The sequence below is a fragment of the Streptomyces jumonjinensis genome, assembly GCF_009600885.1.
Classification (GTDB): Bacteria; Actinomycetota; Actinomycetes; order Streptomycetales; family Streptomycetaceae; genus Streptomyces; species Streptomyces jumonjinensis.
In genome coordinates this window covers 1-42515 of sequence record NZ_VCLA01000120.1, presented here as the reverse complement: position 1 = coordinate 42515, position 42515 = coordinate 1, and the positions used below count along the sequence as shown (strand labels likewise).

General features: G+C 70.6%; 35 protein-coding genes and 1 pseudogene. 15 read left to right on the top strand and 21 right to left on the bottom strand.

Translation table 11 applies throughout. The annotated features are described in order from the left end of the window. The first annotated feature begins 102 nt into the window (after positions 1–102). The 3 genes from FF041_RS13955 (at position 103) to FF041_RS13945 (ending at position 5510) form a co-directional block, all read left to right on the top strand. Complete coding sequence (locus FF041_RS13955; RefSeq protein WP_153523142.1) at positions 103–1842, top strand: N-acyl-D-amino-acid deacylase family protein; 1740 nt, start codon at positions 103–105, stop codon at positions 1840–1842. Further along, positions 1839–3293 carry an aldehyde dehydrogenase family protein gene (locus tag FF041_RS13950; RefSeq protein WP_153523141.1) on the top strand — a complete coding sequence of 485 codons (1455 nt, stop codon included), beginning with the start codon at positions 1839–1841 and terminating at the stop codon, positions 3291–3293. Before FF041_RS13955 ends, FF041_RS13950 begins: the two co-directional genes overlap by 4 nt. Before the next feature lie 657 nt (positions 3294–3950). Then, complete coding sequence (locus FF041_RS13945) at positions 3951–5510, top strand: APC family permease (protein WP_153523140.1); 1560 nt, start codon at positions 3951–3953, stop codon at positions 5508–5510. Positions 5511–5569: 59 nt separating this feature from the next. Here the strand turns inward: FF041_RS13945 and FF041_RS13940 are convergent, their stop codons facing one another. Continuing rightward, positions 5570–7072 carry a CehA/McbA family metallohydrolase gene (locus FF041_RS13940; RefSeq protein WP_153523181.1) on the bottom strand — a complete coding sequence of 501 codons (1503 nt, stop codon included), beginning with the start codon at positions 7070–7072 and terminating at the stop codon, positions 5570–5572. A 277-nt stretch (positions 7073–7349) separates the two neighbouring features. Here FF041_RS13940 and FF041_RS13935 point away from each other — a divergent pair, with 277 nt between their 5' ends. Beyond that, complete coding sequence (locus FF041_RS13935) at positions 7350–8177, top strand: TIGR03619 family F420-dependent LLM class oxidoreductase (protein ID WP_153523139.1); 828 nt, start codon at positions 7350–7352, stop codon at positions 8175–8177. A gap of 47 nt (positions 8178–8224) precedes the next feature. On the opposite strand, the gene FF041_RS13930 is transcribed toward FF041_RS13935, so the two are convergent. After that, entirely contained in the window at positions 8225–9235 is a 1011-nt protein-coding gene (locus FF041_RS13930; RefSeq protein WP_153481671.1) for an ArsR/SmtB family transcription factor, read from the bottom strand. A gap of 55 nt (positions 9236–9290) precedes the next feature. Between FF041_RS13930 and FF041_RS13925 the strand changes: the two genes are divergently transcribed. Further along, entirely contained in the window at positions 9291–10583 is a 1293-nt protein-coding gene (locus tag FF041_RS13925; RefSeq protein WP_153523138.1) for an MFS transporter, read from the top strand. Between the two features lie 343 nt (positions 10584–10926). Here the strand turns inward: FF041_RS13925 and FF041_RS13920 are convergent. Next, positions 10927–11499: pseudogene (locus FF041_RS13920) on the bottom strand (XRE family transcriptional regulator); the annotation flags it as partial. A gap of 60 nt (positions 11500–11559) precedes the next feature. On the opposite strand from FF041_RS13920, the gene FF041_RS13915 reads away from it, so the two are divergent. The 3 genes from FF041_RS13915 (at position 11560) to FF041_RS13905 (ending at position 13230) form a co-directional block, all read left to right on the top strand. Continuing rightward, positions 11560–12027 (top strand): hypothetical protein, encoded by a 468-nt coding sequence (locus tag FF041_RS13915; protein WP_323391846.1) that lies wholly within the window; start codon positions 11560–11562, stop codon positions 12025–12027. A 76-nt stretch (positions 12028–12103) separates the two neighbouring features. After that, positions 12104–12781 (top strand): class I SAM-dependent methyltransferase, encoded by a 678-nt coding sequence (locus FF041_RS13910; RefSeq protein WP_323391845.1) that lies wholly within the window; start codon positions 12104–12106, stop codon positions 12779–12781. 242 nt (positions 12782–13023) lie between these two features. After that, positions 13024–13230: a hypothetical protein gene (locus FF041_RS13905; RefSeq protein ID WP_228388195.1), complete on the top strand. Its 207-nt coding sequence runs from the start codon at positions 13024–13026 to the stop codon at positions 13228–13230. A 10-nt stretch (positions 13231–13240) separates the two neighbouring features. Here FF041_RS13905 and FF041_RS13900 read toward each other — a convergent pair whose 3' ends face one another. From FF041_RS13900 to FF041_RS13850, 11 genes are all read right to left on the bottom strand, one after another. Then, a complete protein-coding gene (locus tag FF041_RS13900; RefSeq protein ID WP_153523136.1) occupies positions 13241–13855 on the bottom strand; it encodes a BLIP family protein in 615 nt (204 codons plus the stop codon). A 78-nt stretch (positions 13856–13933) separates the two neighbouring features. After that, positions 13934–14536: a BLIP family protein gene (locus FF041_RS13895; RefSeq protein ID WP_228388194.1), complete on the bottom strand. Its 603-nt coding sequence runs from the start codon at positions 14534–14536 to the stop codon at positions 13934–13936. Between the two features lie 190 nt (positions 14537–14726). Continuing rightward, positions 14727–16121, bottom strand: coding sequence for an FG-GAP repeat domain-containing protein (locus FF041_RS13890; RefSeq protein WP_153523134.1), 1395 nt, complete (start codon positions 16119–16121; stop codon positions 14727–14729). A gap of 100 nt (positions 16122–16221) precedes the next feature. Beyond that, positions 16222–17637 carry an FG-GAP and VCBS repeat-containing protein gene (locus tag FF041_RS13885; RefSeq protein ID WP_153523133.1) on the bottom strand — a complete coding sequence of 472 codons (1416 nt, stop codon included), beginning with the start codon at positions 17635–17637 and terminating at the stop codon, positions 16222–16224. A 337-nt stretch (positions 17638–17974) separates the two neighbouring features. Next, positions 17975–19519 (bottom strand): FG-GAP and VCBS repeat-containing protein, encoded by a 1545-nt coding sequence (locus FF041_RS13880; RefSeq protein WP_153523132.1) that lies wholly within the window; start codon positions 19517–19519, stop codon positions 17975–17977. Positions 19520–19676: 157 nt separating this feature from the next. Further along, positions 19677–21068 (bottom strand): FG-GAP repeat domain-containing protein, encoded by a 1392-nt coding sequence (locus FF041_RS13875; RefSeq protein WP_153523131.1) that lies wholly within the window; start codon positions 21066–21068, stop codon positions 19677–19679. A 37-nt stretch (positions 21069–21105) separates the two neighbouring features. Then, the gene (locus FF041_RS13870) at positions 21106–22494 is read right to left on the bottom strand and encodes an FG-GAP and VCBS repeat-containing protein (RefSeq protein ID WP_153523130.1); all 1389 of its coding nucleotides are present in this window, start codon (positions 22492–22494) and stop codon (positions 21106–21108) included. Positions 22495–22559: 65 nt separating this feature from the next. Continuing rightward, a complete protein-coding gene (locus FF041_RS13865; RefSeq protein ID WP_153523129.1) occupies positions 22560–23939 on the bottom strand; it encodes an FG-GAP repeat domain-containing protein in 1380 nt (459 codons plus the stop codon). 120 nt (positions 23940–24059) lie between these two features. Further along, the gene (locus FF041_RS13860; protein WP_153523128.1) at positions 24060–25442 is read right to left on the bottom strand and encodes an FG-GAP and VCBS repeat-containing protein; all 1383 of its coding nucleotides are present in this window, start codon (positions 25440–25442) and stop codon (positions 24060–24062) included. Between the two features lie 135 nt (positions 25443–25577). Then, positions 25578–25826, bottom strand: coding sequence for a DUF397 domain-containing protein (locus FF041_RS13855; RefSeq protein WP_153523127.1), 249 nt, complete (start codon positions 25824–25826; stop codon positions 25578–25580). Beyond that, on the bottom strand, positions 25823–26689 hold the full coding sequence (locus tag FF041_RS13850) for a helix-turn-helix domain-containing protein (RefSeq protein ID WP_153523126.1): 867 nt from the start codon (positions 26687–26689) through the stop codon (positions 25823–25825). The genes FF041_RS13855 and FF041_RS13850 overlap by 4 nt, the downstream gene beginning before the upstream one ends. Before the next feature lie 141 nt (positions 26690–26830). Here FF041_RS13850 and FF041_RS13845 point away from each other — a divergent pair, with 141 nt between their 5' ends. From FF041_RS13845 to FF041_RS13835, 3 genes are read left to right on the top strand one after another with little or no spacing between them, the layout of a single operon-like run. Further along, complete coding sequence (locus tag FF041_RS13845) at positions 26831–27259, top strand: ATP-binding protein (protein ID WP_153523125.1); 429 nt, start codon at positions 26831–26833, stop codon at positions 27257–27259. Between the two features lie 41 nt (positions 27260–27300). Beyond that, entirely contained in the window at positions 27301–27582 is a 282-nt protein-coding gene (locus tag FF041_RS13840; protein WP_153523124.1) for a hypothetical protein, read from the top strand. A gap of 40 nt (positions 27583–27622) precedes the next feature. After that, positions 27623–28630: an NAD(P)H-dependent glycerol-3-phosphate dehydrogenase gene (locus FF041_RS13835; RefSeq protein ID WP_153523123.1), complete on the top strand. Its 1008-nt coding sequence runs from the start codon at positions 27623–27625 to the stop codon at positions 28628–28630. A 290-nt stretch (positions 28631–28920) separates the two neighbouring features. On the opposite strand, the gene FF041_RS13830 is transcribed toward FF041_RS13835, so the two are convergent. From FF041_RS13830 to FF041_RS13800, 7 genes are all read right to left on the bottom strand, one after another. Then, positions 28921–29334 carry a DUF7919 family protein gene (locus FF041_RS13830; protein ID WP_153523122.1) on the bottom strand — a complete coding sequence of 138 codons (414 nt, stop codon included), beginning with the start codon at positions 29332–29334 and terminating at the stop codon, positions 28921–28923. 87 nt (positions 29335–29421) lie between these two features. After that, positions 29422–29793, bottom strand: a complete 372-nt coding sequence (locus FF041_RS13825; RefSeq protein ID WP_194292024.1) for a DUF4279 domain-containing protein — start codon at positions 29791–29793, stop codon at positions 29422–29424. A 169-nt stretch (positions 29794–29962) separates the two neighbouring features. Continuing rightward, the gene (locus tag FF041_RS13820; protein ID WP_153523120.1) at positions 29963–30442 is read right to left on the bottom strand and encodes a hypothetical protein; all 480 of its coding nucleotides are present in this window, start codon (positions 30440–30442) and stop codon (positions 29963–29965) included. 112 nt (positions 30443–30554) lie between these two features. Continuing rightward, positions 30555–30692, bottom strand: a complete 138-nt coding sequence (locus FF041_RS37855; protein ID WP_194292023.1) for a hypothetical protein — start codon at positions 30690–30692, stop codon at positions 30555–30557. 241 nt (positions 30693–30933) lie between these two features. Beyond that, positions 30934–31365: a hypothetical protein gene (locus tag FF041_RS13810; protein ID WP_153523118.1), complete on the bottom strand. Its 432-nt coding sequence runs from the start codon at positions 31363–31365 to the stop codon at positions 30934–30936. Between the two features lie 22 nt (positions 31366–31387). Further along, positions 31388–32005, bottom strand: a complete 618-nt coding sequence (locus tag FF041_RS13805) for a DUF4279 domain-containing protein (RefSeq protein WP_194292022.1) — start codon at positions 32003–32005, stop codon at positions 31388–31390. Between the two features lie 196 nt (positions 32006–32201). After that, positions 32202–33809, bottom strand: coding sequence for an MFS transporter (locus tag FF041_RS13800; RefSeq protein WP_153523116.1), 1608 nt, complete (start codon positions 33807–33809; stop codon positions 32202–32204). 171 nt (positions 33810–33980) lie between these two features. On the opposite strand from FF041_RS13800, the gene FF041_RS13795 reads away from it, so the two are divergent. The 4 genes from FF041_RS13795 to FF041_RS13780 all read left to right on the top strand — a co-directional run bounded on the left by FF041_RS13795 (position 33981) and on the right by FF041_RS13780 (position 42173). Continuing rightward, a complete protein-coding gene (locus FF041_RS13795; protein ID WP_153523115.1) occupies positions 33981–37313 on the top strand; it encodes a BTAD domain-containing putative transcriptional regulator in 3333 nt (1110 codons plus the stop codon). Positions 37314–37549: 236 nt separating this feature from the next. Next, positions 37550–40132 carry a bifunctional FO biosynthesis protein CofGH gene (locus FF041_RS13790; protein WP_194292021.1) on the top strand — a complete coding sequence of 861 codons (2583 nt, stop codon included), beginning with the start codon at positions 37550–37552 and terminating at the stop codon, positions 40130–40132. 149 nt (positions 40133–40281) lie between these two features. Next, positions 40282–40845 (top strand): hypothetical protein, encoded by a 564-nt coding sequence (locus tag FF041_RS13785; RefSeq protein ID WP_153486922.1) that lies wholly within the window; start codon positions 40282–40284, stop codon positions 40843–40845. A gap of 200 nt (positions 40846–41045) precedes the next feature. Beyond that, positions 41046–42173, top strand: coding sequence for an ADP-ribosylglycohydrolase family protein (locus FF041_RS13780; RefSeq protein WP_323391844.1), 1128 nt, complete (start codon positions 41046–41048; stop codon positions 42171–42173). Positions 42174–42515 lie beyond the last annotated feature (342 nt).

Genomic DNA, 42515 nt, shown 5'->3' with positions numbered 1-42515 from the left:
CCGCCCAGCCCCGAAGCACCCGCACCCCCGCCCCGCACCACCCCCGACCAGAAACAGCCCCAGAGCGGGCCCTCCCCCAGAGCGCCCCCGGAAGGGACCTTCATGCTCGACCACCTCATTCGCTCAGCGACCGTCGTGGACGGCACGGGCGCCCCCTCCTACCCCGCCGACGTCGGCGTCCGCGACGGCCGGATCGCCGCCATAACCGCCCCCGGCGCCCTCACCGAACAAGCCGCCACCAGCGAGGACGCCACCGGACTCGTCCTCGCCCCCGGCTTCGTCGACCCCCACACCCACTACGACGCCCAGCTCTTCTGGGACCCCTACGCCACCCCCTCCCTGAACCACGGCGTCACCACCGTCGCCGCCGGGAACTGCGGCTTCAGCCTCGCCCCGCTCAACCCCGACCGCCCCGCGGACGCCGACTACACCCGCCGGATGATGTCGAAGGTCGAGGGCATGTCCCTGGTCGCCCTGGAGGAGGGGGCGCCCTGGAACTGGCACGGCTTCGGCGAGTATCTCGACGCCCTCGAAGGCCGTATCGCCGTCAACGCGGGCTTCATGGTCGGCCACTGCGCCCTGCGGCGCCATGTCATGGGCCCGGACGCGATCGGCGGACAGCCTTCCCCCGAGCAGCTCCGGCGGATGCTGGATCTCTGCCACGAGGCGATGGAGGCGGGCGCCTGGGGCCTGTCCACCACCCAGTCGTCGACCCACACGGACGGCGACGGCGTGCCCGTCGCCTCCCGCCATGCCCCCCCCGAGGAGCCCATCGCGCTCTCGAAGGCGGTCGCCGACCACGAGGGTACCCAGCTCGAAGCGATCGTCGCGGGCTGTCTCGACCAGTTCAGCGACGACGAGATCGACCTCTTCACAGCGATGACCGCCGCCGCCGGACGCCCCCTCAACTGGAACGTTCTCACCATCGACGCCGCCGTCCCCGAACGCGTCCCCCGCCAGCTGGCCGCCGGCGAGCGCGCCCGCGCGGCGGGCGGCCGGATCGTCGCCCTGACGATGCCGATCCTCACCCCGATGAACATGTCGCTCGGCACGTTCTGCGCGCTCAACCTCATCCCCGGCTGGGGCGAGACCCTCGCCCTCCCCGTCCCCGAGCGGATCGCGCGACTCCGCGACCCCGCCGTCCGCGCCGAGCTGCTCCGCCGCGCGAACTCCCCGGAGGCGGGGGTCTTCCGCCGTCTCGCCGACTTCGGCCGTTATGTCATCGGCGACACCTACTCCGTACGGAACCGGGGCCTGACCGGTCGGGTGGTACGGGACATCGCCGCCGAGCGCGGCCAGGACCCGTTCCGCTGTCTGGTCGATATCTGCGCCGAGGACGAGTTGCGTACGGTGCTGTGGCCCATGCCCACCGACAACGACCCGGCCTCCTGGGAGCTGCGGCAGAGCACGTGGCGCCACCCGGACGTGCTGCTGGGCGGCTCCGACGCGGGCGCGCATCTGGACCGGATGTGCGGGGCCCCGTACACGACCCGCTTCCTCGGCGACTGTCTGCGGGGCCGTGGGCTGGTCCCCTTGGAGGAGGCGGTGAAGATGCTCACCGACGATCCGGCGCGGCTCTTCGGACTGCGCGACCGGGGCCGTGTCCAGCCGGGTTTCCACGCCGATCTCGTGCTCTTCGACCCGGCGCGGATCGACGCCGCCCCCGCCGCCCTGGTCCACGATCTGCCCGGCGGCAGCCCCAGGCTCGACGCCAAGGCGATCGGGATCGTCTCCGTCCGGGTCAACGGCGTGGAGACGATCCGCGAGGACCGGGTGACGGGCGCGGTCCCCGGCAGGGTGCTGCGCTCGGGCCGCGACACCAGGACGGTGCCGACCGGATGACGGCGCAGCGGCTTTTCATCGGCGGCGAGTGGGTCGAACCCGACCGCGGCCACTACGAGATCGTCGACCCCGCCGCCGAACGGCTCGTCGGCCTCGCGCCGGAGGCGAGCAGGGAGCAGGTGTACGCCGCCGCCGAGGCCGCCCGGGACGCCTTCCCGGCCTGGTCGCGTACGCCCCCCGAGGAGCGCGCCCGGATTCTGGACGCGGCGGCCGGCATCGTCCAGCGCAACGCGCGGGAGTACGCCGATCTCGCCCGGTCCGAGAGCGGCGCGACTGCCGCCGTCGCGCGCGGGATGCAGGTCGCGGTGGCCGCGGCCCGGTTCCGCCGGTACGCCAGGGGGGCGCTGGAGCCCGTCGAGCAGCCGCTGCCCCCGCAGATCAACGCGGCCGGCCCGTTCGGCCGGGCGGGCGTCATCGGCGCGCTCGCGGTGCGCCGCCCGGTGGGGGTCGTCACCTGTATCACCTCGTACAACAACCCCTGGGCCAATCCGGCGGGCAAGGTCGCGCCCGCGCTCGCCATGGGCAATACGGTCGTGGTGAAGCCCGCGCCGCAGGACCCGCTCTCCGCCTACCGGATGGCCGAGGCTCTCGCGGAGGCGGGCGTTCCACCGGGGGTCGTCAATGTGGTGACCGGTTCCGGGTCCGATGTGGGGGAGGCGGCCGTCGACTCCCCGCACGTCGACATGGTCAGTTTCACCGGCTCCACGGCGGTCGGGCAGCGGATCGGCGAGGTCTGCGGGCGCGCGCTGAAGCGCCAGCTGATGGAGCTGGGCGGCAAGGGCGCGGCGCTGGTCTTCGACGATGCGGACCTGGACGCGGCGACGGCGGCCATCGGCACGACGTTCTCCTTCTACAGCGGGCAGATCTGCACCGCGCCGACGCGGGTGATCGTCCAGCGCGCCGTCCATGACCGGCTGGTGGGGAAGCTGGCCGCGTATCTGGCCCGGCTGCGGATCGGCGATCCGGCGGAGCCGGACACGGTGGTCGGCCCGGTGATCTCGGCCGCGCACCGCGACCGGGTGGAGTCCTATGTGGAGCTCGGCCGCGCGGAGGGAGCGCGGCTGGTGGCGGGCGGCGAACGGCCCGCGTTCGAGCGCGGTTTCTATTGTGCGCCGACGCTGTTCGCCGACTGCGCGAGCGGGATGCGGATCGTCCGGGAGGAGATCTTCGGCCCGGTGGTCGTGGTCGTCCCCTTCGATACGGAGGAGGAGGGCGTCGCGCTCGCCAACGACAGCGATTACGGACTGCTCGACTATGTCTGGTCGGGCGATGTGGCCCGGGCCTTCCGGGTCGCGGGGCAGCTGCGCTCCGGCGGGGTGGGGGTGAACACGGTCGGCCGGAACATGGAAGCGCCGTTCGGCGGGTTCCGGAAGAGCGGAGTCGGCCGGGATGTCGGCTCGTACGCCCTGCACGCGTACAGCGAGACGCAGGCGCTGGTCTGGGGCGCTTGAAGCCAAGCGTCAGGGAGACCTAGCGCGGCCGGCTCGGGGGCGCCGGCCGGGCCCTGGGTGGTCGGGGCCTCGGGGGTGGCCGGTCTGTTACCCGGGATCCCAGGAGTGGTCGTCTTCCTCCGCCGAGGGCGATGGCGTCGCTGGAAGCCCGTGGCGTGCGCTCATGAGGCTGTCTCCCTTCGGGTCGTGGGCGCCCGAGGCGGCGCCCTGAACCCGAGCGTAGGTTCACCGCACCGCGAAGAGTTGGCTCAGAATGTCCGGTCCCTTGACGATCCGTGCACCGGTCGGCCACCGGTCGGCCAGCGGTCGCCTCCTCCGACCACAGCGCGCCCCGCCCCCGCCCGTCAGCCCCATGTCATCGCCACCCTGGTCACTCCCGCCACATGGGCGGATACTGTGAGCATCGGCCGCGGTCCCACAGTCCCACGGCGCGGCGCACGGACAAGGCCGAGGGAAAATTTCAAATGGTGCAAAACGGTCAGTGCTGCGGTTATCGCATCTGTAGAAACCCTGCATAATCCTTGCAACGCGGCACTGAAGCCCGTGAATACTCTTCTATGTGCAGGCAACTGGCGCTAATGCCCCGTTAAATCCAAGGAAGAGCATCCGGAGGATATTGCTCCGTATGTGGAAACCGCAGCATTTAACCTCCTGTTCATGACTCAGTTGGATGCGCGGCCCCTGGCCGGAGACAGTGCAGGGGGCAGCCCGGACGGGACCAGGGGCGTACGCACCAAGGGGCTCGGCGGAAACTCCGTCGGCCTCATGGGCAGCGCGGTCATCGGCATCTCCACCGTCGCCCCCGTCTACTGTCTGACCTCCACGCTCGGCTCCACGGCGGGCGAGGTCGGACTCCAGATGCCCGCGGTCTTCCTGGCGGGCTTTCTGCCGATGCTGCTGGTGGCGTTCGCGTACCGCGAGCTCAACCGGGTCATGCCGGACTGCGGCACCTCCTTCACCTGGACGGTGAAGGCGTTCGGCCCCCGGGTCGGCTGGATGTGCGGCTGGGGCCTGGTGATCGCGACGATCATCGTGCTCTCCAATCTCGCGGGCGTCGCCACCTCCTTCTTCTGGCTGCTCGCGGGCGAGATCACCGGCAGCGAGTCCATCGCCGCGCTCGACGGAAACAAAGCCGTGCACATCGTCACCGTGCTGATCCTGATCGCGGCGGCCACGGCGATCAGCTACCGGGGCATGACCGCGACGAAGGGCGTGCAGTACGCCCTGGTCGGCCTACAGCTTCTGGTGCTCGGCGTCTTCATCGCCATGGCGCTGAGCAAGGCGGGCGAGTTCGAGACCTCGCTCTCCTTCTCCATGGAGTGGCTGAACCCGTTCGCGGTGCAGTCCTTCGCCGCCTTCACCGCGGGCCTCTCGCTGTCGATCTTCATGTACTGGGGCTGGGACGCCTGTCTCACCGCCAATGAGGAGACCACGGGCCGCGACCGGACCCCGGGCCGCGCCGCCCTCATCGCGATGGTCGTCCTGGTGGGCTCCTATCTGGCGACCGGCGTCGCCGCCCAGATGGCCGTGGGCTCCGGCGACAAGGGCCTCGGCCTCGCCAACCCGGACACCTCCGACAATGTCTTCGCCGCGCTGGCGGGCCCGGTGATGGGCCCCGGCCTCGGCATCCTGCTCTTCGTGGCGGTGCTGGCCTCGGCCGCCGCCAGCCTCCAGACGACGTTCATCCCCGTCGCCCGCACGGTGCTCGCGATGTCCGCCTACGAGGCCCTGCCGCCGTCGTACGCCCGGGTGAACCCGCGCTTCAAGACCCCGGGCCGGGCCACCGTGGTGGCGGGCATCGCGACCGGCGTCTTCTACACCGTGATGACGCTGGTCAGCGAGCACGTACTGATCGACACGATCTACGCGCTCGGCCTGATGATCTGCTTCTACTACTCGATCACGGCCTTCGCCTGCGCCTGGTACTTCCGCCGCGAGCTGACCCGCTCGGCCCGTGACCTGGTCTTCAAGGGCCTCTTCCCGGTCGTGGGCGGACTGCTGCTGGCGGCGGTCTTCGCCAAGACCCTCTACGACATGTGGGACCCGGCCTACGGCAGCGGCTCGGCCGTCTTCGGCGTCGGCTCGGTCTTCGTGATCGGCGTGGGCCTGCTGCTCCTCGGCGTGATCATCATGCTGGTGATGCAGCGCAGGAGCCCGGCCTTCTTCCGGGGCGAGATCCTCACCCGGGACACCCCGTCCCTGGTGGTCAAGGACTGACCTTCCGTCCCGGCGCCAGGCTCCCGGGAGCGCCTCGGAGGCACCCCGGGAACCTCGGATCAGCCCCCCAGGAACACCGGATTCGTGAACGCCGCGAGCCGCCCCGGCACCCCCGCCACGGTCGCCGGATGCCGCACCTCCGCCCGTACATAGGACGCGTACCGGGGCGTCGTCCCCCACTCCACCGTCCCCGCCCCGCCGTCCCCCAGCGGCGCGGAGGTGTGCAGCACCCCCTGATCGGTCACCAGCCGCACCGAGCATCCCGCCGCGCCCGTCACCTCCAGCCGGACCGTCACCGCCGCGCCGTCGTCCACCCGCAGCCGTTCCCCGATCCCCGCGCTCCCGCCCCGCCCGCCGGCTGCCGGGACGGACGCCGGGACGGACGCCGAGAACGACAGCGACACCGCCGACGACTCGGCGACATAGCTGTGCCCCTCCCGCAGCCCCGCCAGGATCGCCGTACGCGACAGCTCATCGGCCAGGACCACCGTCTGGGGCGTGCCGACCGGGTCCGGGTGCCGGTGCGCGTCGCTGCTGCCCATCGCCGGAATCCACCGTCCCCGCGCCAGCGCCCCGTCCCACGCCTGGAGCGAGACCTCGTCATCGGCGGTGAAGGAGCCGTTCCACACCTCCACCGCGTCCGCCTCGCCGAAGCCGAACTTCCAGTTGCAGCCGACGCAGCCGGCGTGCGGATGCGCCGGTACGACCAGACCGCCCGCCCGCCGGATCTCCCGGGCGAAGCGCCCGAAGCGGTTCTCCCGGGCCCGGTACCGCCAGTCGACGAAGGTCCCGGGGTCGGTCCCCAGCGCCAGTACATGCCCGTTGCGGGTGGTGACCTCCTCCCCGGTCAGGATCAGCAGATCGTCCCCCGCGTGCTCCGCCCAGTGGCCGTGCCCGGCGTGGGTGTTGTGCTCGGAGGTGTGGATGAAGTCGAGCCCCGCCGCCCGCGCCAGCGCCGCGATCTCCGCCGGGGTGCGCCGCCCGTCCGAGAACCACGAGTGCAGATGGCAGTCGCCCCGGTACCAGGCCCGCCCCCGCCCGGCGGCCCGCTCCGGCGGATACACGGCGGCGGGCGTCCGGCCGGGCGGCCCGAAGCGGAGAGTCACCTTCACTGCGTACGGCAGCCCCTGCGGCGCGACCGTGTAGGGACCGAGCACCACATGCCAGGTCCCCGCCCGCACCGGCCCGCGCACATACCCGGGAGTGGCGTCGTCGGCCCGGATGAAGAACTCCGTCCGCGCCCCGCCCGACCACCCCCGGAACCCCGCCCCGCCGAGCCCGGTGCCCCGCTCGTCGAAGATCCCGATGTCCAGCGCGTTGCCCGGGGTCCCGGCCGGGACGGCGGGCCGCTCATAGCTGTACGAGACGGACAGCTCGCGCACCCCCCGGGGCACCTCCACCGGGAGATAGACGTAGTCGGGCGAGCCGGGCGGCAGCACCCCGCGTACGGTCTCGGTCCGCTCCCCGGAGCCGTCCCCGTCCGGCGTCGCCCGCGCGAAGCTCACACTCCCCAACGTAAAGGCCGCGGCGGCCCCTGTCGTGAGCAGCCCGCGTCTGCCCATGCCGTGGCCCCCCTTGCCGTCTGTGCCGTCCTTGCCGTCATCTGCGGTCTGCTCACCGATGTGGCGCATTGAGCGGGCTCCTCGGAATCCGAAGGGGCGTGCGCGGGTACGGCGACGGTACGACGGCTACAGCGCCCGTCAAGAGCGCCCGGCTATGAAGACACGACCTTCAGGCCCAGCACGGCACTGCACCGCACGGCCCGGCACCGCACCGCACCGCACGGCCCAGCCCAGCACGGCACCGCACCGCAGCTCACCTCACTCCGAGAGGCCCCTCATGCGCATCGCCGCCACAGCCTTCCTCACCGACGAGACCATCGCCCCGACCGATCTCGCCCGCGAGCTGGAGGACCGGGGCTTCGCCGGCCTCTACCTCCCCGAGCACACCCACATCCCCGTGGAGCGGACCACCCCGGCCCCCATGGGCGGCGAACTCCCCCGCGAGTACGGCCGCATCCTCGACCCCTTCGTCGCCCTCGCCCAGGCCGCCGCCGTGACCACCCGGCTCGGCCTCGGCACCGGCATCACCCTCCTCGCCCAGCACGACCCGATCGTCCTCGCCAAGCAGATCGCCACCCTGGACCATCTCTCCGGCGGCCGGTTCACCCTCGGCCTCGGCTACGGCTGGAACAGGGAGGAGGCCGCCGACCACGGCGTGGAGTGGACGGCCCGCCGTGACATCGTCCGGGACCATCTGGCGGTGATGCGCGCCCTCTGGGCCGCCGAACCGACGCTCTACCGGGGCGCGTACGCCTCCGTCCGCGCCTCCCATGCCCACCCCAAGCCTGCCGGGGGAGCCCCCCGCATCCTCCTCGGCGGCGCGGCGGGCCACGGCGTCTTCGAGCGGGTCGCCCAGGACGCGGACGGCTGGATCCCGATCGGCGGCAGGGGCCTGACGGAGTGGCTCCCCGTGCTCCGCGCCGCCTGGGAGAAGGCCGGCAGGGACCCCGGGACGCTCCAGGCCGTCCCGTACGCCGTCCTCCCCACCCCCGGCAAGCTCGCCCACTACGCCGACCTCGGCGTCGAGGAGGTCGTACTCCAGCTCCCGCCCGCCACTGCGCCCGAGGTGCTGCGCACCCTGGACGAGTACGCGCAGTACCTCTGACCGGCTCCTGTACGGCTGTATGCCTACACCCCTACACCCCTACACCCCTACACCCCGTACCTCCGACCGTCCCCGACCAGCGACTCGCCCACCCCCGTCCGGGCGTAGAGCACCACCCGCCCGGTGCGGTGCGCGCTCACCAGTCCGGCCGCCCGCAGCGCCGTCAGATGCTGGGACACCCCGCCCGCCGACAGTCCGATCCGGCGGGCGAGGTCGGTGGTGGACGCGGGCGCGGTCAGCTCGGCCAGCAGCCGCGCCCGGGTCCGCCCCAGCACCCCCGCCAGCGCGTCGGAGCAGGGCTGCGGGCCCTGCTCCCACAGCGTGCCGATCCCGCGCGGCGGATAGCGCAGCGTCGGCTGCCAGTCCCCGCTGCCCAGATTGGAGAAGATCCTCGGCCAGACGAACGCGGAGGGCACCAGCAGCAGCCCCCGCCCGCCCAGCTCCCGCCGCCCCCGGCTGGACCGGCGCACCAGCTGAAGGGTGCCCGAATCCCAGGTGACCTGCGGCCCGAAGTCGTCGAAGAGCCGCCGCGCCCCGCCCTCGGCGAAGTGGATCGCCCGGTTCAGGATGTCGCCCTCGAACAGGGCCAGCATCCGGGGCCAGTACGGCGCGAGCGCCACCTCCCAGTAGGCGGCGATCACCTCCGCGAGCCGCCCCAGCTCCCGCCCCGGATTCTCCCGCAGCTCGGCCGCGCACTCCTGCACCCCGGGCGTGGTCGTCCGCAGCAGTTCGAGCGGGGTCGCCCGCAGCGCCGCCAGCTCCACCTCCAGCGAGGGCTGCGGAGTCGTCGGCGGCGGCACCAGAAAGGACGGAACGCACTCCGCGCCTAAGGCGATCAGCCGCGAGAGCGGAGTGAGATCCACCTTCGCGGCGGCGAGCAACGGCCGCACCTGCTCGGCCCAGCGGCGGTGTACGCCCTGGTCGTCCGCGCCCTTGAGCACCCGTACGCTGGCCACCACCTCCCACAGCGGGGAGACGGCGAACCGTGTACGCGCCACGTCTTCGGCCGTGAACTCGATTTCGACCGTGCCGCCTTGGGCAGGTCCCACTTGCACCATTCAGCCGACACTAAATCATTGGTGCGGATTTTGGACCCCCCACAAGGTAAGGTCCATGACTCAAAAGAGCCCCTGGCGGTTACCCGACTTCCGGACGCTGTTCTCGGCCGTCGTGCTCAACAACCTCGCCGTGAACATCGGTTACCTCGCCTTACCCCTCATCGCCGTGACCGCGCTCGACGCCCGTCCGGCGGAACTCGGCGTCCTCGTCACCCTGATGACGGCGGCTTTTCTCCTCATCGGACTCCCCGCCGGAGCCTGGGTGGACCGGATGCGCCACCGGCGCGTCATGATCACGGCAGAGCTGACCCGCGCCGCCCTCCTCGCCTCCATACCCCTGGCCTGGTGGCTCGACGCCCTCACCATCTGGCAGCTGTACGCGGTCGTCCTGCTCAACGGCTGCGCCACCGTGTTCTTCGACGTGGCCCACCAGAGCATCCTGCCGCCGATGGTCGGCCGGGAGAGGCTGATACCCGCCAACGCCGCGCTCGTCGGCCTCCAGGCCGTGGGCCAGATGGCGGGCAGGGGAGCGGGCGGCGGAATCGTCCAGCTGCTCACCGCCCCCATCGCCACCGTCGCCATGGTGCTGCTCCATCTCGCCTCCGCCCTCCGGCTGACCGCGATCCGCCCGGTCCCGCTCCCCGAGCCCACAGCGCGCCCGCCCCGGCTGACGACCCAGATCGCGGAGGGCCTCCGCCATGTCCTGGGCCACCGCGAACTGCGTGCCCTCGCCGTCGCCGGCTCCCTACTCAACCTCGGCGTCCAGCTCATCAACACCGTGCTGCCGGTGGTCTTCACCCGCGAACTGGGCCTGTCGGCAGGCGTCCTCGGCCTGTACTGGGCGGCGGGCGGCGCGGGCGCCCTGCTGGGCTCCCGCTGCGCCCGCCCCCTCGCCCGGCGCATGGGCGGCGACTACACCCGCACCCTCGCCGTCGTCGGCCTCTGCCTGGTCCCCGCGCCCTTCGCCATCCCCCTGATCGACCGGGGCGGCTGGCTCTGGCTCTCGGCGTGCGGCTGGGCTCTGCTGACGTTCAAGTTCGGCGTCGACAACGTCCTGGCGGTGACCGTACGCCAGCGACTGACCCCCGACGCCCTCCTCGGCCGCACCAGCGCCACCTTCCGCTTCATGCTCTTCGGCGCGCTCGCCCTCGGCTCGGCCCTGGCCGGGCTGATCGGCGAACTCGCCGGGGTGCGCGCCGCGATGTGGGTGGGCGTGGGCTTCATCGTCCTCGCCGTGGTCCCGCTGCTCCCCTCGCTCCGACGACGCCGTCCCGCGCCGTCGGAGGAGGATGACGGAACCACCCGAACGAGGAGCATGAATCAGCGAGTTGACGTACCGGGGCAGTGACGGCTGTGCGCTCCACGCGTATACGACGAGCACCGGCCCTGCTACGACGGGCAGCGGCCCGGCCGTGATCCTGCTGCACGGCACCGGCCCCGACCACCGGAGCCTGATCCCGCTGGCCGACCGCCTCGCGGACCGTCACACCGTGATCCTCCCGGACATCCGGGGCTGGGGCCGCTCCCACTGCCCGGACCCGGCCCGCCACACCTGGTCCCATCAGGTACCCCGTCGGGATATGCCTACCGGGGCACCGTACACCGGTGGTTGGCGCGCGTGCCGAGAGTCGCCCGGACAGCACGAAGCCCCGACCGGCGGTTGCCAGACGGGGCAGGGGACGGGCGGCGCCTCACTCCGGCGGGCTGCTGTACCGCTCCAACGTCGCCTTGCTGGTGGACCGGTCGACTAGACGCAGCTCCCACGGTCCTGTGTTCACATCGAAGTCCTTCCCGAACCCGACCCACTTCCCGGCCATGCGTCGGCCGGTCGGCTCTACGAGGAGCTGAACGGCCCCGTGGTACCGGGCGCCGTTGTAGTAGCCGTCCGGAGCGGTCTGCTCGACCCACGACCCGGTGACCACGTTGCGGTCAACGGTCAGATCCAGCGTGAGCGGGCTGTCCGGGTTGCTGCTGGCCCCGGGCAGGCTCTGAGCGGTCAGCCGGTTCCCGTGCTGGACGATCACGACGTAGTGCTTGCCCTCGTACGTCTCCGCCCGGCTGGATGAGTAGAACTCATAGCGGCTGAGCCACACACCCGAGAACGTCTCGTCAGTCGTCTGTACAGCCTTCTGCGCACCTACAGCGGCGGAGGTGACCCCGCCTGCTCCTGCGTCCATGTCGTGCCCTCCTTTGCGGTCCGTGCGGACTCTTGCCATCGGTACCGGCAGCGTGAAGCCCAGAGCCTCCACCGGGCGACCGGTGACCGCTCACGCACCATCCGCAGGGACCGGCTACCGCCGTCCCTTGGCGAGGAAGGCACAGACGTGACGATCACGCAGTACAGCCCCACCGAGGTTCAGAGCCTCATCAGCCCGGAACTTCGGGCGCTGCTCATCAAGGACGTACGCAAGACCTGGCCCGACCTCACCGACGACCTCGGCGAGCGCGGCGTGGACCAGACGGCGGCCTTCCTGGCCACCAGCACCCGGAGCAACGAGCCGCTCACCCCGTCCCTTCGGGTGGACCTGTTCTGGCACGCCTTCGTGCAGCGCACCGTGCCCTACGTCGCCTTCTCCAGGTCCCTCGGCGTGGACTACATCCACCACGTCCCCGACGAGGACGAGGGCGGATCGAACCCCGAGGCCGGCCGCTCCGCCATGGCCCTGACCACGTCTGCCATCCGTGCGGCCGGGTTCACCATCGACGCCGAGTTCTGGCCCAACGAGGGCGCGGCGGAATGCTCGCAGTGCCACGCTGGCTGCACCGACAGCCCCGTCGGCGGGAAGAAGTAGCACCGCCCACCCAGTCGGCCAGCCGCCCGGTTCCCCACGCCGGGCGGCTGTGCCCGCGAACGAGAACGGAAGCGAAGTGTCTGACACCCGTAGTGCTGCCTGGGATGAGTACGCGCAGACCAAGCCCCAGAGGCGCCCCACGAACGCCCGTGGCGAGTCCACATGGTTCAACTGGACGCAGTATGCCGACCACGGCCCCGGGGCCGAGGTACTTGCTCTGGAGCCGGGCGAGGCCGCGCTTGACCTTGGCTGTGGCGCAGGTGGGAACGCGGCGCACCTCGCCAGCCTCGGCATGCGGGCGGTGGGAATCGACCTCTCTCCCAAGCAGCTCGCGAAGGCGCGGGACCGATGGTCGGATGTGGACGGGATGGAGCTGCACCAGGGCGACGCGCTCGCCTATCTGGGAGAGACCTATACGGTCTTCGATGCGATCTACAGCGTCTTCGGCGCGGGCTGGTTCTCGGACCCCGGCCTACTGCTGCCGATCATCCATGCGAACCTCAAGCCCGGTGGCGTGTTCGCCATGTCCCAGCGCCCCCCGATCGAGGGGTGCTACGGCTGCCAGGCGTCGTACATCCCTCGCGGGTCCGACGAAGACCCCGCTGTCGTCAAACGGTGGGACTACGAACCAGATCTCTGGGTGCTGATCCTCAAGGAGTACGGATACGTGGACGTGTCCGCCTCCGTCATCGCTCCGCCCCCGGGAACCCGGCGCACTGGCACGTTGCTCGTGCGGGGTGTCCAAGGAGGCTAGGAGCCGGTTAAGAAGCCCCCGACGGCCACCCGGTCAGGGAAGCCGCCGGGGGCGGTGGTCAGAAGTGTTCCGGGCAACCGCAGACGACTCCCAGGGCGGCAGGGTCCGGATCACAGTGCGCCTCAGCGCGGAACAGCTCCACCAAGAGCGGCCACAACGGGTGCGCACCGATCACCCGACCCTCCTCACCGGCCGGCGTCGCGGCCTTCTGTGCGATCGGCCGCGACCGGGCCTTCCGCGAGGTGGCGGAGCTCCGTGCGATCAGCGCCCCGGTGCTGATCGTCCCGGGCGCGGACGTCCGCCACCCCACGGCCCTCGCGGAACAGGTCGCGACGGCCATCCCGCACGGCGTACTCGGCTCAGTGACGCTCTCTCACGAGCTGCTCACGGCCGAGGATCTCGGGGAGGCGATGGCCCCGGCGCTGAGGGAGTTCCTGGCGGGCCTGTGAATGGGCCCCTCTACTGGAGGCTCCACTGCCGCTTTCCGTCCAGGACGCCGTCCGTGAACCAGAAGTGGGCCGAGCCCCTCGACAGCCCGCCCGGATTGAAGCCGTCCACATCGAAGCACATCAGGCTGATCGTCACCCCGGCGGTCGACGGGTAGGCCGGGTATCGCTCACTCCACGTCGTACAGGAGCCCTGGCCCGCGGTCGCCAGCACCTGGGCCTTGGTCATGCCCACGGTGACCTGGTTGAACTTGCTGAGGGTGAGCGTCGGAGCGACCGGCGGGACGATCCCCTCCTGGCTCTTCGAGTTCAGCTTCCCGTCGGCGGCGGCGGAGGTGAAACCGAAGTTGGCGTAGGAGAAGTAGTCCCCGCTCGGGCCGCTCCGGCAGTGGAAGGAGGTTCCGGACGACCCGCTGGTCTCGCAGGTTCCCGTTCCGGCGATGTCCACCACCTGCTGGCGGGTCATCCCGAACTGGATCTGGTCGTACTTCGCCCGCGTCATGTCCCCGGGCGCGGCGCTCGACATGCCCGCCGAGCCGAGAACCAGCCCGGCTGTCGCCGCGCCCATGGCGGCGGCCCTGCCCAGCTTCCGTGCGGCGGTCTTCGCGCGTCCCTCTGTCTTCAGCATCTGTGCGTACCCTCTCCGGATCATCTGGTCGGTTCAGCAGTCCGTGGGAAATCCCTTGCGCTCAGGGCCAGGGCCTGGTCAGTCGAGGTACCACTCCCTGGAGTACTCAAGGACGTCGTCCGTGAACCAGAAGTAGGCCGACCCGGTGCCCAGCTTGCCCGGGTCGAAGCCGCCCACTTCGTAGCACGCCAGAGCGATGGTCCCCCCGGCTGTCGACGGGTAGGCGGGGTACATCTCACTCCACGGCACACAGGAGCCCTGGCCGACGATCGCCAGGACCTCGGCCTTGCTCATGCCCAGGGCGGTCTGGTTGTACTTGCTGAGCGTGAGCGTCGGCGTGGCCGGAGGGATGAGCCCGTCCTGCATCTTCGTCTTCACCAGCCCGTCGAGGCCGGCGCCGGTGAATTCGAAGAGGGCGTAGGGGCTGCCCGACGGCTGGCTCGGGCAGTGGAGATTGTGTCCGAGCTTTCCGCCGGTCTCGCACGTCTGCGCGCCGACGATGTCCAGTACCTGCTGGCGGGTCATCCCGAACTGGACCTGGTCCAGCTTCGCCCGCGTCATCCACTCCTGCGCGGTGCCGGAATCCCGTGCGGTGCTTGAGGACTGCGCCGTGCTCGATTCCGGCGCGGCGCTCGACACGCCCGCCGACCCGAGAAGCATCCCGGCCACCGCAGTGGCCATGGCGGCGGCCCTGCCCAGCTTCCGTAAACCTCTCGCGCGTCCCGCTGCCTTCGTCATCCGAGCCCTTTCGCCAAGCCTGCGACATCCACCCTCCGCGAGGGATGATCAAGCGTGGCACCGGGCGCTCTTCCGGCACTCCCCATCACGCGACGGTGCCCGCGCCCCGGCCGGGACGCGGGCACCGGCGGTCCTACTGCGGGAACTGCGCGGTGATCCCCACCTCGCGGATCTGCCCCGTGGTGACCCCGAGCGGGCTGCCGCCCAGCAGGGTGCCGTCGTACTCCCCGGCGAAGCTGTCGCCGGAGATCAGCAGATCGGCGTCGCCGTCGCGGTCGAAGTCGCGCAGCCGCACGCCCTCGCCGAAGAGCCCGCCCTCACGGGCCTCGCCGGGAACCCCGATGGTGGCGCGGGTGAACCAGCGGGAGTCCTTGCCGGTCAGTCCCTTCTTCCCGCCGTGCAGGACATGCGCCCCGCCCGCGCTCCTCAGTTTCCCGAGCGTCTCGAAGGTGCCGACCCCGAGGTCCGGGTAGCCGTCGCGGTTGGTGTCGCCCGCCGAGAGCGCATAGCCGAACCAGTCACCGCTGGCGGCGGCGGTGGCCACCCCGGCGGTGTCCTGGGTGAGCCGGTACGAAGTGCCCGGCCCGTCCTTCCCGCCGCGCAGGACGACGACCGCCCCGCTGTCCTTCTTGTACGGGAGGTCGCTGACGGCGAGATCGCCGTAGCCGTCCTTGTCGAAGTCCGCGACGACCCCGGTGGCCCGGTAGTTCGGCGCGGAGGAGTTGTACGTCGCGGCCTTGCCCGGCTTGATCGTCGAGCCGCCCTTGAGGAACCAGGTGCCGGAGGTGTGGCGGTCGTTCCGGTAGCCCACGCCGATGACGTACAGATCGGTGGCCTTGTCCTTGTCGACCTTCCCGGCGGCGAGCGCGGTGGCCTCCAGCATATGGTCGTGCTGCCGGTCGAACGTGCTGACCTTGCCGGTGGCGCCGGTCTTCGAGGAGAAGCCGCCCCGGTAGATATGGACGGACCAGGTGTCGGTGAGGGCGAGATCCGGCTTCCCGTCCCCGCTGAAGTCCCCGGTGGCGAGGTGGCGGCCGAACCTCTGGTGCTCCCAGGGGGACTTCACCGCGAGGCTGCTCGCCTTCGATCCCAGTCCGGACTTCGAGCCCCAGACGATGACGACCATGCCCCGGCTCTTGTGCTTGCCGACCTTCTCCCCGGGGTCGGAGACGGCGAGATCGGCGTATCCATCGCTGTTGAAGTCGGCGTTGGCGATCGCCCACCCGAAGCCGTCGTTCCCGGTACGGGAGCCGGGGATGCCGGGGCTGTCCTGGTCGAACGTGAACGTCTTCGTGCCGGGTCCGCTCGCGGTCCCATAGGTCACGACCACCCCGTTGGAGCGGTTGTCGAAGGCGTAGTCGCGGTAGCCGTCGCCGTTGAAGTCGTCGGCATATTTCGCGGGCTTGGCGGCGGCCTTCGCCGGTACGGCAGCGGTCGCCGTCCCCGTCGTCAGTCCGAGCAGCCCTCCGGTGAGGGACGCGGTGACGGCCGTCGCGACGGCGAGCCGGAGATCGGTGCGTATGGGCATGCGGTTCCTCTGCTGATGCTGAAGTACGGTGTGCCGCCCGCCGGAGCGGGCGGCGAGCCGGGAGAGCGGCCCGGGGGTACGGAAGCCGCTCTCCCGGTCTCTACTGCGGGAAGTACGGGGTGGCAGGAACCTTACTGACCTTCGCCGCCGTGATCCCGTCCTTCCCGCCGCCGAGCAGATATCCGTCGTGCCTACCGGACTCGCTGTTCCTGCTGGAGACCAGCAGATCGGCGTAGCCGTCGTGGTCGGCGTCGGTCAGCCGGACGCCGCTGCCGAACCGTTCGTACTCCCGGGCTTCGCCGGGGACGCCCTCGGTCTCGCGGGTGAAGAAGAGGGAGTTCTTGCCGGTGAGCCCCTTCTTCCCGCCGAACAGCACATGCGCGCCGCCCGCCGAGGACACGTCGCCGACTGTCTCTTCGGTGCCGACGGCGAGGTCCGGGTAGCCGTCGCGGTTGGTGTCGCCCGCCGAGAGGGATTCGCCGAAGTAGTCGTAGGCGGTGACGATGGTCGCGACCCCGGGGGTGTTCTGGCTGAGCCGGTAGTGGTCGACCGGTCCGTTCTTCCCGCCGCGTACGACGAGGACGGAGCCGCCGTACTTCTTGTAGTCGCGGTCGGTGAAGGCGAGGTCGCCGTAGCCGTCCTTGTCGAAGTCGGCGACGACCCCGGACTTGCCCCATGCGTGGGACGGTGTGATGGCGCTGTTCGTCGTGGGCCTGCCCGGCTTGATGGTCGAGCCGCCCTTCAGGAACCAGGTGCCCCAGCGGTACTTCTCGTTGAGGTCCGTTTTCTCGGGTGCGACGAAGACATAGAGGTCGGTGGCCTTGTCCTTGGTGACCTTCCCCGCGGCGAGCCCGAGGGGCTGCCTCAGGTCGGCCTTCGGCGCGGTGAACGTGCTGACCTTGCCGGTGGCGCCCGTCTTCGAGGAGAAGCCGCCCCGGTGGACATGGACGGACCGGGGGTCGCTGACGGCGAGATCCGGCTTTCCGTCGCCGCTGAAGTCCCCGGCGGCGAGATGCTTTCCGTAGTGCTGCCGGTGGGCGGACGATGTGGCCTTGACGGTGGTCGCCTTCGATCCCAGTCCGGACTTCGAGCCCCAGACGATGACGACCATGCCCCGCTGGTTGTGCTTGCTGTCCTTCTCCCAGGGGTCGGAGACGGCGAGGTCGGCGTATCCGTCGCCGTTGAAGTCGGCGGAGGCGAGAGCCTGGGCGAAGCCGTCGCCGTCGCCCAGGTACTTGCCGGGAATGCCGGGGCTGTCCTGGTTGAACGTGAACGTCTCGGTGCCGGGTCCGGTCGCGGTCCCGTAGGTCACGACCACCTCGTTACTGAATTCGCCGGTGGCGTAGTCGCGGTAGCCGTCGCCGTTGTAGTCGGCGGAGTGCTTGGCGGGCTTGGCGGCGGCCTTCGCCGGTGCGGCGGCGGTCGCGGTTCCCGTCGTCAGCCCGAGCAGCCCTCCGGTGAGGGAGACGGTGACGGCGGTCGCGAGGGCGAGCCGGAGATCGGCGCGTAGGGACATGCGGGTTCTCCCGTTGGTGCGGGGCCGTGCGAGGCCCGGCGGTGAGGTCGGCGCCGCCCGCCCGGAGACGGTGGCACTGAAGTGACCCGTCCGAGGGGGCAACAGTTGTACAAAGAGCGCAAGTTCGGTCATCACGCGGAAATATGAGGGCTTGACCGCCGGGGAGCTCCTGGCTGTACGGGAACGGGTACGGGTACGGGCCTGTGCCGCCCGCCGGGAGTGGACGGGCGGCACAGCGCCTCACAGGCGCTGTAAGCGCCTCAACACCTCAAGCACCTCCAGCGCTCCGTACGGAAGGTCAGAGTCTTCCGCGTCAGTGCCAGTGCCAGTGCCAGCGTCAGTTGTTGAACCTCAGACCGAAGTACCCCTTCGCCGCCTCGGGGATCCCCAGCACCTCGGGGGTGACATACATCGACCCGTTCGGGGTGATGCCGGACGCACTCCCCTTGAAGGCCCAGACCGCGCCCTTCCCCTTGTCCTTCTCGGTGGCGCTGGTGACCAGGTCCGCCCGGCCGTCGTCGTTGAAGTCGACCAGATGGCCGGGCGCCCCGAAGGCGTCCTTGCTCTGGGCCACTCCCGGCACCTCCCGGACCTCCGGGGTGAAGACCTTCCCCCCGGAGGTGGAGATGCCGCCCTTGTACCCGCGCAGGACGACCACCGCCCCCGCGTCCTTCCGGCGGTCGTAGTCCTCGCCCGGAGCGCCGACCGCGATGTCCGCGAAGCTGTCGCCGTCGACGTCGCCGACCGCGATGTGCTCGCCGAAGCCGTCGCCCCAGACGGCTTTGCCCGGCACCCCGGCGCTGTCCTGGTTGTAGACCTTGGCCTTGGACGTCGCCGGACCCTTCCTGGAGCCCGGGACGTAGACGAAGAGGCCGCCCTTGGCCTTCGGGGTGACGACATCGCTGTCGTCGCCGCCCTGCCGTCCGTAGACGATGTCGTCGAAACCGTCCCCGTTGACGTCCCCGAGGTCGACCGTGTCGGCGTCGGGCACCTTCTTCAGCGCCCCGCCCGCGACCAGGCCCTTGTCCCTCGCACCCTGCCAGACCCGCAGGGTGCGGTCGTACCACGCGTCCGGGAGGCTCTGCGCCGCGACGACGTCGTCGACCCCGTCGCCGTTGTAGTCGCCGACGGCGAGATCCCGGGTGTCGTCGGGGGAGTGGTCCGTGTCGACGGCCGTCCCGGCGGGCGAGCCGTCGCGGGTGAACGGACCGAAGTACGTACGGAGGTTCCCGCCGTCCACGGTCACGAGGTCCGCGACCTGGTCGCCGTTGAAGTCCCCGGCGGCGAGATGGGCCCCGAGGAGCGCGGACCGGCTCTGGCCGCTGATCACGGACGCCTTGGGCGAAAGGCCCTTCTTCCCGCCCCAGAAGATCGACAGAGAGCCGTGGTCGGCCGTGTTCTCCGTCCCGGCCGGCTCCTCGCGCGGGGTGCCGACGATCAGATCCGCGTAGCCGTCCCGGTCCAGGTCCTCCGTGGTGGTCGCCTCGCCGAAGTGGTCCACCTCCTCGGCCGTGTCGGGCACCCCGGCTATGTCCTGGTGGAGGAACTGCCGCTTGGTGCCGAGGAACTTCGACTTGGCGCCGTAGAGGACGGTCACATGCCCCGCCTCCCGCTTCCCGCTCACGGTCGCGCGCCGGGTGGAGGTGACCACATCGCGGTATCCGTCGCCGTTGAAGTCGTCGGACAGCGAGGTCCTGTGGTCGGACTGCTGGGCCACGGCCCGGGTGGGGACGGTCTCTCCGGGGGCCGCGAAGGCCAGGGGCGCGGTCAGCGCGCCGGCGACGGCGACGGCGATGGCGACGACGGCGGCCGGACGGAGGCCGCGGGCCGGGGTCGGGATCGGAGTCCGGGTCGGCGCCGGGGTCCGGGTCGGTGCATTCATGAGCTACCTCATCTGGGTGAACAGAGCGGGGGGAGGACCGGAACGGCCCGGTTCTCCCCCCACCGGATATCCCCATGACCCGTGAGTCCCGGAGAAGGTTGTGCTCGCCAGCCAGTTGGATTCACCCACGTCGCTTCACCATCAGGGCATTTGAGTCCTACTGCGGGAAGGTGGCGGTGAGGTTCACCTTGCGGAGCTGCTTGACGGTGACCCCGCCCTTGCCGCCGCCGAGCAGGATTCCGTCGTACGTGCCGCGCTTGCTGTCGCCGGACATCAGCAGATCGGCGTATCCGTCGCGGTCGGTGTCGCGCAGCCGGACCTCGGAGCCGAACTTTGCGTACGCCCGGGCCTTGCCGGGGAATCCCTTGGTCTCACGGGTGAACCACTTCGACCCGGCGCCGGTCAGCCCCTTCTTCCCGCCGTGCAGCACATGCGCTCCGCCCGCCCGCTCCTCCCCGAGGGCCTCCCCGACGGCCTCCTCGGTGCCGACGGCGAGGTCCGGGTAGCCGTCGCGGTCGGTGTCGCCCGCCGAGAGCTGTGTGCCGAACCGGTCTCTGGGGTCCGCGACGGTGGCTATCCCGGCGGTGTCCTGGGTGATCCGGCGCGAGTCGGCCGGCCCGTTCTCCCCGCCGCGCAGTACGAGGACGGACCCGGAGTAATTCCGGTACGCGTAGTCGCTGAACGCGAGGTCGCCGTAGCCGTCCTTGTCGAAGTCCGCGACGACTCCGCTGGAGCCGTAGCCCACATAGGTGTTGGTGCGGTAGGGCACGGGCGTGCCGGGCTCGATGGCAGCGCCGCCCTTGAGGAACCAGGTGCTGGAGTTGCGCTTGCCGTCCGCCCAGCTGTCGCCGATGGCGTACAGATCGGTGGCCTTGTCCTTGGTGACTTCTCCGGCGACGAGGGTGTAGAACGAGCTCATCCCCCCGCTGGTGTGCGTAGTGATCCCGCCGGTGCCTCCGGCGGGGGTGAAGCCGCCCCGGTAGATGTGCAGGAACCGGTCGTCGGTGAGGGCGAGATCCGGCTTTCCGTCGCCGTCGAAGTCCCCGGCGGCGAGGTTCCCGCCGAACCGCACCCGCTTCTCCGCCGCGGCGGGGAGCTCGGTCGCCTGGGACCCGAGCCCGGACTTCGACCCCCAGACGATGACGACGAGCCCCCGGTCGGGGTCCTGCTGGTGCACCAGCTCCTCCTCGTCGGAGACGGCGAGGTCGGCGTATCCGTCGCCGTTGAAGTCGGCGCTCGCGAGATCGTCGCCGAAGACCTCGTCGTCGTCGCCGTCGTGCTCGCCGGGGATGCCGGGGCTGTCCTGGTTGAACCTGAACGTCTTGGTGCCGGGTCCGCTCTTGGTCCCGTAGGTCACGGTCACCGAGTTGTCGTCGGTCTTGATCGCGTAGTCGCGGTAGCCGTCGCCGTTGTAGTCGTCTGGGTGCTTGGCGGCCTTTGCGGGCTTGGCCGGGGCAGCGCTCACGCTTCCCGTCGTCAGACCGAGGAGCCCTCCGGCGAGGGAGACGGTGACGGCCGTCGCGAGGGCGGTACGGATGCTGGTGCGCAAAGTGGCGCTCCTTCTATGAGTGGTTGGGCGGTGCCGCCTACTGCTCGTACGTGGCGCGGAGGGGCACCTCGCGGAGCTTGGCCGTGGTGATGCCGCTCCGGCCGCCGTTGAGCAGGGTGCCGCCGCGCCTGTCCTTCACGGAGTCGCCGGACAGCAGCAGATCGGCGTCGCCGTCGCGGTCGAAGTCGTCGAGCCGGGTGTTGCCGCCGAACAAGGCACCTTCCTTGGCTTTGCCGGGGATGCCCTTGGTGTCGCGGGTGAACCACTCCGATCCGCTGCCGGTGAGCCCCTTCTTCCCGCCGTACAGGACATGTGCGCCGCCCGCCCTACGGAGTGTCCCCAGCGGCTCGTGGGTACCGATGGCGAGGTCCGCGTAGCCGTCGCGGTTGGTGTCGCCCGCCGAGAGGGAGCCGCCGAAGTAGTCGTAGGCGGTGGCGGTGGTGGCGACCCCGGGGGTGTCCTGGGTGATCCGGCGCGAGGTGGTCGGCCCGTTCTTGCCGCCGCGCAGGACATGGACGGCCCCGGCGAGTTCCTTGTACAACTTGTCGTTGTAGACGAGGTCGCCGTAGCCGTCCTTGTCGAAGTCCGCGACGACCGCGTCGGTCGTGAAGTAGTCCGTCTTGCTTCTGGGGTACAACTTGGGCTTGGCCGGCTTGATGGTGGAGCCGCCCTTCAGGAACCAGACGGCCAGGGTGGGGCGATTGCTTATGTAGCTCTCGCCGATGGCGTACAGATCGGTGATCTTGTCCTTGGTGACGTTCCCGGCGGCGAGCATCGGGAAGGGGAACCGGACGTCTTCCGGCGTAGTGAAGCTGTCGACCCTGCCGGTGGTGTTGGCAGGGGTGAAACCGCCCCGGTGGATATGGACGGACGTCCGGTCGGAGATGGCCAGGTCAGGTCTGCCGTCGCCGTTGAAGTCCCCGGTGGCGAGATCCACGCCGAAGCTCTGGTTCCGGAGGTAAGGCGTGGTGGACTCGATCGTGCTCGCCTTGGAGCCGAGCCCGGACTTCGACCCCCAGACGATGATGACCATGCCGTCCAAATCGGCTTCATCGACGATCGTCTCCTCCGGGTCGGAGACGGCGAGGTCGGCGTACCCGTCGCCGTTGAAGTCGGCGCTCGCCATGGTCCTGCCGAACGCGTCCTCTTCGAGAGCGGGCCCGTCGCCGGGGATGCCGGGGCTGGTCTGATCGAACCTGAACGTCCTGGTGCCGGGCCCGCTCCTGGTCCCGTAGGTCACGTCCACCCAGTGGCCGGCGCTGGCGGCGTAGTCGCGGTTCCCGTCGCCGTTGAAGTCGTACGCCTGGGCGGGCTTCGCCGGTACGGCGGCGGTCACTGTCCCCGTCGTCAGGCCGAGGAGTCCTCCGGTGAGGGAAATGGTGACGGCCGTCGCGAGGGCGGTACGGATGCTGATGCTGGTGCGCACGGTGCTCCTCCTGTACGGGGTGGGGTGGGCGGCGCCGGGGCTCGCGCTGCTGCCGCTGACGCTCACTACAGGAAGTCCCAGGGCGTGGGGACCTCGCGGATCCCCTTCGTGGTGATGCCCTGTGAACCACCGTTGAGCAGGGTGCTGGCCTGGCCGGACTTTCTGGCACCGTTCAGGAGGAGATCGGCGTCGCCGTCCCGGTCGAAGTCGTGCAGCTTCAGCCAGGTGCCGAAATTCTCGTACATAAGGGTCTTGCCGGGGATGCCCGGGGTGTCACGGGTGAACCACTGTGATCCGGTCCCGGTCAGCCCCTTCTTCCCGCCGCGCAGGACATGCGCTCCGCCCACCTGGCGGTTGTCGATCCGCTCGTTGGTGCCGACCGCGAGATCCGGGTAGCCGTCGCGGTTGGTGTCGCCCGCCGAGAACGAGTGGCCGAAACCCTCGTGGGGCTCGGCGGTCGTGGCGACCCCAGGAGTGTCCTGGTTGAGGCGGTAGGAGGTGGTGGGCCCGTTCTTACCGCCCCGCTGTACGCGGATGCCTCCCGCGTACTTCTTGTCAGGGTCGCCGACTACGAGGTCCCCGTAGCCGTCCTTGTCGAAGTCGGCGATGACCCCGCCGCCCGTCTCGAAATCCTTGGTGGGCTTGGCGGCCGTCCTGAGCTTGTCCGGCTTGATGGTGGAGCCGCCTTTGAAGAACCAGTTGCGCTGGATGCCGCTGCTGCCGAGGTCGACGACGCCGATGGCGTACAGATCGGTGGATTTGTCCTTGGTGACCCGTCCGGCGGCGAGTCCGCCGGGCTCGAAATGACTGTCGGCCGGCGGGGTGAACGTGCTGACTTCTCCGGTGCTGCCGGAGGGGGTGAAGCCGCCCCGGTGGATGTAGACGGACCGGTTGTCGGTGATGGCGAGATCGGGCTTTCCGTCGCCGCTGAAGTCGCCGGTCGCGAGGCCGATGCCGAAGTTCTGGTTCCTGGTGGGCGGCGGGGCGTCGACCACGGTGGCCTTGGATCCGAGTCCGGTCTCCGAGCCCCAGACGATGATGACCATGCCCTGTTCCGTATCCGTCGTGCCGATCCGCTCCCAGGGGTCGCTGACGACGAGGTCGGCGTATCCGTCGCCGTTGAGGTCGGCGCTCGCGAGAGTCGCGCCGAAGCCCTCTGTGTCGTGATGACGTACGCCGGGTATGCCGGGGCTGTCCTGGTCGAACGTGAACGTCTTGGTGCCGGGACCCTTCGCGGTTCCGTAGGTCACCGTCACCTGCTTGATGGTGTTCTCGCGGACGTAGTCGGGGTGTCCGTCGCCGTTGAAGTCGGTGGCGTACTTGGCGGGCTTGGCCGCCTTCGCCGGTGCGGCGGCGGTCGCCGCCCCCGTCGTCAGGCCGAGGAGCCCTCCGGTGAGGGAGACGGCGACGGCCGTCGCGAGGGCGGTACGGAGGGTGGTGCGCAAAGCGGTGCTCCTGAAAAAGGGTATGGCGGCGATCGCCGGGGCGGTCTGTTGCCCCGGCGATGGCTGCGGTTCGGATGGAAGTCGGCGCTTACCGAATACGGTGCTTACCGAATGCGGCGCTTACTGGGGCCACATCGCGGTCACCGCGATGTCCCGGGCGCCCTTGGTGCCGATGCCGTTCTTGCCGCCGGGCAGCAGCAGGCTCGTGCTGTCGGTCCCGGAGACGACGAGGTCGGCGTCGCGGTCGCTGTCGATGTCGCGCAGCCGCGTGAACTGGCCGAAAGAGCCCCACGCACTGGCCTTGCCGGGCACCCCGGCGGTGTCGCGGGTGAACCACTTCGACCCGGCCCCGGTCAGCCCCTTCTCGCCGCCGCGCAGGATGTGCACGCCCCCGGCGTACTTCTTCCCGCTGACCTTCTCCCCGGGCGCGCTCGCGGCGAGGTCCGGATAGCCGTCGCGGTCGGTGTCACCGGCGGAGACCGTGGTGCCGAAGCCGTCTCCCGAGGTCGCGGTGGTGGCGACCCCTGCGGTGTTCTGGGTGACGCGGTACGAGGTGCTCGGCCCGCTCGCCCCGCCGCGTAGCACGACGACGGCGCCCTCGCCCCGGTTGTACCCGCCGTCGTTGATCGCGAGGTCGCCGTAGCCGTTCTTGTCGAAGTCCGCGATGACGCCCCGAGGCCCGTAGTTGTGCTCGGGACCGGTGTACGTGACGACCTTCCCGGAGGCGACCTTGGAGCCGCCCTTCAGGAACCAGGCGACGTTGGAGGACTTCTGCCCCGTGAAGCTCAGACCGAGGGCGTACAGATCGGTGGTCTTGTCCTTGGTGACGTTCCCGGCGACGAGATGGACGGGGACGGTACGGTCGCCCCCGTCCGCGCCGGGCCGGTGCCGGGTGACGGCCCCGGTGGAGCCGGTCTTCGAGGAGAAACCGCCCCGGTAGACGTGGACCGAGTCCCGGTCGCCGACGGCGAGATCGGGCTTCTTGTCGCCGTTGAAGTCCCCGGCGGCGAGGGACAGCCCGAAGCCCTGCCCCTCCTTGGGGTCCTTCAGCGGGAGCCGGGTCGCCTTGGACCCGAGCCCGGACTTCGACCCCCAGACGATGGTGACCGCGCCCTGGTTCGCCCGCCCGCCGACCGTCTCGCTGGAGTCGCCCACGGCGAGATCGCCGTAGCCGTCCTGGTTGAAGTCGGCGCTGGCCAGCGACTGGCCGAACTGCTCGGGCTCTTCCCCGACGCTTCCGGGGATGCCGGGGCTGTTCTGGTCGATACGAGTCTTCTTGGTGCCTGGCCCGCCGCTGACGCCGTAGGTCACGAGGAAGCCGGGGGTCTGGGACACCACGTAGTCGCGGAAGCCGTCGCCGTTGTAGTCGTCGGCGTACTGGACGTACTTGACGGGCGCGGCGGCGGTGGCCGTACCGGCGGCGGTGAGGGAGAGCAGACCGCAGGTCAGGGCGGTGGCGGTGGCTGTCGCGATGGCGAGACGGTTGTGAGTGCGTATGGACAAGGGAACCTCCTGCGGGCGGCACGGTGGCGCCTCAACGGCAATGGCAAGACCGCTCGCAGGGGGTGAGGGTTGTACGGCTGTGCGAAAAGACCGCGCCGACACCCGGTGATAGGCGTCGGCGCGGGGTGCCGCTGGTCAGCGGGGGGTGTGGGTACGGGCGTAGGGGAGGAAGGCGGCCCAGGCGGCGGCGGGGAGGTCGAGCCGGCCGTCGTCGGGCTGCTTGGAGTCGCGTACGTGGACGGTGGTGGCGCAGGAGGCGACCTGGACGCAGTTGCCGCCCGCGCCGCTGCTGTAACTGGACGTACGCCAGGAGAGGGCGACTTCAAGGCATTCGCCGCCCTCACCGTCGCTGTAACTGCTCTTGAACCAGTGAAGGCTGTTCATTGTTCTCCCAGCAACTTCTTAATCAGGGACAAGGATTGGGCGGGCCTCAGGGCCCGCGATCGCATAATCCCATAGCGCTCACTGAAGATGCGGACCTCTTCCTGCTCGGTGATCAGTTTGGGGTAACCGTGGGCTTCGAGATAGGCCACCTGCCGCCGCCCCTTGGGAGTCAGCAGTGTGAACGCGCCGTCCAGGCAGGCGTGGTCCGCACAGCTGATGGGCACCACCTGAAGCACGACGTTGCGCAGTTGCCCGACCTCCAACAGCCTCCGCAGCTGCTGCTTGTACACCTCGGGCCCCCCGATGGGCCGGTGGAGCAGGGCCTCCTCCAGCAGAAAAGTGAAGGTGCGGGCGGGCCATTTCTCCAGAATCTCCTGTCGGGCCATGCGATCGGCGACCCGCTTTTCGATGATCTCCTCGCTCAGCAGGGGCCGCCAGTTGGTGAAGAGGGCCCGCGCGTACTCCTCGGTCTGGAGCAGCCCCGGCACGGAGTGAACGCCGTAGTCGTGCAGCGCTACGGCGGTGGCCTCCGCATCGGCGAACGCCCGGAACCAGTCCGGATGCCGCTTACGGGCCTGGGCGAGGGCCTTCTCGACGTCGTCCATGGCGACCTTGAGGATTCCGCCGGCGTCGAGGGCGTCGTCGACCCGCTCCAGAAAGTCCGGTTGTGTCGCCCGTACGCCTCGCTCGATCGAGGAGATGAGATCTTCACTGTTGTTGACGGCCTCGCCCAGCGCCTTCTGGCTCATTCCGCACTTGGTGCGGAGCAGCTTGACCTGTTGCCTGAGGGTGTTGAAGAGAAAGGCCGTCCCGTCGAGCTCGATGGGAAGCTCGGGACGCCGTTCCTCGCCCGCGTCTGACATATCCGTACCGCCTTCGCATGCGCGCCTGTTCGGGGCACGGCCGAGGACCCGTACAACGCAGCTGGTGTACCCCGTACCCGTACCGAGAGTCGTGGTGTCGCGACTGTCGGGCAGTATGCGACGGAGGCCAGGCTCTATGGCATGAAAACGGAAACACCCACCCCCACGGTTGAATTCGTACAGCGTTTCTCGGCCACCCGGAAGGCGGCCGTCCAGTCCCGGCTGCTGGCCCTCCACACCCTCGACGCATGGGGCCTGCCCCGCACCTGCCCCACCTCGGAGTCCGCCGCCCAGATCATCGCCGAACTCGCCGCGAACGCCGTCACCCACGCCCGCCTCCCCGGCCGCGACTTCGAGCTCCGCCTCACCCTGACCCCGGAGACCCTCCGCATCGAGGTCTCCGACGCCCTCACCGAGTCCACCCCGCCCCCGACCCCCGCCGCCCCCTCCCCCGACGCCGAATCGGGCCGCGGCCTCTTCCTGGTCGACGCCCTCTCCTCCGCCTGGGGCACCAGGCCCCGCGAGATCGGCAAAACCGTCTGGGCGGATCTCCCCCTCCTCCCTCAGTGACCCCCGCCCGGGGCCTCCTCCGCGTATCCGCTATCACGCTGGTGATCCAGGGCTTCGGCTCCCCCCTCACCGAAGCCCTCTGCAACACCCCCCTCGGCCTCACCACCCTCACCCACCACCTCGCCCTCCCCTGGTGGACCCCCCTCCTGGCGGGCTGGGCGGGCACCACCCTCCTCCTGATATCCCTCCCCCCCCGCGCGCTCGGCCTTCCGGAGGGCACGGGCGTTGTCGCCCAGGCTGGGAGAGAGGCTGAGCGGGATGTTCCTGTGGGCGATCCGCGCCATGCCCGAGGCGGAGAGGGCGAGCTGGATAGGGTCGCCTGAAGTCCATCGCTTGAAGGGACTTGATGGGGAGAGGGGCAGGATGAACCGGGTTGCGGTGCTGTCGGCCGGGTCGTGGGGCACGGCGTTCGCGGCGGTGCTCGCCGACGCGGGCAACGAGGTCGTCATCCACGGCCGCAGGCGCGAGATCGTGGATGCGATCAACATCCGCCACGAGAACCCCGCCTATCTGCCGGACATCACCCTGCCTCGGTCGCTGCGGGCCACCACCGATGTCGCTGAGGCCGTGGCGGGAGCGGATCACCTGGTGGTGTCGATCCCGGCGCAGTCGCTGCGGGACAACCTCACCGCGTGGGCGCCGTTGATCAACCCCCGTACCGTGGTCGTCAGCCTGATGAAGGGCATCGAGACGCACACCGGACTGCGGATGAGCGAAGTCATCACCGAGGTGACCGGGGTTCCGGCTGACCGGGTCGCAGTGGTCTCCGGCCCGAACCTCGCCCGGGAGGTCGCCGCCCGCCGGCCCGCCGCGTCGGTGATCGCCTGCCGTGACGAGACCACGGCCAAAGCGCTTCAGGACGCCTGCGTCACCCCGTACTTCCGTCCCTACACCAACGCGGACGTGGTCGGCTGCGAACTGGGGGGCGCGGTGAAGAACGTCATCGCCCTCGCCATCGGACTCGCCGCCGGGATGGGCCTGGGCGACAACGCCCGCGCCCTGCTGATGACCCGTGGCCTGGCGGAGACCGCCCGGCTCGGCGCGGTGCTGGGCGCCGACCCGCTCACCTTCTCCGGCCTGGCCGGAGTGGGCGACCTCATCGCCACCTGCATGTCACCGCTCTCCCGCAACCGTACCTTCGGCGAACACCTGGGCCAGGGCCTGACCGTGCCCGAGGCGAGCGCCGCGACCCGCCAGACCGCAGAGGGCGTCAAGTCGTCCCAGTCCATCCTGGAGCTCGCGCGTCGGCACGGGGTGGAGATGCCCATCACCGAAGTGGTCGTCTCCGTCGTCAACGGCACGGCCACCGTCGCCGAGGCGGCCGGCCTCCTGATGACCAGAACACCCAAGCCCGAGCGATACGGCGTCTGACCCGCCTTCCGGACCGACTCCAGCTCCAGGCATTGCCTCCTCAAGCCTTGATGTCCGCTGCCTTCCCGGGCGTCGGCCATATCTCAACCAGATACTCCTCCGCCCCCTTCCGCCCCTATCGTCGTCGCCTCCGCCAAGCCGCTCCAGACCGTCCGGGAAACCGCCGTCCGCACCGCGCGCTCGCCGACCGTCTGGTGCGGCTGCTGGAGCTGGGCGATCTGTCAGCCCGCCGTAATGGCGGCAAGCCGCTCCACATCGGGATGGTCGAACCAGCAGAGTCGCTGGAACGCTCACGATGTTGCTTTACCTTTGAGTACTGCGTCGATGAAGGACGCCGGAGGTAGGTAGTGATGATCTTCGATGTAATGAAAGATAAGGTTGGGTGCGATCAGGATTAGGCCGCTGTCCAGCGTCAGTCGAATTTCCGCGGAACCGAGAACGGTCTTCCTCCCGTCGCGTTCGATCGAATACGGATAAGAGAGGCGTCCAGATTCATGACGCAGTGAGCATGAGTGCCACCCTCGCGTGCGTCCGCTTGGGTGATTTTGAATCAGTCGAAGAAGCTGCTCCCGCATAAGCTCTGAAGTTTCTCCGACAGGGAATTCAATGCCATTTTCCAGCCAGCCGATGTTCAGAGATTCTGTGCCGTTTGGAATATCGTCTGTGAGATATTCGTAAGGGGTCAGATCTGTGTAATATGTCATGGTCGCTCCGCGATGGTGATCGCCAATGACGTGTAGACATCCGTCCAGTACTCGGGGGAATTCATACGAGGCTCCGGCGGTGGTGTCTCATCGGTCGCTCAGGCTCTGAGAGAGCCTGAGCGGGATGTTCAAGCGGGCGATTCGGGCTATGTCCGAGGCGGAGAAGGCGAGCTGGGAGTCGTGGTCCGCATAGCCCCAGACGGTGAGCATGACGGTGTGCCCCTCCGACCTCAGGGACGCGAGAGCCTCGGTGCGGCTCTCCGCTGCGCTGAGGACGTGGTCGAGCTGCTCGGAGAAGATCCGGGTGATCCGGTTGTCGCACTCAAGGCTCCATCGGCCATCGGTGTCACCGGGAATCCAGCGGTCCACCCCCGGAGGCCCTGAAGAGGTGGGTTGCAGGCAGAGACGCTCGGTGACCCGGTCCGGGTAGAGGTCGGGGCCCTTGATGACCAGTGCCACATGCGGCAGCGTCCATGTTTCGCCCGGCCGGGCTTTTTTATTCATCGCTCCCCCTCTGCTTGGCGTACGGGCTCCGGCCGGTATCGGTACATCTGCCTCATGTTCTTTCGGATAGCCCAAGGGGGCGCTGGTCGCCGACCTCGGCGGCGTACAGGTGGTTCCTGATGCCTCATGGAGTGACGGCGTCTGCCGCCTTGCCGACTGCCGGCCATATCTGGGCCAGGTACTCTTCCGCGCCTTTCCGGCCCTGCTGGTGTGGCGAGCCCGCCTTCGATTTCCCCTTTGTCCAGAACCAGACGCGCACGGAGTAGTCGCCGGCCCCGTACGGGAGATCGACGCATGAAGCACCCGCTGTCCGCTCCGAGATCACGATCACGCCGGTTGGACACGCCAGAGTCATCTCCCTGTGCCCGTTCCAGGCTCCATCAGGGGCAGACGAAGGCTCCTCGCCCCAGGCGTCGATGGTCAGCCGAACACGGCCCTGGTCCTGGAGGCAGCTGACACAGATCTCGTACCCGTCGCCGGCCACGGTCTGCTCAATGGCGGCGCGCAGGATGTCCGAGTCGCTTGCCTCGTAGTCCGCATCGTAGAGATCGAACCCGCCGTCGACCAAGACGAGTTTCTGTCGATCCAGAATCCGTTGCGGCATCGCTGCTCCTCAAGCGGCATGTGCTTCCGTGGAACGTTCATGTGCTCTGGATATTCTGACCTCTGATGATGGCGAGCACAGCTGGAGCGGTAATCTCCGGCCTGCTCCAGGGTCAGCTGGCGCTGACGCCGTGCTCGGGCCATACGTCCGTCTCGCCGTAGAGGGAATTGATCTTCCGTGACGCCTTGAGGAAGGCGTAGTTGATATTTCCGTCTACGGGGAGGGATCTACGGGTTCCGGTGTTCATCATGAGGCGGCACGTCTCTTCGCTGCCGTCGAAGCCGAAAAGATACTCGACCGACTCCGGTGATTCGGAGATCTTTCGAAAATAGACGAGTGACGCCACTGCCGTTCACCTTCCAGGACTTCACGCATGTGCAGTCGTCGGGGGCCGGGGGATTCCAGCGCCACCGAACCTGATGAGCGCGTTCATCTCTCCCTCACCCACCGCTGCTGACCGGGTAACCCTCGAACCCCCATTGGCCGCCGCCTCAGTCGTCGAGCCAGGCCATCGGGTCCTCTTGAGGTCTGCCCAGAGCGGTGAGCGTGGTGAACGAGACCGGGAGGCCGAGCGTTGCCAGCAGGCTCGCGGCTTCGGGAGTCATGTACAGCGCGGCGCGCGACTCGACCGTTCCCGCGATGGCCACCTGAATCGCGTAGCCCGCTTCCCGGAGCCGCTGGACGCCGTCGAGGCGAGGGGCGACCTGGGAGACAAGGGCCGCGATCTGGCCGTCCAGATCCTGTGCCAGCTGCTCATCGAAGGTGAAGGCCCACCAGCCCGGCCCCGTGGTGACGAACGGCCCAGGCGCGTCGGACGGGACGCCGGATAGCCCAAGGGAATCGTTCACGAAGTCGATGTCCATATCGGCATTGGTGATCGCCAACGACGTGTAGACATCGGTCCAGTACTCGGGGGAATTCAAGCGAGGCTCCAGCGGTGGTGTCTCATCGGTCGCTCAGGCTCTGAGAGAGGCTGAGCGGGACGTTCAAGCGGGCGATTCGCGCCATGTCCGAGGCGGAGAAGGCGAGCTGGGAGTCGTGGTCCACGTAGCCCCAGACGGTGAGCGCGACGGTGTACCCCTCCGACCTCAGGGACGCGAGAGCCTCGGTGCGGCTCTCCACTGCGCTGAGGACATGGTCGAGCTGCTCGGAGAAGATCCGGGTGGTGCGGTCGTCGCACTCGAAATACCATCGGCCATCGGTGTCACCGGGAAACCAGCGGTTCACCCCGGGGAGCCTTGAGGAGGTGGGCTCCAGGCCGAGACGCTCCGTGATCCTGTCCGGGACGAGGTCGGCTCCTTTGATGATCAGTGCCACTTCCGGCAGCGTCCATGTTGCGTCCGTACGCCGGAACTCCCCCAGCCGTACGGCGAACTCACGCCGGCCGATCACCACCCGCTCCTCGGGCGAGAGCTCGGGCGGCATGGGCTCGGGCGGTGCCGCCCCGGGTTCCATCGACGGGCCCGGGGCGGCGGGACCCTGCCCCACGGGCTCCATATCGATGAGTTCCGTCAGTCGTGACGGCCGCCCGGACTCCCGAGCGCCACCCCCGTTCTCCGTCATGCCCGCCATCGTGGCACGGCCCACGGACAACGCGGCTGCTTCGGGCCCATCGGAATCCCGGCATAACGTTTGCGCGCGGCGCGCGGACGTGCGGGCAGGGCACGTAGGGGCGCGGCCCTGCACCCCGCGCCATCACGTGCCCTGCCACCGGCCCACGGCCGACACCCCGCGAAGGGGATTCCCCTCCCGAAATCGCCTAGCGGCCCTGGGCGGGCCGGAGCGTGCCCTCGGGGGCGGCCTCCTCGCCGCCCTCGGGAGCTTCGTGGGCTCCGTGTGCTCCGCCGTCGCCGCCGACCTTGCGCAGTGCGGTCGTCGCGAGTACCGCGGTGACGGCGGCGAGCGCGGCGCAGACGACGGCGACGGTGTTCAGCCCGCTGGTGTACGCCTCCCGGGCGGCCGTCAGGACCTGGTCGCCGAGAGCGCCCTGGAGCTTGTCGGCTTCGGCGACGGCGCCTTCGATGCCGGCCCGGACGGTGTCGGCGGCATCCCCCGACAGTCCGTCGGGCACCGCGATCCTGCTCTGGTAGAGCGCGCCGCCGAGGCTGCCGAGCGCCGCGAGGCCGAAGGCGACGCCGAACTGGCCGCTGGTCTCGGAGACCGAGGCGGCGGAGCCGCCCTTCTCCGGCGGGGCGGAGCTGACCACCAGGTTGGTGCCGAGCGCGCCGATGGGACCGGTGCCGAGGAAGGCGATCACAAAGCCCGCGACGAGCAGCGGCAGCCCGCCGACCGGGTCGACGAAGGCGAGGAGCAGATAGCCGATGGTGGTGACGCCGAGACCGCCGCCGATGACGACGCCCATGGGCAGCCGCTTGACCAGCGTCGGGGCGAGGGTCGCGGCGACGAGGGAGGCGATCGCCGACGGCACCATCCACAGACCGGCTTCGACGGGGGAGAGCCCCTCGACCATCTGGAGATAGCCGGTGATGAAGAGGTAGCTGCCGCCCATGGTGGCCATGGCGAACATCAGGATGAGCAGCGAGGCCGTGAAAGCGCCGCGCTTGAAGAGGCTGAGGTCCATCAGCGGGTGTTCCAGCGTGCGCTGGCGGCGGGCGAACAGCGCGCCGAAGACCAGCCCGGCCACGATCGCGAGGACACGGGCCGGCTCCCAGCCCTCGCGGGCGATCTCCTTGAGGCCGTAGATGACCGGCAGGATCGCGGCGAGCGAGAGCGCCACACTGATCAGGTCGATCCGGCCGCCGTTCGGGTCGCGGTACTCGGGCAGCACGAACGGCGCCGAGACCAGCAGGATCAGCATCACCGGGACGCCGAGCAGGAAGACCGAGCCCCACCACCAGTACTCCAGCAGCACACCGCCGGCCACGGGGCCGAGCGCGGTGCCGCCCATGAAGCAGCTGGCCCAGACGGCGATGGCCCGGCCGCGCTGGCGCGCGTCCTGGAACATGTTGCTGATCAGGGCCAGCGTGGACGGCATCAGGGTGGCGGCGGCGACACCGAGCAGGGCGCGGGTGACGATCAGCATCTCGGCGCTGGTGGAGAAGGCGGCCAGCAGCGAGGCGACGCCGACGACAGACGCGCCGATCATCAGCAGCTTGCGGCGGCCGATCCGGTCGCCGAGGGTGCCCATCGTCACGAGGAAGCCGGCGCACAGGAACCCGTAGACATCCATGATCCACAGGGTCTGGGTGCCCGTGGGGTTCAGCGACTCCGCGAGATGCGGCAGGGCCAGGAACAGCACGCTCTGGTCGAGAGCGAGCAGCAGGGTGGGCAGGGCCAGTACGGCGAGCCCGGCCCATTCCCGGGCGCCGGCCTTGGGCGGCGCGACCTTGGGGACGGTCGATGACATGGGGTTCCTTCTCTCGGTCGCTGCGGAGCCCCACCGTGCGCCCGTGCGCTCACGGGCCGCTCTCGGTCTGCTCTCGGTCGCCCCCCAGGCTGTTCGCGATCGCTACCGGGCTGTTCGCGATGGCCCGGTATCGGCCATGGCGCGGTTCCTCGCGTGGGTTAGCGTGATCACATGCGTTTCGGGGTGCTCGGTCCATTGGGCGTGTGGACAGCGGACGGACGGCCGGTGAGGGTCCCGGAGCTCAAGGTCCGCGCTCTGCTCACCTGTCTTCTGGCGCACCAGGGACGCCCGGTCTCCGCGGACCGGCTGATCGACGACCTGTGGGGCGCGAAGCTGCCGGGCAATCCGGCCGGGGTGCTCCAGAACAAGGTCTGGCAGCTGCGCCGCGCCCTGGAGGCCGCCGAGCCCGGCGGCCGGGACCTGGTCGTCTCGCTCACCCCGCTCGGCTACCGGCTGCGTACCGGCTCCGACGCGGTGGACGCGGACCGGTTCCACGAACTGACCGCCCGGGCGCGGGCCGCCGGGGACCCCCGGGAACGCGCGGCGCTGCTCGCCGACGCGCTGGCGGTGTGGCGGGGGCCCGCCTTCGCGGACTTCGCGGACGAGGAGTTCGTCCGCGCCGCCGCCGCCCGGCTGGAGGAGCAGCGGCTGACCGCGCTGGAGGAGCAGGCCGAGGCCCGGCTGGAGCTGGGGGAACACGCCCTGGTCGCCGACGACCTGGGCGATCTGGTCGCCCTGCACCCGCTGCGCGAGCGGCTGCGTACCGCGCATGTACGGGCGCTCTATCTCGCGGGCCGCCAGAGCGCGGCCCTGAGCAGCTACGCCGAGCTGCGGGAGCGGCTCGCCGATCAGCTGGGGCTCGATCCGAGTCCCGAACTGGCCGCGCTGCACCAGGCGATCCTCACCCAGGACCCGGCGCTGACCGCCGTTCCCTCGCCGTCGACCACGGCGGCCCGGCCGCCGTCGAACGTACCGAGCGCGCTGACGGAGCTGATCGGCCGGGGCGAGGCGGTCGCCGGGCTGCGCGCGGCGCTCGACGCCCACCGGCTGGTGACGCTGACCGGGCCCGGCGGGGTCGGCAAGACCCGGCTGGCCCTGGCGGTCGCCGCTCAGGCGGCCCCGGCCTTCCCCGGCGGGGTCCGGCTGGCCGAGCTCGCCGCGCTGGACCCGTCGCCCGGCCCGCTCAGTCCCTCACCCAGCCCGAGGGACACCGAGGTACGGGAGCTGGTCGCCGCGCTGCTCGGGGTACGGGACGACATCTCCCCGCTGCCCTCCTCCGCAGCAGGCCCGCCGACCCTGACCGACCGGGTGGTGCAGGCGCTGGGCGACCAGCCGACGCTGCTGGTCCTCGACAACTGCGAGCATGTCGTCGCGCCCGTCGCCGAACTGGTGGAGCGGCTGCTCAAGTCGGCGCCCCGGCTACGGGTGCTGGCGACGAGCCAGATCCCGTTGGGGGTCGCGGGCGAGCGGCTCAGCGAGGTGGAGCCGCTGGACCGGCCGGGCGCGGTCGAGCTGTTCGCGGCGCGCGCGTCGGCCGCCGCCCCCCACTTCGTCCTCGACGAGTCCAACGCGGAGGCGGTCGCGGCGATCTGCCGCAGGCTGGACGGCATTCCGCTGGCGGTGGAGATGGCCGCGACCCGGGTACGGGTGCTGGGCGTGGCCGAGCTGGCGGCCCGGCTGGACGACCGCTTCCATCTGCTGGCCTCCGGGGTGCGCGGCGCCCCGGCCCGGCAGCGGACCCTGCGGGCGGTCATCGACTGGAGCTGGGACCTCCTCGGCGATCAGGAGCGCGCCGTGCTGCGGCGTCTCGCGGTGCACGCCGACGGCTGCACCCTCGCCGCCGCCGAGGAGATCTGCCCCGCCGGGGACCTGAACCGGGCGGAGGTGCTCGATCTGCTGGCGCGGCTGGTGGAGGGCTCCCTGGTGGTGGTCGCCGACACGGCGGACGGGCCGCGCTACCGGCTGCTGGAGTCGGTCACCGCGTACTGCGTCGAGCGGCTGCGGGAGAACGGCGAGCTGACCGGGCTCCAACTGCGGCACCAGGACTACTACACAGGGCTGGCCGAGCGGGCCGAACCGCATCTGCGGGGCCACGGCCAGCGGCAGTGGCTGCGCCGGCTGGACGCGGAGAACGCGAATCTGCGCACCGCCCTGGAGAGCGCCGTACGGGCCGGGGACGCGGAGCGCGCGCTGCGGCTGGTGAACGCGCTCAGCTGGTACTGGCAGCTGCGGGGCCGCAACAGCGAGGCCGAGCGCTCGCTGGCCCAGGCGCTCTCGGTGCCCGCCCCCGCCCCGGCGGACCCGGCGGCACACGCCGCCCGGGTCGCCAAGGCCACGGCCTGGCTCGGCGGGGTGCGCCTCGCGCTCGGCGGCAGCGCGGACCCGCTGTCCGAGTACCGGGCGGCGCTGCGGCCGTACGGGGAGTACGGGGAGTACGGGGAGTACGAGAAGGTCGACGACCCGGGCGGGCGGGCGCGGGCGCAGTGGTTCCTGGGCTCCAATCTGTACGGTATCGCCGATCTGTCGCCGAGTGAGGAGCTGGTGGCCCGCGCGCTGGCCGCTTTCCGTTCGCTGGGCGATGAGTGGGGCACGGCGGCGGCGCTGGCCAGCCGGGCCTTCCAGGCGAAGCTGCGGGGCGACTTCGACGCGGTGCGCCGGCACGGCGAGCAGAGCCTGGAGATCTTCCGCGAACTGGGCGACCAGTGGGGGCAGCTGCGGGCGATGGTGCCGTTGCAGACGCGGGCGGAGGTGGTCGGCGACTATCCGCACGCGGGGCGGCTGCTGCGGGACGGGCTGCGGATGGCGGAGGAGCTGGAGCTCTGGCCCGAGGTGTCGTTCCAGCTCGCCGGGCTGGGCCGGATCACGCTGCTGACCGGGGATCTGCCGCAGGCCCGGGAGTACCACGAGCGGGCCCGGCGGCTCGCCGTCGAGCAGTCCGACACCTTCGGCGAGCTGTTCGCCGAGATCGGGCTCGGGATGGGGGCCCGCCGGGAGGGCGATCTGGAGGCGGCGGAGGCCCATATGGTCCATGTCCTCGCACTGCACCGGCAGATGGGGTACGAGCCGGGGATGCCGGCGCTGGTCCTCGCCGAGCTGGGCTTCATCGCCGAGGCGCGGGGGCAGGTGGAGCGGGCCCTGGAGCTACAGCTGGACGGGCTGGCCACCGCGCGGGCCGCCGGCGACCCACGGGCGCTCGCGCTGGCGCTGGAGGGGCTGGCCGGCGCCCGGCTGCTGTCCGGCCACCCGGCTCACGCGGCCCGTCTGCTCGGGGCGGCGACGACGGCCCGCGCCTCGGTGGGGGTGCCGCTGCCGCTGGGCGAACGCGGCGATGTGGACCGTATCTCCACCCGGGCCCGGCGCGAACTGGGCGAGTCCGCCTACGGGACCGAGTTCACCCGGGGCACCACCCTCACCCCCGCCGCCTGCGCGGAACCTCCTGCCGCCTGTGCGGAACCTCCTGCCACCTGCGCGGAGCCCCCTGCCCCCGCATCCGCATCCGCCTGACAGTGAGGACCAGGCGGTGATGGCGTTGCGCCTCAGCGCGCCATATGCCGATCCAGCTCACGCGCGCGCTCCCGCAGCCCGTCCGCCCAGCCAGGCCCCTCCACGGCCCCGGGCGTCCCGGGCATCCCGAACGGGTACGGGAGTCGGAGATCGCGGAGTTCCCCGCCCGGCCCCCACGCCCTCTCACCCCCGACGCCCTCTCACCCCGCCCACGGTCGGCTCGTATGCTCGGCTTCATGACGGATCACGAGCCCGCACGCCCCACCGAGAACGCCATGCGCCGCGCCCTGAAGCGAGCCAGGGACGGGGTTGCCCTCGATGTCACCGAGGCCGCTGTGCTGCTGCAAGCGCGGGGGAGTGATCTGGAGGACCTCTGCGCCTCGGCCGCCCGCGTACGGGACGCCGGCCTGGAGGCCGCGGGGCGGCCCGGAGTGATCACGTACTCGAAGAGCGTGTTCATCCCGCTCACCCGGCTCTGCCGGGACAAATGCCACTACTGCACCTTCGCCACCGTCCCCGGCAAGCTCCGCCGCGCGGGCCATGGAATGTTCATGTCGCCCGACGAGGTCCTCGACATCGCCCGGCGCGGCGCGGAGCTCGGCTGCAAGGAAGCCCTCATCACCCTCGGCGACAAGCCGGAGGACCGCTGGCCCGAGGCCCGGGAGTGGCTGGAGGCGGAGGGGTACGACGACACCATCGCGTACGTCCGCGCCATGTCGATCCGCATCCTGGAGGAGACCGGGCTGCTGCCCCATCTCAACCCCGGCGTCATGAGCTGGACCGACTTCCAGCGGCTCAAGCCCGTCGCGCCCTCCATGGGCATGATGCTGGAGACCACCGCCACCCGGCTGTGGAGCGAGCCCGGCGGCCCCCACCACGGCTCGCCCGACAAGGAGCCGGCCGTACGGCTGCGGGTGCTGGAGGACGCGGGCCGCAGCTCCGTGCCGTTCACCAGCGGGCTGCTCATCGGCATCGGCGAGACCTACGAGGAGCGCGCCGACTCGCTCTTCGCGCTGCGCCGAGTCTCCCGCGCCTACCACGGCATCCAGGAACTGATCATGCAGAACTTCCGCGCCAAGCCGGACACGGCGATGCGCGGAATGCCCGACGCCGAACTGGACGAGCTGGTCGCCACGATCGCCGTCGCCCGGCACATCATGGGCCCCGCCGCCTGCCTCCAGGCCCCGCCAAACCTGGTGGACGCCGAGTACGCGCGGCTCATCGGCGCGGGCATCGACGACTGGGGCGGCGTCTCCCCGCTCACCCCCGACCATGTCAACCCCGAGCGCCCCTGGCCCCGGATCGACGAGCTGGCCCGGCACTCGGCCGCCGCCGGATTCCGGCTGGAGGAACGCCTCTGCGTCTACCCGGAGTTCGTCCAGCGCGGCGAGCCCTGGCTGGACCCCCGGCTGCTGCCCCATGTGCGGGCGCTCGCCGACCTGGAGACCGGACTCGCCGACTCCGGGGCGATCCCGGCCGGGCTGCCCTGGCAGGAGCCGGACGAGGGCTTCACCGCCGCCGGACGCACCGATCTGCACCGGACCATCGACACCGAGGGCCGCACCCACGACCGCCGGGACGACTTCGACGCCGTGTACGGGGACTGGGAGGCCCTGCGGGAGGCCGCCGCGCCCGGCATGGTGCCGCAGCGCATCGACACCGATGTCCGGCAGGCGCTGAGGCAGGCCGCCGACGACCCCACCCGGCTCACCGACGACGAGGCCCTCGCCCTGCTGCACGCGGACGGCCCCGCGCTCGACGCCCTCACCCGCATCGCCGACGAGCTGCGCCGGGACGTGGTCGGCGACGAGGTCACCTACGTCGTCACACGGAACATCAACTTCACCAACGTCTGCTACACCGGCTGCCGCTTCTGCGCCTTCGCCCAGCGGCGTACGGACGCCGACGCGTACACCCTCTCCCTCGACCAGGTCGCCGACCGCGCGGCGCAGGCGTGGGACGTGGGCGCGGTCGAGGTCTGCATGCAGGGAGGCATTCACCCCGATCTGCCCGGTACGGCGTACTTCGACATCGTCCGCGCGGTCAAGGAACGCGTCCCCGGCATGCATGTGCACGCCTTCTCGCCGATGGAGGTCGTCAACGGCGCGTCCCGGACGGGGATGTCCATCCGGGAGTGGCTGACGGCCGCCAAGGAGGCCGGGCTCGACTCCATCCCCGGGACCGCCGCCGAGATCCTCGACGACGAGGTCCGCTGGATCCTCACCAAGGGCAAGCTGCCCGCCGCGACCTGGATCGAGGTCGTCAGCACCGCCCATGAGCTGGGCCTGCGCTCGTCGTCGACCATGATGTACGGACATGTCGACCAGCCCCGGCACTGGCTCGGCCACTTCCGTACGCTCGCCCGCGTCCAGCAGGAGACCGGCGGATTCACGGAGTTCGTCACTCTTCCGTTCATCCACACCAACGCGCCCGTCTACCTCGCGGGGATCGCCCGCCCCGGCCCCACCGTCCGGGACAACCGGGCCGTCACCGCGATGGCCCGGCTGCTGCTCCACCCCCACATCACCAATATCCAGACGAGCTGGGTGAAATTGGGCGCGGAGGGTGCGGCCGAGATGCTCCGCTCCGGGGCCAACGATCTCGGCGGCACCCTGATGGAGGAGACGATCTCCCGTATGGCGGGCTCCCGCTACGGCTCGTACCGCTCCATCAAGGACCTGATCGGCATCGCCGAGCTGGCGGGACGGCCGGCCAGGGCGCGGACGACGCTGTACGGGGAGGTCCCGGAGGAGCGGATGCGTACGGCGCGGGGGTCGGACGGGCAGCTGCCCGAGCTGCTGCCGCTGGTGAACGAGTGAGCCGGGCATGGGCGGAGCCCTTGCGCGGCTTGGGCCCCCGGACCCGGCGGCCCAAGGGCTCCGCCCGGTTCCTCCAGCACATCAGCCGATAAGCTGCATGCCGTCATGGCCCCCGCCGGGGGCGGGAAGAGCTGAGGAGACACTGCTCGATGGCCCGACAGATCTCGTCCGCGGCGCTGGTGACCGGTCTCACCTCCGCGGCGCTCGTCGGCGTTCTGCTGCTCGCGGTCCAGGCCGGCCAGTCCGCCCCGCAGAACGCCGTCGCGCGCAAGCCCGCCGCGGGCGCCAGCCCCTCGGCGTCCGACCAGAAGGGCAAGAACCCGGCCAAGCCTCCCGCCGTCCCCGAGAACTCGGGAGTGGGCAAGCGCGTCGTGTACTCGCTGGGCCAGGACCGCGCCTGGCTGGTGGACGCCGCCGGTAAGCAGCTCAGCACCTTCACCGTCTGGCCGGGCAATGTGGAGCCCGCGCTCGGCACGCACAGCGTCTCCAGGCGTACCCCGGCCATCACCGGCACCGACGGTGTCTCGGTGGAGAACGTGATCTACTTCACCGGCTCGGGGAATGTGCCCATCGCCTTCTCCGCCGCGGTCGACGGCTCCTCTCCCAAGCCGATACCGGGCAAGCAGATCGGGGCGATACGGGTGCGCACCGACGACGGAAAGCGGCTCTGGGACTTCACGGTCGTGGGGAGCTCCGTCGTCGTGGTCCGCTGACAGAGGCGGGTTCGCCGACCTCGCACACCTTTCCCACAGACTCTCCCAGCCGTCTCCCCATCCCCGCCGGTCCCGCGCGCATCGGCCGGACCGGTTCCCGCCCGTTCGATTACAGTGCTGCCCCGGCAGGGGTTCAGAGGGTCGCACCGGGCACCACAGCAGCATCCACGTCCGCAACGACGTCCAGGGAGGGGCGCGCGGTGAGCGCAGCAGCCACAGCCGTCTGGGGGCGAGCCGAGCAGCAGGACTTCCGGGCGCGGGTGCGCGGCGCGCTCCTCGGCTCGGCCATCGGCGACGCGCTCGGCGCGGGGATCGCCGGGCTCACACTGGCGGGGATACAGGCGGCGCACGGCGAGGACGGCCTCACCGATCTCGTACCGGCGTACGGCCGCCGCGGCGCGGTCACCGCCGCGACCCAGCTGACCCTCTTCACCGTGGACGGACTGATACGCGCCCAGGTCCGCAGGGACACCGGGGCCTGGCATCCGCCGACCGATGTGCACCGCGCCTATCTGCGCTGGGCCGCGACCCAGCACGACTGGGGACCCGACGAGCGCCGCAAGGACGACGGGTGGCTCGCCCGCGAGGAGTGGCTCTACACCCGGCGCGACCCTCCGAAGGCCAGCCTCATGGGGCTGGGGGACCCGCACATGGGCACGCTGGAGGCCCCGAAGAACCCCACCGCCCGGGACGCGGGCGCGCTCGTCCGGTCGGCCCCGTTCGGGCTGCTCGTCGGGTGGGAGCCGCAGCTGGTGTGCCAGCTCGCCGTGGAGTGCGCGGCACAGACCCACGGCCATCCGACCGCGTATCTCTCGGCGGGCGCGTTCGCCGTCATCGTGCACGGTCTGGCACGCGGTGAGGCCCTGGAGCCCTCCGTGGGGCGCGCTCTCACCCTGGTGGGCACCCGGCCGGGACACCAGCCGGTCACCGACGCGCTGACGGCGGCGCTCGGGGCCGTACGGCAGGGGGCGCCGGGCCCTGAGCGCGTCACGCGGCTGAGCGCCGCCGACCCGGCGGGGCACCACGCGGAGGGGGTGCTCGCCGCCGCGGTCTACTCGGCGCTCGTCAGCGAGGACATCCGCCATGGACTGCGCCTCGCGGTCAACCACGACGGCCCCTCGGCGGCGACCGGCTCGGTGACGGGCGCGCTCCTCGGCGCACTGCACGGGGAGACCGCGCTGCCGCCCGCCTGGCTCTCCGAACTGGAGGGCCGCCCGACCCTGCTGGAGCTGGCGGACGACTTCGCGATGGAGATGACCCAGGGCCCAGCCCTCCACACCCCCACCACCGCCTCCCCCGGCTGGCTGACCCGCTACCCACGCGCCTGACCGGGGGGCCGCTCTCCAGCGGCTGGGCCCGCTTCGTACGGCCGGGATCGGCGGCGGCGGATCTGGATCTTGTGTGCGAGCCGCCCTGCCGGGCGCGGGCCCTTGTCGGGGGCCAGCCCCCGAACCCCCGCTCCTCAAACTCCCCCAGACTTCGTCCGGGGGGACCCCCAAGGGGCTGATTTTGGCCCCCGGACGGGCTGGGTTTGCCGGGGTTGCCCAGCACCCGGGATAAGCGGCGGTCGAGTCTCACGAGAGGGGTCCGCGCTCCCCGGCACAGGGGATAGACTGGCGGGCGGTTGGGGTCTCAGGGGAGGGGGCCGCGCAGGGGTGGTGCCGGGACGT

What these genes read in the sequence shown, in the direction of transcription:
- FF041_RS13955 (WP_153523142.1), top strand. Translation starts at nt 103, where the DNA reads ATGCTCGACCACCTCATTCGCTCAGCGACCGTCGTGGACGGCACGGGC.
- FF041_RS13950 (WP_153523141.1), top strand. Translation starts at nt 1,839, where the DNA reads ATGACGGCGCAGCGGCTTTTCATCGGCGGCGAGTGGGTCGAACCCGAC.
- FF041_RS13945 (WP_153523140.1), top strand. Translation starts at nt 3,951, where the DNA reads ATGACTCAGTTGGATGCGCGGCCCCTGGCCGGAGACAGTGCAGGGGGC.
- FF041_RS13940 (WP_153523181.1), bottom strand. Translation starts at nt 7,072, where the DNA reads ATGGGCAGACGCGGGCTGCTCACGACAGGGGCCGCCGCGGCCTTTACG.
- FF041_RS13935 (WP_153523139.1), top strand. Translation starts at nt 7,350, where the DNA reads ATGCGCATCGCCGCCACAGCCTTCCTCACCGACGAGACCATCGCCCCG.
- FF041_RS13930 (WP_153481671.1), bottom strand. Translation starts at nt 9,235, where the DNA reads ATGGTGCAAGTGGGACCTGCCCAAGGCGGCACGGTCGAAATCGAGTTC.
- FF041_RS13925 (WP_153523138.1), top strand. Translation starts at nt 9,291, where the DNA reads ATGACTCAAAAGAGCCCCTGGCGGTTACCCGACTTCCGGACGCTGTTC.
- FF041_RS13900 (WP_153523136.1), bottom strand. Translation starts at nt 13,855, where the DNA reads ATGCTGAAGACAGAGGGACGCGCGAAGACCGCCGCACGGAAGCTGGGC.
- FF041_RS13895 (WP_228388194.1), bottom strand. Translation starts at nt 14,536, where the DNA reads ATGGCCACTGCGGTGGCCGGGATGCTTCTCGGGTCGGCGGGCGTGTCG.
- FF041_RS13890 (WP_153523134.1), bottom strand. Translation starts at nt 16,121, where the DNA reads ATGCCCATACGCACCGATCTCCGGCTCGCCGTCGCGACGGCCGTCACC.
- FF041_RS13885 (WP_153523133.1), bottom strand. Translation starts at nt 17,637, where the DNA reads ATGTCCCTACGCGCCGATCTCCGGCTCGCCCTCGCGACCGCCGTCACC.
- FF041_RS13880 (WP_153523132.1), bottom strand. Translation starts at nt 19,519, where the DNA reads ATGAATGCACCGACCCGGACCCCGGCGCCGACCCGGACTCCGATCCCG.
- FF041_RS13855 (WP_153523127.1), bottom strand. Translation starts at nt 25,826, where the DNA reads ATGAACAGCCTTCACTGGTTCAAGAGCAGTTACAGCGACGGTGAGGGC.
- FF041_RS13850 (WP_153523126.1), bottom strand. Translation starts at nt 26,689, where the DNA reads ATGTCAGACGCGGGCGAGGAACGGCGTCCCGAGCTTCCCATCGAGCTC.
- FF041_RS13845 (WP_153523125.1), top strand. Translation starts at nt 26,831, where the DNA reads ATGAAAACGGAAACACCCACCCCCACGGTTGAATTCGTACAGCGTTTC.
- FF041_RS13835 (WP_153523123.1), top strand. Translation starts at nt 27,623, where the DNA reads ATGAACCGGGTTGCGGTGCTGTCGGCCGGGTCGTGGGGCACGGCGTTC.
- FF041_RS13830 (WP_153523122.1), bottom strand. Translation starts at nt 29,334, where the DNA reads ATGACATATTACACAGATCTGACCCCTTACGAATATCTCACAGACGAT.
- FF041_RS13820 (WP_153523120.1), bottom strand. Translation starts at nt 30,442, where the DNA reads ATGCCGCAACGGATTCTGGATCGACAGAAACTCGTCTTGGTCGACGGC.
- FF041_RS37855 (WP_194292023.1), bottom strand. Translation starts at nt 30,692, where the DNA reads ATGATGAACACCGGAACCCGTAGATCCCTCCCCGTAGACGGAAATATC.
- FF041_RS13805 (WP_194292022.1), bottom strand. Translation starts at nt 32,005, where the DNA reads ATGACGGAGAACGGGGGTGGCGCTCGGGAGTCCGGGCGGCCGTCACGA.
- FF041_RS13800 (WP_153523116.1), bottom strand. Translation starts at nt 33,809, where the DNA reads ATGTCATCGACCGTCCCCAAGGTCGCGCCGCCCAAGGCCGGCGCCCGG.
- FF041_RS13795 (WP_153523115.1), top strand. Translation starts at nt 33,981, where the DNA reads ATGCGTTTCGGGGTGCTCGGTCCATTGGGCGTGTGGACAGCGGACGGA.
- FF041_RS13790 (WP_194292021.1), top strand. Translation starts at nt 37,550, where the DNA reads ATGACGGATCACGAGCCCGCACGCCCCACCGAGAACGCCATGCGCCGC.
- FF041_RS13785 (WP_153486922.1), top strand. Translation starts at nt 40,282, where the DNA reads ATGGCCCGACAGATCTCGTCCGCGGCGCTGGTGACCGGTCTCACCTCC.